Source organism: Legionella quinlivanii (genome assembly GCF_900461555.1).
Classification (GTDB): Bacteria; Pseudomonadota; Gammaproteobacteria; order Legionellales; family Legionellaceae; genus Legionella_C; species Legionella_C quinlivanii.
Genome location: NZ_UGOX01000001.1, coordinates 350,001 through 407,671, shown reverse-complemented (window position 1 = coordinate 407,671; position 57,671 = coordinate 350,001). Strand labels below are relative to the sequence as shown.

The following is a 57,671-nucleotide window of genomic DNA, read 5'->3' as shown; positions in this document are numbered from 1 at the left end:
GTTTAACTTTAGCTGTAATGAATGAGTTGGATTTGTTACTAAACCATTTATTCTCCGTTAATTTTAATCAGGGTAATCCCCAGGCATTGCATCAGCCGAAAAACTGGGACGATTTTCTCAGAACTATCGGAGAAATGAACAATAAACCGGTCAACCGCACAGCGATCCGCAAGCAGTTTATTAGCAGACTTTCTGATCAAAACATTGTATTCAAATATTCGCGTTCAGGAGAATTTCGCAATCTTGTTGAAGAAGAGCGCCCTGCAAAACTAGGCCTGTTTGTCGACCATCAACATCGTTTGTGGACTTTTCTTAAAAACCATATTGTTATTCCCACCCAAGGTGATGCCGCAGAGGCTTTACAACCCCTGCTTGCTTTTTTTACCAGCTTACAGCTTAACCGCACCTATTTAAATGAGGTGGAGCCACTGCTGGCCATTCTTGAAAAAACGGCGAAAGATCAGGTATGGAGCGCCAGTTACTTCAGTAAGATTCTGGATGTATTAAAACCTGAAGATGAACAGCTCCCTTTTCCATTGGATATGTTGCAAGTTATTCTTGCCGACGAGCTATTGAAAGCAAAACCTATTGATAATACAGAAAAAGATTTCCCACAGGACTTGGTTATCCCTTTAAAAGGCATTCTGAAGAACACCGTTTTCAGCAGATCCCAGCAAACCGCGCTATGCCAGTTAGCATTGCATGAATACCAGTACGCGCGCACAACCAGCCTGCTGACTGAGGCCATTAATCTTTTATCCTCCGAGCAGCATGCAGCCAGTCGCGACTCGGCTTTGCAAATATTGAATAGCAGTCTCAATAAAGTGAGCATGGAAAATCGTTTTGCCAAACTACGGCAATTATTGAACCATCCTATGCCCAGCCCTTCTGTAAAAGAGACCTGGCACAAATCTACAGCCCTCTGGTTAAAGGCAATCGCCGCAGATCCTCGTGAAGAGAACCTTTTCAATCAGGTCATGGCGAAACTGGGTGATGAACGAAGTGCAGAGCGTGCCCTGGTATTCCACATTATCGCCTGGAGCTGCCTGCAACCCGGTTTGCGCGACAAGGAAGCCTATGAATATGAACTGGATCGCAAAGCCCCTAAACTCATAGAGCGCTTAAGCCGATTGTCCCTAGATGAACTGACCGCACTGGCGGCTACTTATCCCAAGCAGCCATCACCAGGTGCGGATGATTTAATACGTTTGCTCAAACGAGCCGCTACCAGCCATGACTTTAAAAAGGAATTATCCGGCTTTCTTAAAAATCCTCATCCAGAAATACGGCCAGACTATAGTCATGTGCCTAAAACGCGCGCAGCGGATTTGCGGCGCATGTTTACTTCAACCCGGGTTACTGACGGGAAGGTAAATCGTCCTTTGACCGCAACGGAAATTGCAAGAATCAGCCTGATGTTTGCTGAATTGAAGCGGCTGGAAACCGGTGAGGCCTTTGTCGAAGGTTGCAACAAAGCGATTGCAGATCTGGGCCGGGATGAATTAGCTGAAGCATTTCATCGCCTGTGTAAAAGCCCTGCGAGCGATAGCCGGCAGGTGCAAATCTGGGCGCTGGAATTTCACGCCCTTGGCTTAACTACCCGGAAATATCCGCATATGGCTCAGCAATTCGCCTTGATTGCCAATGATGTGGCCGTCACCGCATCCAGTCGGGTGCTGCGTCTGGGCACTGGTGAAGGAAAAAGCCATTTCGTGGCCATGCGCGCCGCCAAAAAAGCGGCTCAAGGTCAAACTGCCACCGTCTTTACCGCCAAACGCAGTTTGGCTGAGCGGGATTTGGAAGATTATCAGGCCTTTTATGACTACTTAAATATAAGCACTTCGACAATTACTCCCAAATCGAGTCGGGAAAGTTATACCGGGGCCCAGGTTCATTATACCACACTGGGAGATCTATCCCTGTTCCTTGATGAACAAAGCTTCCAGGGTCAACCGATTGACATTGATCCTGATAAATCGGAAGGCTTGGGCGATGAATTCGATGACACCTATTTTGGTCAAGGCCGAAAAATGGCATTTAACTATGCCCGCCCTACTGGACGTACTCCTAAACAAATGATTTGGTTTTACCGGGCATTAAATGATTTCTATGAAGCGAATAAAGACCGCTTTAAGATAGAAGAAATCACCAGGGAAAGTGTTGAGGCATTATTAGAATTTCTGATTGAAAAAGCGCAGGATGATGAGGAGAAAACCAAATACCTGGTTTTACTGGCGCGTGACGGCTTACAATTGGTCAGCTGGATCCAATCTGCCCATGAAGCCATGTCACTGCAACGAGGCGAAAAATATTCAGTCCTGGAAGACAATGTGCCGATAGGCGGTGCTTCTTATCTCTTAAAAGAAATTGTTCCTCTTACAACTAACAATCATAAAGCGACCGGCTCTACCTTTAGCGCAGGAGTTCATCAGTTAGTAGCAACGAACCTCAACGAGGAAGCCAAAAAACAGAATGAGGCTCAAAACTATCATGTGCTTCCAGAAAGTCATATCATCAGTTCACAAGTTGCCGCTACACTGATACCCCGCTTATGGAAACGCTGGGAAGGCTTCACGGCGACAATTTCCACTTCACAAGCGCAGGCACTGAATAAGGAACATGGAACGCAGGTATTGCATGTATCAACCAATCAAAGCGATTTGCGATACTGGCATAATGCCAAATTTTATCGAAATCAGGAGCAGCGGATTGAGGCTATGCTGCAACAGCTTAAGCTTTGCATGGCAGAAAATAAATCAGTGCTTTTTGCTTGTAAAAACGATAAGAAGGTTCTTGAAATCCAAACCATTCTTAGCGAGCGATTAAGCAAGGAAGAATTGGAAAACCTCCTTTTTTATACCAATGAAGATAAAGAAACCAGCAGCGAAGTCCTTGCAAAAAAACAAAGGATGGAAGAATGGAAGGGGGGTAAAAAGCAAAAAGGGATCGCTCTGGTAGCATCAGGTTTTGGACGCGGTGATAACGTCGGCGTTGAAGCCGTATTTATTTTCGATACCGGTGATGTCAATGATTTATTACAAACCGGTGGTCGTACCGCTCGAAACGGCGAAGAAGGACAAGTGTTTCAGTTTTATCTCGAAGACGAGTTACAACAGGAACGCGAGCAATTATTGCGAATTATTGAGACCACACCAGGGCTCGAACACGACAAGATCAAAGCGAGTTTACAGGAAGTTCCTGGTAATTCTGAAAATGAAAAACTGTTTGAGCAGGTTATGCTTTTGCGTGAATATGTATTTAGCTTGCAAAATGCAGCCACTCAAGGTTTTCGTACCGGGATCGCTCAATTTTCCGCTTGGGGAATGCGCCTGATTTCAACCTTCCTTGATCCGGGACAAGCCTCCGAATTTACCAGCATGCTGACTCGCCATCTCAATAGTCTTGAGAAAAAATGGCTGAGTATTTCCGCCTTGAATCACTTAACTTCTTTAGAAAAGGTTCGCCTTATCGAAGAGCGAATTGCTGAAGCGGCGAAGGATTTACAGGCGAATTATGAGGAGTTAATGGGCAAAGTGAACAGCACTCCCTTCAACTTCACACCGGCTGCGGAAATGACTTTGCTAATTCAGCTGGAGCAATTCCAGCCCGCTGACAAGAGTACCTATAACATGGCTAATCTGGGTGCAATCCTCTCGGCCCTGCCTCTTGGCACAAAGAGCCATGAGCTTCTGGACAGCATTCCCGAACAGCTGGCAACCCTGGCAACTCAAGCGGACATTTTAGAAAGTTTCACTCATGACGCCCAGGAATTCTTGAGTATTGAGCAGTTCAGTGAACAATTGAAAATCCGTGTACAGCAAATAACCAAGGCCTCACCTATACATGGCCAAATCAAAGCTGGCGGCATGCTTACTCCCAATGCGGATGATATTTTAAAAGCGGTGTCATCCGAAATCCGCCAGTCATTTATACGCTCCAGTGGAAAATTACACCCCTCGCTACAACAGATACTGAGCCAGTGGATGACAGGCCCGGGTCTTCTGGAAGATAAAGACCGGGTAAGCCAGATCCTGCCTCTGCTCAATTATTTGGGGCAGTTTTCAGAATATGAACAACTACGCTGGGCTAAGCACTATTTGGAAAATATTGATAATCTGCTTCATGATACTCCGATGGCAGAGATGTCACGCCGCTTTTCCGGTAGAGCAATGAGTTATGAAGACAATGAAAGCCTCTGGCACTTGGCCCATAGCTTCCCCAATGATGAAGGAAAATTGTTTACTCAACTGAAAGAAGCGACCCAAAATAACTATGTTCAGCGCATTCGAATGCTCCGTCGCTGTGAAGACTTGATGAGTCAGCTGCCTGAAGAAGATCGCGAATTATTTCTGCAGCAGTTTGCCAAGGTCATGCAACAATTTTCTGAAGGCATTAATTGGGATTCCTTCGACAGCCTGGTGAAGAAAACCGAGCGTTGGTGGAATCTTAATGGAGGTCATTATCGGTCCGAACTGCGAGCGATGTGGACTGCTCTTGCCGAAGGCATGACAGAATCCGCACTTCCAGTGATTGGCAGTCTGCTGACCGAGCAAGGAAAAGGCTGGTATCAGGGATTGCAACTTGCGGTGATCTCACCCGAAATGACTGCCAATTTGCAAGTTTCTCACTTGAAGGTATTAAACCAGTTGTGGGTAAGCAAATACCATTTCTCTCCAGAACAACAGAAACAATCGGCTAGTGTGATAAATCAGATGCTGAGCACCTGGAAATCGGAAGCAAATGCCAGAGAACAGGCGGGGCCGATGCTTAAGAGCTACCAGCAATTCCTGGAGGCCGCAGAGCAGCAAGGCAATACCGAATTAGGCAATGCCTCGCTCTGGTATTTATCCAGCCTGCAAAAAATGCCCTCTATCCGGCAAGAGTTGGAGCGCTTTGTTCTCAGGCCGCCATTTAAACTGCAGGATTTGCAGGCGCAGTTTGAGAAACACTCCTTTGACGAAGCTGGAATCGAGATTTTACTTCACAAAGCAAATGAGCAATTGATGAGTCTCGAAGACTTTAGCCTATGCTGTCAATCTTTGGCTGAAATCCGCTGGTCTAAACAAGGAGAAACTAAAGAAAAGCTAAGACAAGATCTGCGAACCTATACTCAATTTTTGCAATCCGCGAAAGTTCAGGGTCATTCCAATTTGGCCGAAGGTTCGCAGTGGTATCTGTCAATGCTTGAAAAAATGCCATTATCTAGTCAAGAGTTAATACGCTTTACGAATAATCCTCCTTTCAGCCTGGAAACATTACAGCAAATCCTTGCACAGCATTCATTTACTGATGCGGGCATAAGACATCTGTTGCTCTTGGCTAATCAACAACATATGACTGCCGAGCTGTTCAATACTTATTGCCTGATCCTTGGCTCTGCCAACTGGTCATTACAGCAGGAATCCAGCGAGCAACTCAAAGAGTTCTTGCAGGGATTAGACCAATTCCTGCAAAGAGCAAGGCATGAAAGACATAGTGATTTGGTAAAAGGCGCTCAATGGTTTGTCTCCCTATTTTATAAAATGCCTGCTTTGAGTAAAGAATTACAAGCGCATGCAGCCCATTGTTTATTCAGCCTCGAAGATTGGCAAACCGCAATGGGAGATCTCTCAGTAACCCAGACGGATATCAGCGCCCTCTTGAGGGTCGCTCGTTTATTAAATCAAAATCTCAACGAATTCTCGGCTTGCTGTCAATCAATAAACAGCATCAGAAAAATTGTTGAAGAAAACGCTCTTCTCAACCTTGCCGATAAAAAAGCCTTTGATCAGAGCTTAAAATTATTACCTGCCAGTTCTTTAGCAATTTTGCTTAAAGTATGGAGCGGCTTCCAGGTTAATATACTGGCCAATCCAGCCAGTCTGATGCAATCGCTGCGTTATGCTGAAAACAGAAACATTAAAGACAGGGAATTAGAGCCTCTTTTAACGGCATTATTTATGGCAGTGGGCAGCGAACCTAAATCCAGCCCGCAGGAATTGGCTTACATTTTTGAAGGAATTGATCGTTTTCAACAAAACAACTCCGCCGAAATTGGAAAACTGAATGCTATTCAGCAAAGCACCAATAAACTGCCGCAAGAACAGTATTTGCACGATAATCTGGCGGTCTATCTGAGCGATACTCCCGATGCGCATCAAGACGCAGTAAAGGATATGGCTGAGTGGTTTTACAAAAAAGCTTCTGATTGCCGCGGTGACGTGGAGCTGATGAAAGAAAATATTCGACAGGAAAGCTGGTATCGATTTGATAACAAAACTGTCAATCAGACCCGTAACCGCGTGATGTGGCTGCATATGTTAAATCATCAGGCCTTTGTCAATGCTAAACAGGATGACACCCGCCGCATTAATTGGTCCGACAAGAAAAATGAACTGCTTTTGGAAGATGGCCTTAAACACTATACTCAGGAAAGCAGGCGAATTTTAGCGCAGAAGCCCTCGAGCAACTTGCGTCTGGTGCGCGACCTGAGCATAGTTCAACAGCAAGGCTTATTCCAGATAGCCAATGAATTAGCAATTATCGGCAAACCCAATCTTGATTTAAATGCTCTTCATGGCGAAAAAGAGAGTAAGGCTTTGTTAACTGATCTCGAAAAGAACCTGACTCGGCTGGGCCAACAATACAAAGGGGCCTGGTTTAAATCGGAAGCGCGTAATCAACAAATCAATTCTTTACTAGTGAGACTTAATAATAAAGAAGCAGCAAGTCCCAATCGCTATATTGAACTTCTGAATGTTCTTCGTGAAACCCGAAATAACATACTCGATGACGATATCCAGAAAAATCAGGCACGAAGCGGGCGTAAACTCAATCAAAGTGGCCACAGCCGCTTGTTAAGTACCATCAACCAGATGGAAGATCAGATTGTACGACACTGGGTACAGGATACAACCGTGCTACAGGATTTTCAGGCTTATGAAACCCGTTGCAAAGAAGACATCATGGAGTTAACAGCTAGACTTGAGACGATGGCTAAAGATTATCTCGATGATATTTTTTCAAGAAACAGCTTTATGGACAGAACCTTTTGGAAAACAGCCAATCAAAAGGAAAATCTCAATGTATCAAACCTTAAGAACAAACTTAATCAATTTATCCGAACCCATGAAGGGAACTTAAATGATATGGGCGGGGAAGAATTAGCCGGCTTAATTCAAATAGTAAAAGAAGAGAAGTTTTCTGGCCATTTGCAAACTATAGGTCAGGAAATATTAAGCCGGGCTGAATCTTTAAGCGCCTATCTCATACAAAGAAAAGAACAGCCACACCCGGCTCAGGAACTGGATAGAGGTTACGCTGGTTAAGGTTAGGCAGAAATACAACTAACTATCTATATGCCCGTCCTTGCGAGACAAGGGCAGGCATTACTTGACTGGTTGCTTGAAAAATCTTGGCGTTATATCTGTCTCTTAGTTTCGCAGCGCGCTCGGTCCCTGACTTGCCTCTTCACCCTCATAAATCATCACCTCATCAGTTGCAAACTCAGCCCCTTTGGCTGGCGGAGGTACATCTTTTCCAGACAAATGGTATTTTTCGGCCACTTTTTGTTTAATCGATAACTGCTCTGGGGTTAATACGTAATTTCCCTTAAAAAAGAGGGCTCTGGTTTCTCTGGTAAATAATGAGTCAGCTGTCGCCATGTCTAAAGAGTAATAACGAGGATCGCGCGGGTTACTGGATGGCTCTTTGGTGCTTTCTGTAAATTGCGCTCCTTTAGAGAATAATTGAGGTGCAATATCTTCGTTAAGAGTTTTTAAGGCATAAAAGGGGGGCGTTTTTCCTTTAGCATTACCCACATTCACCAGCCCCTTATTTTGCTCCAGACAAGCAGTTGCCAATGCCAGGTTTTCCGCTTTTTCAGTCTCATTCAGGCTGCTTCGTCTGGCTGTGATATGTAATGCAGTATCCCCTGCTTTAATACAGCCCATGCGATCTTTTCCGTCATTGACTTTTTGAGTTTCAGTAATTGAACTGAATGAGCTGATACTAGAATACGTTTCTATTCTAACGCTTGGATAAACAGGGGTTTGGGCCTTTGCCCCCGATTTAATAAGCAAGGTTGCAGTGGGGACATGATTATTGAGCAACGCCTGTTTTATAGCAAGCTCACCTGCATGTCCGGTAAAATCAGCACCTCCTGCTTTCAGTTTTTCAAGCATTGCATTATCGCCATTCTGAGCGGCATAGACGATAGCTGCAAATCCTGATGCGTCTGCGATATCCGGATTGGCTCCATGACTTAACAAAAGCTCTGCTTTGTCCAATTGTTTCTGGATAACCGCCTGAATTAAAGCCGTTTTTCCTGAATGATTTTTTGCATCCATTAAAGTGTGATTGATCTCCCGCCTCTTATCCTCAGCCTCAGGGTTAACTATGGATAAAATAGTCGATAATTGGGAAGCAGTGATCTTCGTATTGTTTGCAGCAGCATGAAGCACTGTCTCCTTTTTCCCCGTTAATTTTTCCAGATGAAGACCTTTTAGCAGACTACTAAGCTCCTCATCCGTCAAGCTGCCAGCCTCTTTGTGACTTACAGCCAAAAATGCGGCGGTTTCTCCCCGTTCATTCTGCAAATTCCTGTTATATTCGTATCGCATCAACTCCCGCAAAATACCTAAATCGTCTCGGTGTAGAGCATAGTGCACAGGAGTACTTAATCCCGGAAAAGTATGGACTCCTTTTGTTGCAAAAGAAGAGGCTTTTATAGTAGCCTGATTAGTATTTGCACTATTTGCCAAAAGCATCTTGACATTGGCCAGACTGCCTGCGGCAACCGCATAATGCAAGGGAGTTTCACCCTGGATGTTTAATGCGTTTAAGGTTTCTTTGCTCCAGATCAAAACATTTAAATCCACATCAGCCGCAGTTGCCGCAAAGTGAATCGGCAATTCTCCCCGTTTATTCGCTATTGTCACGGAGGCCTTATTATTGACCAGGATCTTGGTAGTTTCGTAATGATGCCCGCGCGCTGCAATAAGTAATGCAGTATCCCCAAGCTCTGTCTTAGCATCAATAAAGGCCGCGTCCTTTAGCAGCTCATCCATAAGTTTACTATTCCCCACCCTCGCTGCGCGATGAAGTGCATTTTCTCCTTTGGGATTTTTATCATTAACAGACGTGACTGCAGCTTGCGGAGCCGCAGGTGCTTTCCGAAACATACTAAACATAGATATCCTTAACTATAAAATTTCATTATCTTTTGAAATAGTTGGAATGGCAATGAGGAAAGGACAATAAGCCAATTCACTTTGTTCTTTTGAATCGATAGGCGGACATTATTTTCAAAAATGGGAATATTATTAATTTCCTTTTCATTAGGCTGTGCTGTATAAGGGCGTACTTAGGCATTTTCGATGCGAAAATGTGCTTGTAAATGCGTTTCCCCTAATTTGACAAGCAGCCAATGCTCTGCCAATCTTATTTCTAATAAATTCTATGGCTTTAAAAATACCAACCTCAAAGGGAATTATCATGACCAAAGTCCATGCCTATGCAACCAGCGAAAAATCCAGTCAACTTTCTCCTTTTGAATATGATTTAGGTGAAATTGGTGCAGATCAAGTTGATATTAAAGTAGAATCATGCGGCATTTGCCATTCAGATTTGGCTATGATTGATAATGAATGGGGGTTCAGTAATTATCCGATTGTTCCTGGTCATGAAGTCATAGGCACGGTTAAGGCTGTCGGAGAGCATGTTAAAAATTTGAAAATCGGACAGCGGGTAGGCCTGGGTTGGTTTAGTGGAAGCTGCATGCATTGCCATCGTTGTCTCAGCGGTAATCATAATCTTTGTGGAACCGCAGAACAAACGATAATCGGGCGACACGGTGGATTTGCAGATACAGTGCGTTGTAACTCAGAATGGGCAATCGCATTACCCGATACGATTGACGCTAAAAATGCCGGTCCATTATTCTGCGGTGGAATTACTGTATTCAATCCTATTGTGCAATTTGAAGTCTCCCCTACTCATCGCGTAGGCGTTATTGGTATTGGCGGGTTAGGTCATTTAGCATTACAGTTTCTTAACAAATGGGGATGTGAAGTTACAGCCTTTTCCTCTTCCCCTGGCAAAGAAGCAGAAGCCAGAGAAATGGGCGCGCATCATGTCGTTAATTCAAAAGATCCAAAAGCAATTGAAGCACTTGCAGGACAGCTTGACTTTATTATGAACACCACTAATGCTAATCTGGATTGGTCAGCCTACATTAATGCGCTTGCTCCACATGGACGCTTTCATACAGTGGGTGTAACCTCTGCGCCTATTCCTGCACAATCAATGCAACTGATTATGGCTCAGCGCAGTATCTCAGGCTCACCTCTCGGCAGCCCCGCTACCATTGAAGACATGCTGCAATTCTGCGCACGACACAACATCATGCCCATGACTGAACACTTTGCAATGAAAGACGTAAATAAAGCCCTGGATCATCTACGCTCAGGTAAAGCACGATATCGTATTGTTTTGGATAATTAGGACCTGTTGACCTCTGGCCGATTATTAGCTGTTCGGCCTTTGAATTATTGTCCTGGGTACAGGAGTAGCTCATCACTTGCTATCAGAACAGTATACAAAGATTGGAAAAATGAGGTAATGAAGCAACTTTCCATGAACGAGAAGCCGATAATCTATCACCCTATGAAAAATGCCACCATTCTTGCAGATAGTTAACAAATTCCCGTTCATACATGATTTCAAGCAGATCTTTCGATTTTATTGCTTTCATCAGAAACATGCTGCGAAGAGGTTTGACAAATTTCAGGCGCCACTTGATTCCAATCTTTAATCTCCAGCGCTATTCGTATGGACGCCACCAATCTTTGTCATAGGTAATTTTCATAACATAATCCATTGACTCGAAGGGCAAATTGTTCAAATCCAATCGATAATCTCTGTTTTCGGTAAATGCGCTGCTAACTTGCCCTCTATAACGCTCCAGGCTATGCTGAAATTTTTTCGGCTGCCATTTGAATTTTGTAGTTTTCGCCTGCAAAAACTGCACAAAAATATCCAATATTCTGAACTCCGGATTACATTCCTCAAGCCAGAGAATTTGTCTGTCATCATGCACTTCATTAAAAATATACTGTCCTTCATTATCGCGGATAAAGCTGAAAGAGCCATAAACCAAGCCTAATCTTGACATCAGCAAACGTAATTTCTTTTGTAACTCTGCAGGGGCTTCATAAGGCTCAGCGTCAACTCGCCCTTGCGCAATAGTCTGCCAGCTTAACGCCGCCTCTTCAGGAGAGCGATCTACAAGTTTCGCGGCAACCATAAAATCGCCGTAGCAATTGACTACAATTTCATAATCCTTTTTAACTTCCATCTGATAAATCCCGGGATTCAATTGCAAAACCTTATTCTGAGGTAATCCCAAAAATCGGACTTGTGATGGATTAGTCATTTTGATTTGTTTTTCTTCATGCCAGCAAGAGGTAGTCAAGGGCTTATAAATGACTCCGGTCTTATCTTCGTTGTGAATAACAAAATGGCGAATCTCCAAAGGATCATTGGAGCATAAGGTGTAAGGTACCAACAGCCCGCATTCCTGAGCTAATTTCAATTGTAATAATTTGGAACGTGCTCGATTAGAGGCTTCTTTACTATTCACCCACCAGGCATCGTCATTCAAATTTTCAAACAAAGAATCATAAAATAAGGCATTTTCTTTGAGAGTGAATTCATAATCATCCGCATGCAAAGCCTCCCGCGGAATGAATGTTCTAATTCCGCGCCACCATACCACATCATAGTGATTATTGAGGACCGACTCATAGGAATCCGAACAACGCCACTCATATTCCCCTTTTTTGATATACACTGAATTAGTCTGGCGAGTGGGATAATCTGCAGGATAGAGCAATCTCACCTCATGATTAATACGCTCAAGAGCAAACTTCACGAATAAGGTATGGGTATCATTCAAATCGGTAGGAATTAAAAACTTCATTACTTCTTCCTTAAAGCTATTTGTGACAAATGTTCTTATATAAAATAAAAATGACTGGAGGGAGGAAAAATCATAGTCAACATCTTCTTCTGATTATCCCTGACCCGAGCTTCCAACAAATGACGAAAACTACGCCGATCACAACGCCGAGCCACCTTCATCAACGCTTCATCATCAATCGTTAAAGCCAACTGGTACGCCAAAACACGCTCTGGTTGATCATCCATATTTGCTCCTTATTAAATACGTTTTGAATAAATTTGAATAACATTATTCAAATTGACATAATTTACAAGTATGCAATACTACTTGTCAATCGCAATAGAATAAATTTATTAAATAATTCATGAAAGAAAATGACCTAATTACTAATCTGACTCATTTAATGCGTATTCATGGGAATTTGACGGTTAGTGAGTTAGCCAGATTAACTCAAATACCTCAACCAACCATTCACCACATTTTAGCGGGCTCAACAAAAAAGCCACGAAAGAAAGCATTATCGGCCATAGCTAATTATTTCTCCATTACTCAAGAGGAGCTATTAGGCTTTACGCCAATGACAATAAAAATATCAGAGGAATTAAAATCTGATTTAAAGATACAAACTGTTCCGATCATAGATTGGGAATTATTAAAATCATGGCCCTCATGTTTTTCTGAAGAAGATGAAACATTATGGATTAACCAACATGTCTCACAAGGCTCGTTTGCTCTGATTATGAATAACAGCTCAATGGAGCCATTGTTTCCTTTAAACTCCTTTTTAATATTTGATGTAGCAAAAATCCCAAAAGATAGAGATTTTGTAATTGTTTATAGAAAGGGAAGCGATCAAATTCTGTTTAATAGACTATTTATTGAGCAACAGAACAATTTCATCAAAATGCAAGAAACTAGTGAAAACATGAGCTTGGTTAAGCTTGACAATAAAGATGATAAGATTATTGGAATATTGATAGAGGTAAGAATCCAGTATTAAATCAACCTAACCTCCTTCATTTCTAAAACAAATGGATTAAAATTGGTGTGAATATCGTAATGATCTACATTTTCAATTTTTTTTAAATATTTAACTAAAATCCAAGATGGGAAGACCATAATTAGTGCACAACAAAATTTCCAAAAAAAACCGCATAACATCATCCAAAATAAATCACTTCCTTTAATAACTCCAGAGTAATTAAGTAAATCAACAATTACTGTTAATATAGCTTGACCAAAAACTGTTGATAATAAACTTCTTAAAAGATAAAGCCGCCCCTTTAAGTGAATTTTCCATTTCGCTAAGATGTAAATATTTGCGAATTCACCAACGAATAACCCAAGAAGCCCTGAACAAACATATCTCAGCGTTGGATCAAAAACAATTTTATAAGCATCCACTTCGGTTAAAAACTCAGGAGCAGGCAAATGAGAAACGCCGATAACAATCAGTGAGAACAAAACCTCGGAAATGATTCCAATCCAAATGAATAACCGTGGATAAGTATACCCATAAACCTCACCCACAATATCACATATGCAAAAAGTAAATGGAAAGATAAAAATTCCCCCTGGCTCAAGCATAGGGCCAATCTGAGTAATTCTACTAGCCAGACAGACAGTGGCGAGTAAGGCTGTAAGATACAGTCCCAAGAGGAGTAGTGGATACTTATATTGCCTTTTAGAACTTAATTTATCTAAGAGCATGCTTTGCAAATTATTTCTCCAAATGAGCTTTTGTATTTTTATAGTCTTTTACAGTGTCAGATACTCCTGCCATATATCCTACTCGGTTAGCATCAATTGGATTAAGCTTAGAAATCAGATCTTTATCCTTAGAAATTTCTGTAGGGGTTCCTGTGATAGTTTCCCTTCCATTTTTTGATTTTAATTCAAGCATATACCCTTCCACCTCATCCCTCATTTGTTGGGTGATAATCGTGTAGTCTGGTTTCAATCTTTCAACGGTGGCTATATAAGTTAAAGTGCGAACTGTTTTTTTGTCTAAACACTCAATAAAATTGTTATCAACAACTATGTCGCTAATATTTTTTTCAATTATATGCCTTTGAGATAGTTTAATGACTGCTTTTGTATATTTAGTTTTACTACACTCATACAAATCAACAATTTCAAATTGAGGTTTATCAGCACGTTCACTAAAAAATTCTTTAATAGTAAGAACGATAATATTCCACCAGGCTAATGTACTACTCAACATGGACTTTTCCTTGCTCCTATAATTCCTACACTCTCTTTACCATATTCTGATAATATCAAGTCATCTGGAAATTGCTCCTTCCTGTTAATGTAAGTTGAATAATCTAAAATTAAATCTGCTCGCCCTAATGTTCGCTCAAGAACTTCTTTAGTCATCCAATGCACAAAAGATGGCAAGGAGCTTACTCTACCACTGCATTCATAATCGGCCGGATTAGTAATTTCCCCAGGCCATTCGATATTATCCTTTAATCTTTTCTCATACTCAGACAAAAAGCTCTGCCAATTTTTCAAATATGGAGTTTCACAAGTAATATATAACTTTCCACCCGGCTTTAATAATTTGGCCGCAAATGAAACCGCCTTATCTATTTTTTCTCCTTTAAAAAAATGTAAGACTCGACTAATTAATATTGCATCGAAATAGTTCTTGGGTAGGCTGAATAATTCATCTGGAAAATCACCTGGTATTAATATGAACTCAGAAGCATCTCCAGAGGCAGTGATGCCTTCTTTTGTCTGGTTTAGATGAAGTTGCTTAACTACAGCAAGATTTTCTGCAGAAATATCATTGCAAAAAACTTTAACACCCTTTGAACCCGCTAAAAGTGATGCAGCTCCAAAACCAGCTCCAATTTCCAATACAGCTCCATTGTTTTGATAGCATTGTCCAGCATGTAAAAGGAATTGCTCTGAAATAATGTCACAGGGTTTTACAACAAAACCGCCCTGCGGATTATGGGTTTTGATAAAAGCTTCGTTTGACTGTAAAAGCTGTGGTATAGCGATTTCAAATATTGAATTAGGTTTTACCAACACCTGATTTATATGATCTATGATATATAAGGGGGAGGCTTTGAGAGCCTCTAAATTGACAAGTGTTGAACCTCCTGACCTGAGAGAGTTGCAAACTTGATTAATCTGAGAGCTAAATGTAAGAAGAAACGGGACTGTTGGCGTTCCATAATGATTAGACCATCTCATCATTCTAAGATTTTTTAATTGTTCAGGAGAAAATAAAGTCCAAGAATGTTTATATAATCCCTCCAGTAAAATAGTAAGACTTGTCATTTTTTCAATGGAACTAGTCAAATTACAGTCCAGAATCCGATTAATTGAATCCATTAAAAGATTGTACTTATTCTGATGATAGGCTGATATGATTTCTTCTATAATGTATTTTAACTCATACAATGTCATGAACTACATCCATTTACTACAGCTAGCGCAATCATAAATTCAAAGAAATGAATTTTCAACAAACACGAGAAAAATAATCCCGGGCCGAGATATTTAGATCGTATTTTTTTCAATCTTTATGCTAATCATATATTCTTTCATCATTTTTTAATGCAATTAAAGCAACCCGTTCTTAGTTACTATTTTTCATTCTTTTACTGAAGTGAGCATCAATTTATATTAAAAATAATTTTATATGAGACAACCCTGTGCAGGATGTTTGCGATAAACTTTAATCGCACTTCAGCAAGTACAATCTAGCAAGGCTGATCAAATCTTTCTAATAATGCTAACTTCAATTTATCATAATACTCAAAGTTTTCGCTCATATAGATTTTTTTCTTATTTTGAAGTTTAATCAATAAATGATTCTTGTCCTGCATAAACAGATTTGAGTCTTCCGTGAAAAACCTAGTATTTTTTACTTCCTGGATTGAGATAATTTCGGAAAAAAAATACTTTTTAGTACATCCCGAAAAAAATCTAATTTTTATTGAGTTATTATCAATGCTCACATTCTGTGCCGTTTTAGTTGCAAGAAATATTGTGCGCATACTTAGTACAACAAAAGCCATCGCCAATAGAATACCCAAAATAATCACAATACGTTCAACAGCATTCAAGCTGCTATTAGAAAAGCATACGATTCCGCAAAAAAAGACGAGAATAAAAAATACACAAGAGGGGAGGGCCAGCCAAATTTGTCTTCCTTTTGAACCATAAATATGGTCAACAAAGTTTAATTCCTGATTGTCTAGTTTCAACCTCTGATTAATTTTTTTACCTAAAATAGCTTTCAGCTCACTGTATCCATCTACGTTATCCCCTATGTAAACTTTCGATTTAGTCTTGAATAATAATTCTATGTGTTCACCGCCAACCTTAAAAATAGGTGATTCTGTAAAGAACCAATTATTTTTTAAATAGGTTACGTCCAATAGTGTATCAATGTGGAATCGGTCCTTCCTTCCCAAAAATGATCTTAGACAGAGGTAATCTCCGTCTACTATTATTTCTTGGACACTTTTCAAAGCGAATAACAATGTACAGCTCACTCGGAAAAGGAACCAAGAAACCATTGAACCACCTATCAAATGAACCAAGGCGTCTTGGGCTTCAGAAATGTGTAGTAATGCATCAATGCATATTGTCATTAAAAAAAGAATAAAAAACAATGCAGGAAAAAACATCCATATCAAGAAGCCTTTTGGTCCTAGACTTACATCAACAAACTTAAGATTTTGTTTGGTAAATTTTGTCATAGAGCTCTTCCCCTATTTTTATGGATGGCGTTTCAGTTTGAAATCTCAGCATTGCCGCTGTAATTGCAGGCATGCCCCAAGTCCAAGCAGCCCCTAGGCTTGTAAAAGTAGCGTTTATGAAAACTTTTCCTAAACTTACAGGTTTCCCAGTCTTATACCAATCAACTCCTTGATTAGCGTAGCTTATGCTCCCACCTGCAAGAAAATTAATTTTAGCGGCAGTTGCTCTACTAGGATTTACTTTGCACCCGACAATCATTCCCGCAAATGTTGCCAGTATAGCCGTTTGTATGGGATGCTCATCCCCCGTTGACACAGCTGCACCATAAGAACTCCCACCAGCTATAGCTGCATTTGCTGAGTGTCTTATGATAGTTGCTTTATATGTTGAAATCACTTTTCCAGCCTTAGTTTTACTCAAAAACTTAACTGTTTTGATGAGTGGTTTGGCGAGGGGAATTAGGGATAGAAGGGCCATACTGCCGTTCATTTCCTGGAGACTTACCATGTCTCGGCCGGTATAAAACTCCATGCCTCCTTTAATTTGGCCTACTACGGGTATGAGATCAATTCCAAACGAGCCGACATCTTCGAGCCAGCTGGGGGTATTGTCAATCGGTTCTGGTTTCAGATCTCTTAATATGTCATAGAAGTGGGATCTGACGTTGTATTCTTTTTCAAGGTCATTTAAACCTTGGGTTAAGCTGTTGTATCTATCCATTACTGAGTTCTTTCCATAATTGTATAGATCCGTGAGGGTGTTTCTTAAGTCTAATTCGTTGCTTGTTGCCAAGGATAAAGGATCTGTCGGGGGAAGGATAGATTGGGCGGTTGAATTTTCGTTGAGGTTCAGAACAATACTCTCGTCATTGTCGAGATAGAGGGATTCGATGCTGTCTTCCGGGCTTGAGCTGGAATTGTCGGTGTCTGGCTCATTAGTTTCAGAATCTTGAATTGCTGATTTCATAATGCCCTGACCTATGCTATCTCCCAGATTGTCTTCCAGTATCTGCAAAGTGTTGATGCTTTGGCCGGTTAGAAGGGCGTGGCTGCCTTGATTTAGTAATGAATTAAGCTGAGTATTAATCATTTCAGTTTTATCGATTGCTCTTAAGGCATTACTGACTCTTCCCCCTGCCTCTCCTCCCATCAGACCTGCTGTTACACCACTGGCGGCCAGTCTTTGCCAGTCGAAATGCTTTTGCTGGTTGGCAGCGAGTGTTATTCCCTGGCTGAGTGCATTTTGACTCATCATTTCTGCTGCAGAAGAAAAATTGAATAGAGTAGGCGACTTGTCGTTTAAAAAGCCTAGAGCATCTTTTGCAAATCCATCTATTTTCATGCCGCGCATTAAACCGGCACTTGCCATAGTGGCTAATGCGGTGGTCAATGCAGCACCCCAATGCATTCCTTCTTGTAAGCCGGCCATACTGGCAACACCCTGGCTGGCCATATTGCCAATAAAACCGGCACTTAAGCTTGCTCCTAAACTAATACCTAGAGAAGATCCGCCCCACAGAGTGGATAATCCCAATTTAAAGATACCCCCCAAGCCGTTAATCGCAAGGGCAGAAGGAGCAAGGATACTCGCAGCTGCTGCTGCAGCCAAAACGGTAATAATGGTACCGACTACTGCAGTCAGTACTTTGCCGAGCAATTTATGATGCTTTCGTTGAACAGGGGATGAGTCCGTTGATAGCGGTTTGGGCATGGGTGCAGTCGCACTGGTGTTGCCTATAAAATAATCTTCTCTGAGCACGTTGTTCGTATCGGAGCTATTATGCTGATTTGAGAAAACAGGAGGCAAAACCAGCCGCTGTCCTGTATGCATTTGTGAAGAACTTCCCGCCCTCTCCTCACGACTGGTGATGCCATTGGCATCTGCAATTAAATACCATAAGCTGCTATCGCCATAGACCTGCAGGGCGATTGACTCCAAAGTATCCCCTGCACTGACGGTGTAGCTTCCTAAATTATCCTGCGGGCTATTGGGGCTTATTGCATCATTCGGCTCGTTTCGGGATTGCATGGATTCCGCAGTCGTTCTGCCGTTCTGAAAAAAGACGTTGAAATTGCCATGACCGACGCTGGGATTCCATATCCATGGGTTGGTTTTTTGTGAAGGATGGGCGCTGCCTTCCGGAGTAAAACCGCCGTAGACTGTCAACGTTTGCTTGCCGGTGGCGGCATCCAGTTTTATATCCGCAATATGTTTCCCATTCACACTGAGATAGCTGGTTTTACCGGCTTGATCCTCTCGCGAGCGGATGCCGTCCACAGCGCTGCTGGAATAATGCGCGCTGTTGGTGCCGCTGGAGTCGGGCTGTTGATCAATCGCGTCTTGTAATTGACCATTCACATCATAAATTCGCATGCTCAAACCATAGGTTGAGGCCTGATAGTCAATACTCAATGTAGCGTAATCTTCTGAGCGGCGATAATCATCCCACCAGGCAAAACGATATTCATGCGTCAGTGTATATCCCGCGTTTTGCCCTTGTTTTTCCACCCGCAGCCTTTCCGCCGTCAGATTTTCTGCAACATCGTAGTAAAACGTGTTTTGGCTCACCAGATGCTCAAGATTTCCTACCGGGCGGGTGGTAGTTACATAATCCAAAAAGCCGTTTTTATAACTTGAGCGATTAATCTGAGCGACATTTCCCCTCGCATCAAAGAGACGCTCCTCTATGACCTGCCCCGCCTGATTATACTTTCGTGACTCCAGGGTTATATTATCTTTCTGCGTCCACTCCAGTTGATTATTCTTATTGTACCCATATAAATAATGATGAAGGATCTCTTCCTCATATTTATCCGCCCCGGTTAAATTACCAGCGGCATCATAAGCAAGAAGACTTCCCTGATCTTTATCAATTTGTATATTGCCATCGAGCAATTTTCCTTTACTGACTTTAACGCGGTTGTTTTCATCATAACTGTAGTATTCATCACTACTGGCTTTTTCATATCCGCCATAGTTTGCGGTGATAAGACTATGCCTTAAATTACTCGCCGCATCGTATTGATAATCGATTGATAACAGACTTTTATCCTGCTGCGGGAAACGGCTATCCACATCATCGGGATGGGCTCGCCTGACAGAGGTTAATCGTCCGAGACTGTCATATTCATAGTGATCAGACTCAAGCAGCCAGCCGTCTTTTCCAGGATTGATGCGAGAACTTTGTTTGCTGCTGACATTTCCCTCATTGTCATACTGATAATTCAGCACCTCGCCGCGTGTGTTATCCACGTATTGTCTAAGACTGCCATCGCCCTGGTAATGATAGTCTATTGAGCGCCCAGAGCCTGATTCTGAAAGCAGCAAACCGTTTCGGTTATATCGATAAATGGTCTGATGCTGGCCAAGATCAGTGTGCGAAACCAGTCGTCCATCCTGATAGCTCCAGCTTTGTACATGGCCTAACTCATCCGTTTCGGCAAGTTTATGACCGGCATCGTCATAAACCATTGATCGCCAATATCCAAAAGTATTTCGCTTGCCGATTAAATTTCCCAACTCATCGTACACAAACAGAGAAGTATTGTTTTCACCATCTATTTGCTGCAGAAGCTGGCCAGCCTCATCGTAGAAATATTGCTGTTTACTAGCCGAGGTCTGAATGCCGGTCAAACGATTTGCTTTGTCGTAAAGATAAACCGTAGAACCGCCCAACTCATTGATGCTTTCTTTCAGCCGGCCTAAAATATCATAGTATTTCTGCCTCAGCCCACCTTTCGCATCTCGCTCCTGTATTACATTCCCTGAGGCATCCAATACTTTTGTTACCGTATGTCCATTAGCATCCGTAAAACCTATTAATCGACCCAGGCGGTCGTAGGCATACAACAGCCGAGGATTGATTAATCGGCCGACACCATGTTCATCATAAGCCATTACCTGGGGAAGCTCCTGTTCAGTGATCTGGTTTAAGCCGTTATACTGATAGTTTGTTTCATAGCCATTGGCATTACGATGGCTCAACACATTTCCCCAGCGATCATAGCTGTACGTCTGATTGATTGTTTTCAGATGGACACTATCGTTAATCGTCAGTGGATTTTCTGTCGACTCGCGGCTTTGCGCCAGCAAATTGCCCAGATTGTCATAGAGATTATTCTGACGCTGAAGATCGAACTCCCAGGATTCCGTTTGAAAAGATCGCGCAGTTTCAAATTGTTTATCCGACAGATCCACGCCATCTTCCCCGGCAGCCGGACGAAAGGCATTAGTAGAGGTTATGATTTGCGTGACTTTGTCGCTCAAATCATAGATGAACAATTGATAATAGCCCTCGGAGTTAGAGCGCCATAAACGCCCCGCCTGATCGTAGTCATAATGGATATTAAGTTGTCCATTAATTCCCTTATGAGCCACTTCGCCGAACACATTATATTGGCTATCCTCACAGGCCCAGTCGCCATTGGCTTTTCGAGTAGCCGCTCGCAGCAAATGACCGCCGGCATCATAAAAATAACGCTTGTCTATAAGCCGCTGGCTTCCGTCAATCTGGGAAAGTAGCTCCCAGGCACGGGCCATGTTGCCTTGTTCGTCATAACTATAAAATTTGAAATGTCCCATCGCATCCTGCTGCAGGAGCAATTGATCATTGCTGTCATAAAAATCAAGCGTGTGAAGGTCATTGGCTGATGCTGCCGGAAGAATAAATCCCTCTCTGTCGAGTGTAGCTCCATTCGCATATTGAATAGTTTCTATGAGATGCCCAAGGCCATCGTAGGTATACGATACGGCAGCGCGCCCAGACTGTGTTTGCGGGCCCATTTTGGCTTTTAACTGTCCAAGCGCATCATAGCTGAAATAACTGCTCTGCCCCTCGGCATCGGTCATTTTTACCAGGTTACCCATGCCGTCGTATTCGTAGGAATTAACAATATCAGCGGTTAAATTCACTAGTTGTCCATTGCTATTCAATTGCTGATAAGTCACCTGACGCTGTATTTTTTTCTGAACCCTTCCCAAAGCATCGTATTGATAAAGAAACACTCGATCCAGACTGGCGCTTGCAGGTGGTTTAACATCAAAGTCATCAAAGCAGCTGGCTCGCTCGGCGTACTCGGTTTGCTGGCTTAATTCACCAAAGGCATTGTATTGATACTGGGTTAAATAATTTTCAGCATTAAGTTCTCCAGTGAGCAATCCATCTTTATCATAGTATCGACGGCTGGAAGCATAGACTCCCTCATGCAGCAAGACATCGGTCCTGATGACTTCTCCGAAGGCATTGTATTGATAACGAGTTGTGGGTGTAGAGAACTCATAACTGCGGCTGGACGCGTTGAATGAACGCATGCTGTCTTTTTCTGTTTTAATTAGCCGATTCAGTCGATCGTATTGATAAAACTCGTGACGATCCAGGCCATTGGTTTTACGGGCATCGGCAAGCTCTGCGCCGTTTACCTCACTACCGGCCTTGAGGTAAATACCGGTGGCGTAACTGGTTTTTCCAGCTAGCTGGCCCAAATCATTGTATTCATACTCCGTTAAAGCGCCCAGCTGATTCAGTGAAAACCGTAAATGCCCCTCGCGATCATAGGTAAAATATTGCCAGTTACCGGCCCGATCAGACTGCGCCTCGACCTCACCGAAAGCATTGTATCGAAATAGTTCCTTCAGCGTTTTCTTTATTTCCTGCCGGTTCATTGAGGCGCTTAAGTCGGCATTATTGACGGCAACATCAGGATAACTGATTTGTATACAATGATTGTTTGCATCAAAAGTATATTCACGAATTTGGCAGAGTCCTTCTGCATCCTTGACCGTTTTAATCATATTTCCGAAGTTATCATACAGGTTTCTAGTAATGATCGAACGACGTTGCGATTGATAACCCAAGGCGATATCAACTTCGGGGGATATGGTAGTAATTAATTGATTGGACGCATCATAATCATAACGCCAGATCGCTTTATTCGCTTCTGTTTTGGAGATGAGATTGCCATTCACATCATAGTCATACACTGTCTGCTGATGTTCGGCATCTGTTTTATTCGTCAGGCGCCCATTGCTGTCATATTGATAAGCAGTGGTTCTTCCCAAGATGTTTTGCAGCGCCAACGCTAAGCTCTCCTCAGAGTATTCTGATAGATTGAACCTGACGGCATAACTGGTTTCAGAGACAATATTTCCAACTGCATCATATTGCCGGCCAATCACACGTCCTTCGGCGCTGATTCGATAGATTTCCCGTCCAGCCGCGTCAAACACCGAACGAGTAATGCGATCATGACTATCTGATTTAAGCGCAGACAACCAGTTTTCATCAGATGCGCTTACTGGTATTGCAAAACCCTGCGTGGCAATAAGATTACCCAGGCGATCATATTGATATTTAACGGCAAAGCCTTCGGCATTTAACTCAGCAAGCAATCGGCCTGCCTGATCATAGCTATAACGGCTGGTTTGATCAGACTGCAGATTTCTGGATATCGACTTTTCAATCTCAGCCTGATTGAATTGAGTTAAATCGAAGAGAAAGCGGTTGGCAAATCGGGTTTTGGAAACCACTTCGCCAGCTTGATTATATCTAAACTCAGTTAGATGGTGTTCGTCATCCAGCTGATAACGCAGGCGGTTTAAACTGTCATAGGCCAGATGCTGTACCCGGCCGGCTTCCGTTTTTCCAAAAACCGGAATGATACCGTTCTTTAAATCCTCAAGTGATGCCGGTTTTGCATAGCGTATTATTCGAGTGACATTGCCTTGCACATCATAGGTGTATGCAGTGGCATAACCCATTGGATCAAAGCTTAATAGCACATGTCCATCGGAATCAAATTGCTTGAAACTGTAGCGATCCGCGCTACTGCTTTTAAGCAGCAGTTTCATGTCATTTTCTGTAGCCACTGCATTTAGGCGCACTTCATTGGCATATTGAATAGTGCAAATATTGCGGCCATGCAAATCATATTTAAACTCAGTAACACAGCCCCGCGCATCAATCTGGAACCGGCATTCATCCATGGCATCATAGATCCAATACCGGGTATTGCCCCGAGGATCAGTTTCACTGCAGAGATTGCCCTTGGCGTCATAGGTATATTGCGTCACCAGGGACAGGCCTTCAGGATCAATTATTTTCTGGGTACAGCGTCCTAAAGCATCCCATTTATAGGCAGTAACCTGGTTTTTGCCGCCGGGATTAAGAACTATTTGTCTTGTCAGCTGATTCTTATTGTCATATTCATACTCTGTAATTAAATTCAATCCCGATGGATTAATACAACTGCGAATACAATTTCCAGCACTGTCGTAGCTGAACTGTTTAACAATCTGATCAGGGCCAATAACCTCCAGTTGACGACCTACTCCATCAAAATGATACTGCGTGGTGAGGTTCAAACCCTCAGGATCGATGGTTTTAATCAATACTCTTCCCGCCGCATCATAAGTGTATTGGGTAATACGGCCGTCTTTTGATTCCTTGATTAATTGCCCGGCGCGGTCATAAGTATAAAAAGACTGAAGACCCAATGGTTCATTTTTTCCGATTAATTGCCCATTCACATCGTATGTGAAAGAGGTAACCGCACCATTGAAGTCAGTGAAGCTAATCTTGTCGCCAAAGGCATTAAATTCTGTCTTGACTTCCCTGCCTTTATCCGGCTGTCTGATGGTCACACTGTTGTTGCTGTCATCATATTCATAAATGGTCCGCAGCTGATCAAACTCATACACTACTCTTGCAAACGCGTCATAGCGTATGGTTTTCTCTTTACCTTTCGCATTGATGACAGCAGTACATTCCCCTCGCTGGTTGTATTTGTAACTGGTCTTATTTTGATTGGCGTCAACTGCAATCATCAGTCGTCCAAAACGATCGTAACTCCAGGATTGCGGCTGAAAAATTCCTGTGGCACTGTCCTGCTGCAAAACCAGAAGCCCCCGCTTATCATAGAAATAATTGATTGTGAGTGGGGATTTTCCCTGGGCATCCTGAGTCAGTTGCTCCACTTCGCCAAAAGCATTGTAGCGGGTCGCTGTTTCCAGGCGAGAACCTTTACAGGTTCTGATGACTTGCCCGAGATGGTTGTATTCATACTCGGTTACTTCATCTGCGGGATCTTTGTGCAGTGTCAGGTAATCGTGTAAATTGCCAGCATTCATTTCAGGAGACAGGTTTTTAAAATGTTTGCTGTATTGAATGTAACGGGTCAGATTCCCAAAGTCATCGTATTGCTGTTCCCTGATTTCCCCATCGGCATTGAGAATAAAGACCAGCCGACCCTGCTCATCATAAACATAGCGTTCTGTTTGCCCAAGCGCATTGGTTTTAGTCAGTAAGGAATCATTATTACTGTAACTATAATGGATAGCATGCTGCTGCCAAATAGCGGCAATTTCCTCTTTTGAAAGCGCGATATTGCGCAATAACTGTTCGCCTTCTGCACTGAGGTTTGCTATCAGTCGGCCGCGTTCATCGTATTGATAGCGTGCACCGCGGCTTTGCTCCCGGAAACGATCGAAAGCTCTTTTTTCGAGCATTAAGCCGCTATTGTCGTAGAAGTAATTCAAGGTCAAACCACCTGACTGATTTTCCTCGATTAATAACTGCCTTTCGTCATAGCGATAACTGGTTATCCTGTCTTTGGAATGACAGTTGGGTTTTTGATCGTCCCAGGCTTTGTCCAAACACAAACGCAATGGCTTTGATAAAGCGGTAAAATATTGTCTTTTTTGGATCAACATACCCGCGTTATTGTAGTAATAGCTGGTGGCAAACCCTTCGCCATCAATATCCGCTTCCTTTAAACCAGCCGAATTATAAAATGAGTAATTAACAATATCTTTGTCAGAAGCAGCCGGCTCAATCTCCCCCCATGATTTCAGATCGCCAGGGATTGCCTTATTGTAAAATTTACGGACTTCAATACAGTTTCCCAAGCGATCATACTGATAGCCGATTGCCGCTCCCTCAGCATTAATTTCGGCCTGCAAACGCCCGGCAATATCATAATAGTAACGGTAGTGCCGGTCATTAGCATTTTCAGCCGGGGTTATCGTTCCCGATTTTATGGCATCAAACAAATTAGTTATTGCTATACGCTCTGCATAGGCGATTTTTTCAGTCAATTGGCCTTGTGCATCGTATCGATAACCAATAATTGCCCCTGTGGCATCGACCTGATAAGCAATTTGATTGTATTGATTATAAAACGTCCAGTTGTAGCGATCTTTACTTGAGTGAGTTGGACGAATTAGTTCCAGATCAAGACCGCCAAGCTGCTGTTCATCTACTTTTTGGGCGTATTCAATGGACTGAATCAGTCGGCCCTCGGCATCGTAGCGGTATTCCTTCAGATGACCCTTGTTATCGACTTTGGCGCAAAGCAACCCTGCCTTGTCATACAAATACCAACTTTTCCGTCCCTCCCAGTCGGTTTCTGAAATCAGACGTCCTGCACTATCATACTCAAACCGCTCTACTCCGAAATCACGGTTATTGTTACCCAGCTGCTGCTTTGACAACAGAAGCCCGCTTCGATCATAAAGATAAAGGGTCTTCAAGCCCCTGCTGTCCGTTTGAATTATTCGTTGATGACTGTCGTCATATTCATATTGATTGATAACACCCAAATTATCTCTGGTACAGGTGAGCCGACCCAAATCATCATAAAAAAAATAGGTTTTGTTATCACCCCATTCAGTGGGCACTGTTTTTTCAATCAAACGTCCGCGCGCATCATATTGATAGTAAGTTCTTAACGCGTTTTGCTCCAAACCGTTTCCCGCAGCGTCCACTGATTGATAGTGGATTTCCTGCTGCAGTTGTCCGCGCCAGTCATACTGATATGCGACCAGACTGATTTGCGCGGCAGGCTGGCGTTTGCTCCAGGACTCCAGATCACTTAAGCTGGGTTGTCCTGAATCCGAAGGACTTAAATCAAAAGCTGATTTTAAATAGACGCGGCGATTGAGGCATGCCCCTGCCTCGTTATAGCGATATTCAGTAACCGTTCCATTATCAGAAATTGCAAAGCGCAAATGCCCCTTTGAATCATAGATATAATGGGCTGCCGCTGTTTGCCCAGGATGATTATTTCCATTAAACACGGAAGATTTGCTTTCAGACAAGAGGCGATGTTCGGCGTCAAAGGTTCTTTGAATGATCTGACCATCAGGTTCCTCAGTACGTATACAGTCTCCGGCTTCATTATAAATAAAATTCCATACCAGTCCGCCTTTCACAATGCGACTGAGATAATTGCCCTGGTATTGATAACTGATTGTATTATTGTCCGGACCTCTGATTTCTGTGAGACGATCCTTATCATCAAATGAATAGCACCAGGTTTCCCCTAATTGATTGCTTACTCTTGTGCAGCCCGGCTCATAATTAAATTGAGTTATCCTGCCCTCTCCATCAGACATACTGCTTATCCGGTTCTGCTCGTCATAGCTGAAATGCAGCGCACAGCCATCGCTCTGGCGGATTGATTCGATGAGATCGGAATCATCCTGGTAATCGTAAGCTACCCACGAACTCTTGCCATCGTCCTGATCCTGGATAACTAATCGAAGACGGCCAGAATCGTCATAGTTATAGTGGAGGTGATGGACAAGTAAACCCTGATCATAAAAGCTGATATCCTGCAGCAAGCCCTGCTGGAATTGCCAATGGATATTTTGCTGGCCAGTGCAATCAAACACATCGCTTAGCTGGCCATCCTTATACACATAATTCAAGCGATGCCCATCCCGGTCGCTCCAGGCTGTCAGCAAGCCTTCTGGATTGTATTCGCAATTGACTGCCGATGCGCCTTGAGAATATGACCATCCACTGCCCGTCCATTGTATCCTTTCAATACCACCGTCCTCTGGCAGATAGGACTTGCTCGCCGAATCAAAAACAAAGCGGCTGTAATGGCCATCCTCACCGATTCGGGTCAGACTCGCCCCCGCACTGTTGGGCTCGCCATCGATAATCAGATGAGTTTGGGTATTAAACAGCCAGCGATCTGCTTTTTTTCCTTGAGCGTTATAGGTTGAAAATAAGTTGAAACCGATTCCCTGATTCGCCAGGAAACCATCGGATTGTTTTAGTATCAGATTGCCATTGGCTGCATTGATATACAACGAGAGGCCATTCTGACCAAAAATAGCGTTACCCTGGGGGCCGTAAGCACCTAATTGGCTGAAAGAGGAGCCTTGAAGGCCCAAGCCTGTACCTGTAAAAATCTGCGACATTTCTCTTCCTTTTGTCTACAAATTGTTTGTGATGTAAGATTTGCCTTCCAGACTTATCGGACATCACCAGCATCAGAATACCAAACCGTTAAAAAGGACTGGATTTTCCAAACTGAGCTAACAATACAGGGAGGTACTATTTTTTATAAACGAAGAGATGAAATTGAATAGAAAAACGTGATAAAGAGGACTTGCAAAGCTCATGATTGTTCCTAATTTCCATAAACATATCCGGTAACCAACGGCATGATAATGAAAGTATTTTTGGAAATCAATTCTGAAAAAATGTCCAATAAGGATATAAAATATCACTGTGCACATGGCAGCTATTTAGTGATTATTTTAAGCGCAGATTTAGCCGATTTAAGGTAATTCCGGAGGTTTATTTCCAGGAAGTATTCGGGTTATATTTTTTTCCTCTGAACTCCAGAATGTCACATTGATGACAGAGGATATTTCACTTGCCTTGGCATTGACCACTTCTTCTGATTCCTCCATCACTGGTTCAGCAGCCTCTTTAGAATCATCCGTTAAAGTATCATCATCTGAAGGCGAGAAAAAACTCAGAATGAATCCATCGTTAACATCCTGATTATCACGCAGAAAATCAGCCTCCTGTTGGATAGCACTTTGCTCCTGCACGGCATATTCTGCTTCAGAGAGAAGCAATTGCTTCTTGATAATATCCCCAATGTGATCTGCGGTGTAATGCGAAGCCTGATAGCCGCCGTGACCATCGTAAATACCAGACATCCCGCAAAAAGAGGCGTATTTACCGCTATGTTTAACAATTTGAACAGACACGGATATATTATCTCGTGAACCCCGGGCAAGCGCTTGCCGGGTCAGATAGCTGGCAATTTCTATTGGATGGCATCGTCCCGGTTTACCTTTGTTCAAAGCAGTTAAGCAAGAATGCAATAATTTTTCATGGCTCCTTTGTGTGTCTTTTTTTGCAGCATCGGTAAATCCATCACAGCTGCTAATAAGATGTACACTGTATTCCTTGGGAATATCACCCATGTAGGTAATCATTAGATCAGGATCGGGAATGATCCCTTTAACGTCCTTATCGCCAAAAGCTCGCGAGATAGCTAGCCGGCCCTGTACCCGTCCTTCGTCACCTTCAATAGATGAGCCGGCTGCGTAGATCCTGTCTCGCTCAGACTGCAACTCCGGTTTATGCACGCGTTGGTTAAGCCTGCTAACACCAACAAGCTCGCCGTGTTCATCATAGATAGCGACAAAAACTGCCGCATCAGCGACTAAAGCGCTAATCAGATATTCCTGGTTAAAAATGGTGGTTACAGCGGTAGTGCCGCTTTGATCGATTACGTTTAAAATTTCCGAGTTAATCAGACGATAAGACGTCCATAAGCGTTGAGCTATTTGAAGCGGTGTCAGATCTTCAAATATAGATGGCTCGTAAACTTCCCAGGCTAAAGCATCTTCCTGCTCTTTTCTACGCCCCTTTATTTCGTCAAATCCAAAGCCATAGAGTATACTTTCACCTTGGCTATTGGTTACAGGCCTTGAAACAATCCTTTTTTTATCCAAGTCATGCATTTAGCTATCTCAGTGTCCGTTATTTAATATATTATACCAAATTTTAACCATTCAATATTCGCGAAATATAAAATATTTCCAAATGCATGAGGCGGTAAGATTTAGGCATTGATATACTTCAGAATACGCTTCCAATGTTCGGTTCATCTATGAAAGAAATCGTTCTGGCCACTGCCAACCAAGGAAAAATTAAAGAAATCGAGGCTATCCTTTCACCCATTCAGTGCTTAAGCATGGCTGATTTTGAAATTGAAAGCCCTGAGGAAAACGGTTTAAGCTTTATTGAAAACGCCTTGATAAAAGCTCGTCATACCAGCGCACAATCAGGCAAAGCAGCGCTGGCGGATGATTCAGGTCTTGTAGTTCCAGCACTCAATGGCGCTCCAGGAATTTATTCCTCCCGCTATGCGGGAGAAGACGCAACGGATGGGGATAATATCCAGCAACTTTTGCACAATATGAAGGATTTAAAGGAAGAGCAACGGCATGCCTATTTCTTTTGCGCCATTGCTATCCTTCGCTTCGCAGACGATCCCGTACCTCTTTTAGCTTATGGCAAAATAGAGGGGCAGATCATTTTTGAGCCCAGAGGAAACAAGGGGTTTGGTTATGATCCAATATTTTATATTCCAGATCAACACTGCACCGCCGCTGAATTGTCGCCTGAAATTAAAAACAGAATCAGCCATCGGGCACGCGCCTTATCTCAGCTTCGGGATCAGCTGAAGGAGTTATTATGATTACCAGCATCCAATCATTCAATGAACTTTCCACTCAGGATTTATATGACATTCTGCAATTGAGAAATGCTATATTTATAGTGGAGCAACAATGTCCCTATCAGGATCTCGACTATAAAGATCAGCAAGCCTTACACCTGTGTATCCGCGAAGAAGATACTTTATTAGCCTATGCGCGAATTCTTCCCGACTATGAAGCCGATACCTTAAGTTTTGGCCGTATTGTTACTGCCACAGTAGCGCGAGGCCAGGGATTGGGTAAACAATTGCTGAGCAATGTCATGGATTATCTGCAAACTCATTTTGCCGGCAAAATGGTTCATATTCATGCCCAGTTTTATTTAAAACGCTTTTATGAATCTTATGGATTTTGGAGTGAGGGAGAACCTTTCGATGAGGATGGAATCCCGCATATTTTAATGGTCAGATCACTATGAATGATGATGAACTATTTGAGAAAGCTTACTCGCTTCATTATGGGGGACAATTGCCGCAAGCGATTACCCTCTATGAGCAGCTGCTCAATACCAATCCACGGAATGAACGCGCCCTGCAGTATTTAGGCTTAGCCTATGCACAGCTGGGCGATATGGCCAATGCGGTACTTTTCATGAAGCAATCCCTGCAATTAAAACCTGATAATCCGGTGCTTCTCAATAATCTGGGCAATGCCTATAAAAATATACATGATTTTGATCAAGCCATTTCCCATTACAAGGAAGCACTTCATTATAATAAAGAATATGCCCAGGCCCACTGTAATCTGGCAGGTGTCTATGCGATTCAGGGGAATTATTTTCAGGCGCTGGAGCATTATCGCCAGGCCGTTCATGCCGAGCCTGATTTTATACTGGCTCATTTTAATTTAGGCTTGTTATTACTAAAAAATAATCAGCTAACCCCTGCAAAAATTCAATTTAAAAATGTCCTGGCATTAGATCCTTCTCATGTTGAGGCGCAATTTTACCTGGGAGTACTGGAGCTCGAAGCCAATCGACTGAAAGAAGCAGAACATGCTTTTCAAACTGTTTTACAGGAAAATGAAAATCATGTGCAGGCGCTGACTAATTTAGGGGTGGTCGCATTGAAGCAGAATAATGGACAGTTAGCGGTTGATTATTTCACGCGTGCACTGACTATTGATAATGATCACATTGAAGCACGCAATAATCTTGCCGCCACATTTATTCATCATGACCGCTTTGAAAATGCATTAATGCATTATGATGTTTTGCTGCAACAGTTTCCTGATAACAGTGAATATTTATACAACTCTGGCGTTGCGCAAATGGCTTTGGGTCATTTAAACGAGGCCATTGCTCATTTTGATAAAATTCTCGAAACAGATCCTCGTCACTTTGCTGCTCTCAATAATCTCGCCGCTATTTATCTTCGTCTTGAAGACAAAGAACGGGCCAAAAAATTACTGCAGCAGGCCTTGCTTGCCAAGCCCGACGATAAATCAAGCCGGCATATGTTGAATGCCTTGATGAATAATCAACAAGCGGAAACATCGCCGGAATATGCGGCCAATTTATTCAATAATTATGCGCTTTATTACGATCAGCACCTGAAGGATTATCTTGGCTATTCCTTACCAGAACGAATTCGAAAATTCCTGAAAGAGACCAATACACAGATTGTTGAACGAGTATTGGATTTGGGCTGTGGAACCGGACTTTCCGGGGCCAGTATTCGTTCAGTTTGCCAGGAACTTATCGGCGTGGATATCGCTGCAAAAATGCTCGCTCAGGCGCGGGATAAAGGGATTTATGATCAGTTGATTGAAGATGAAATTATTCATTTTCTAAAAAAAGATACCGCCTCCTATGATTTGATTATTGCAGCGGATGTACTGCCTTATTTCGGCGATCTTTCGGAATTGTTCGGGCTGATTAGCCAGCATTTACTGGCAGGAGCTTATTTCATTTTCAATACAGAAATAAGCTTCGAATCGCCCTGGCAATTACAGGTGAGCGCACGTTTTAGCCACCATCTGGACTATTTAAAGCAATTAGCCTCAAGATCTCATTTTCGCTGGATCAAACAAGAAGAAATAGCCAGCAGAAAGCAGGACGGTAAACCACTGTTGACCCGTCTGGTTATTCTTCAAAAAGAGGAGAGTACAAACTAACCTGGTCACGTAAAGATATTGTAAAATTCTACGGCTCCTCTGAAGTTGCATTGGCTTTTTAAATATAATTTCAAACATTGCCCATTAATTTCATTCAGGATGCCCTATGCCAGAAGCCCAACAAAAGACGACAGCTAACCTGAGCGAAAACGCCTCAAGCTCCTCCATTACCATGATTTTACAACGATTCAGGAAAAGTGAAGAAGATAAAGAAGCGGCTGCGGAGTCAGCCAAAGTACGCTGCAAGACCTGTTTTAAAGAAATTGCGCCAACTCCCCGTTGTTTTGGCCATGGCGGAGGCGGTGGTGGTGGCGGTGGGGCTGAAGAGTCATCAGAGAATGCCAGCAGCCAAAGCCTTGAGTTATCCCTGACAAACTTATCTCCCTTAGCCGATGATGAAGATTTCCTGGTTGAGTTTAATCCAATAGAGAATATCGACGAATCTGAATCAGATGACGAATTATTTGATCCCGAGATCATTGCTGAGTTGATCGAGCAAGGCTTATTGCTGGTCAATAATGATCCTGAATCGATGACGCTGACTATCAAGCTGCAATGCGACCCGGATACTCTATCTGAAAAGCAAAGAAACGAATTAAAAAAATTTATGGTCGCAATTGTTAAAGAGTTCAATTCATTTAAAAATCAACAGCATTTGGGCGGCGATTGCATCCATCTGGTTGAAGACACGAAGAAAAATATACTCTCCCTGCGTATCAATCTCCCTACTCGTTCTTTATACGATGCATTTATTCAGCAGTTGGCGAACAATCTCTTACCGACCCCGAGACCGGCAGCAATCAATGAGAAGTCGCGCGAGGAAAAGAAGGGGTTAGTTTCATCGCCATTGGCAATGGAACCCAAGCCTGATTTGAAGAACAACGATCTTGAGCAAGGCGAAGAACGGGCAGAGGAGAAGCTGACAAACTTTAATCCCTCACCTTTTTCAATCGACTGTAAGCCCTGGTAATCCAGGATTTACAGCCGCTAAAGAGCATAGCTTTCTACATCCCCCTACGTACCGCGCTTTATGCGCGATCCAGGTAATGCCTCTGATGGCAAAAGCATTTTAAAATTCACTACCCTTGTTATGGATACCCCGCATAAAGCGGGGTACATAGGCTCTTAGGGGTACGTAGAAGCGAGGAGCTGACTCTGTTTTCAGAGATGTGTTGATACCTGGGCCTTAAGAGGGGGTAATGGTGCTTGAACTGCTGGCAGTATGCTCTTCCTTCACTATCTTCCTCTGTTTGCGAAGAGTCTGTAAAGGGCTTCCCCTATGCACATCGATCTCAATTTCAATATCCTCGGGTTCCCTTTTAGCACCCACTCCCAATTTTGCAGTCATCTTTTTATAAGAGCCTGAGGCAGCATCCTCTTTATTGGCCGCCTTCCATAACTCACGGTAAAATTGACAATTTCCTATTAACTCATCATGGGTTCCCTCAGCTATGACCCTTCCGCCGTCGATTACAATAATCCGATCGGCAAAGTCTCTGGCTTCGCTTAATTCGTGTGTAATCATCAAAGCCGCATAGGGCTTGAAATATTGCTTAAAGGCTTCCATCACTTTTCTTGCTGAGGTAGCATCCAGGGCGGATGTAATTTCATCCAGGAGAAAAATACCGTCCCTATTTTTCATTAAGCCGCGAAGGATAGCAATCTTTTGTTGCTCGCCACCTGATAAGCCCTGCCCCTGGTCACCCACATCCGTATCCAGTTTACTGGATAGGCGATTTAAAAGCTCATCAATACCCAATAATTCTGCCAGCTTAAAGATTACAGTATCCACATCTTCCACCGGCGCCTGAGCACCAAACAGGATGTTCTCTCTGACTGATCCTTTAAATAATCCCGGCTTTTGAGAAAATAACGTGATGAAAGCCTGACGCTCTCTGAGGCTTATACCATCGACATCCTGCCCATTAATAAAAATAGAACCTCCACTTGGTGTAGAATGGCCAAATAACAAATTGAAAAGGGTACTTTTACCCCCTCCACTGGCACTAACAACCGCAACCCACTCTCCCTTTTGGATCCTGGTTGAAATCCCTCTTAATATTTTGCGCTCTTGCTCATTATCCTCACTTTGGGGATATCTGAAGCGAATGTCTTTAAACTCAATGGCGGGATGCTCATTTTCAGTTAAGTCCATTTTTACATCAGGATGTTTGTCTATTATCTGTTTGCTGTTATCTATAAATTGACTATAGACCGTTTGTAAGTCTGGCATTAAAGACAATAGACGTGTGAAAGCCGCTCCAAAATCGGGGGCCATTTGGCATAATTGATTCAGATAGCCGAGGATGAAGATAAAGCTTTGAGGGCTAAGCGCTCCTTCTCTTAGTTGATAGGCAGCATAAACAGCACCCAGGAGCATACCTGTTCTCGAGATTGTGGTATATCCCTGGCTGGTTCTATGCTTTATTTTGTCCATTTTAACTAATGTTTCACCGAAGTTTTTATTTACCCCTGAAACTAGCGCTCTCGTGGCAGCTTTCTTATCAAAATTGTCTATTATTCCCTTGTTGGCCAGCGCGCCAAGAAATGATTCCCATACTTTATTATTTTTCTGTATATATTCTGATTTTGCCTCGACTATAGTATTCACCCTGGTTGCAGCAAACAGCCCACAGGCAGTAAAAATGGACACGGCACTGATTCCCAAAGCAGCAGAGTGGGTCAATACTGCCATTAGCGCGCTCCCCAAAATAGCGATATCAGCGGCACTGAGCGTTTCGCCGAATAAGGCTTCGATCAGCTCCTCAATACCCATACTTTTTTGAATAAGCTGTATCTGAGGATATGACCCGAGCCGAATACTCTCTTCAAGAGTAAGTCCTACCTGTCTTTCAGTTGCTTCGGTGACCACTCGTTCAAAGGTATCGGCACGGGGCCCTGTGAGAAGTATTTGCGCCTGTGTTTTTGCAAGTCCTCCTAAAGCATAGATGCAGGTAAGTGCTGCAACAAGGGACTCAACTGAGTACTCAACACCCATTATTTCAATTGATTTTTCATCCGTGAACGATGCTTCGGCAATTTTGGCGAACAAAAAAGAACTGGAACCATTTGCAAGCGCCTGAATCAGATTCATGACTTGCGCAAGGCTTATGTCCGGAAGATTTTTTCCAGTACAAATATAAGAAATGAAATAGGAAAATGCACTCCAGAGTGATGCCTTTTTTTCTGGTCCGGGCGCAGACTTTGCTCCATCCAGAATAGGATTGGATTCTCCTGCACCCTCAACTTGAGGCGGCTTATTTTTCTCTAAATTATTTTCAATGTCGTCATCCAGTTCATCAATGAGATTAGAGCGGCCGCCCAGCTTATTAACAAACGATTTGACCCATTGCACAATTCGCATACGCACTCCTGACTTGCCTCCCTGTCTCCGGGAATGACATTATAATGACCTGTGTGAGCAGCAATAGTACCTTGCCACAATGGATTTGTAAAAAAATTCGGCATTACTTGCAACTGGCTCCATTCCATGAATTATCCTTCCTCATTGAAATAAGGAATATCGAGCCCACAAGGACCAGACAGAAGCGTAGAAGATCAACTCGGTTATCCATGATTCGCTGCGGCTAATTTCGGACTATACTTCGTTTAAACAATAAGGACAGGACAGTTATGAAAGGTTTTTTCGGACCAGCGAGCTGGGAAACACGCCTTCGACAATTGCAGATCAATCCTGATGAAATCAATGAACGTGATCTGGAAACAATTATTAATTATTTTCGCAGAAATATTAAAAGTGATTTACAACCCCAACAGACTATCACCGCGCTTAAACATTTGTATGAAAGTTATGAGCGAATAAAAAACAAAAATGCTTTGGATGAAACCCTTGATTTCGACTCATCCCTGATAGTATTCAGCTATGCCGCCAAAAATGGGATGGACCGATTTCTGATGCAGGCCTGGCCGCACAGTAATAACGAGGTCAAAAAAAAATGCCTGGAACATGTGAATAGCTTTAATAATTCAGCGCTGCATCTGGCTTCAATCAATGGTCATCCGCGGGTTATACGGTTTCTGCTGCAACTGAATATGTCAGGCACGCAAGCGAATATGGCAGGTAAACTGCCTATCATGCTGGCTTTACAATGCCACAATATAGCTATGCGAAAAGAGTGTTACCGAGAGTTATTCCATACCTTGCCCGAAATTGATAAGCGATTAGATGCCGCAGGTGAAAATATCCTGTTTTATTTGCTGCGAGCCCAAATGGAAGATGAAGCATTGGAGGCGCTCCAGCGAAGTCCGTCGGCATTACAAACAATCAATGGAGAAGGCGAATCATTGCTGCATCTGGCCCTGTTATTTGGATTAAAAAAAATATATCAGCCCTTGTTAAGAAATAAGGCGATGATTGAGCATCGAACGCTCCACAATCAAACTATTCTGCATTATGCCGTGGCAGGAGGTTATGTCGAAGCAGTCAGGGCGGTATTGGCAGGTAATTTCGATTTAGTTAATAAGCAAGACAGGAAATTCAATACCGCTCTTCATTTAGCTGCCGTGCAAAGCAATGGAAAACTAATTGAATTACTTCTTGAATATGGAGCAAGAACCGATCTATGCAATGAGCATAATCAGCTGGCGGCCGATCTTGCACCCCATGACTATCAACAGTTGTTACAAAACAGAACACCCGGGATGAGTATTCATTAATAGCAAACATGAATCCGTATTCTACACTGTAGTTAAGGGAATGAATCGGAGTATGTATGCTCACACCAATCCAAACGTCCGGTAAACAGGCTGAAATAAATACACTGAACTCGCTTATCCGTTTGTATGATCAAAAAAAATCAGACAGGCGGGAACAGGCTATGCTTCTGGCGCAAATACATACTTTATCTGAAACAGTTTTTATAGAGATGCAAACGAAACATGATCCCAATTTTGTGGACAAAGATATCGATAATTATCTCAACTGGTATTCAAATAACCTGGTGATGCAGGAACTCTCAACGTTTGAAACTAGCGTTTTCCCTGGAACTTCTGGCGAGAAGAGCGTTCTGGAATTGGCGAAGCATCCTATACCTCTTCCTACAGTTAAAGAGTGGACGAAGCAAACAACGCCCCGGAATTTTTTAGCTGCAAGGAATGAATTATATGAAAAAATAGACCCCTTACTGCTGGCGGTTCATCAGCAACGTACAGGGCAGCATGAGAGTGAGCAAGCGAAGATCAGTTACTACAATGCCCTTGAACAACTGAAAAGTCATCTACTGCTTCAGCTAAACCACCCTACTGAAACCACTAGAAAGCCAGTTGCCCAGCATCGGCTGCGTACTTTATTGAGTGCCGTTCTTTTTGAAATGAACTATATTTTTGAAACCCTGGAAGATAAAAAAACTGAACTTGAGCATCAGAGGCATGTGGCAGCCGAACTATTGGGCTCCCGCTCTCCCAAGAATGGAGCACTGCTGGAGCTATCAAAACAATTATCCAGCAACCAAATGGATATTATACCTGGTTTTGAGACTAGGCGATTGGGGCCTCAAGGGGGCGGCAATAACAAAAACTGGGTGACCACCAATCTGGAAACAGGGCAATCTTATTTAATCCGCATGGCTGACGGGAATGATTACAAACCCGGAGTGATTAACCAACTACGCCGGGATCCAGAGATTTGCAAGTTTCTTACACAGGATTACTTACGCGCGGTCACGCCTTTATCAGCAATGGGAAACAATAATCTGATCACCGTATCTGAGTTTTGCCAGAATGGCGATATTTTACGTTATCAATCCCAAAAAGCCAAAGCGGAACCCGAGCTTTCAGCGAGCATGGCTTTACAAAGAACGCTGGAAGTTGCAGAGTTTGTTGCTCTATTGGCGAGGAAAGGCTATGGCCATCCGGACATCAAGGCAGAAAATTTTCTGGTCAATGACCAATTGCAACTGGCGGTTTCTGACATAAAGTTTATTCGTCCTTTGAAAGTAGATGGGACATTGGAAAAATATCAGGAAGTAAATACTACTTATTCTTTTGCCGCACCCGAATATCTTGGGAATCTATCAAGCAATGTGCATATAAACATGGATAAATTTTCCAGCTATCAGCTGGCAGTCATGTTATACGACTTGCTGACCATGCAGCAAGGCGATGACAAGTTGTCCTGGGCCTCAAAACTGCAGCTTGCAGGCTGTGACGCAACTGTCAGCAATACAGCGGATGCTCTTGATTTTTCAGCTGAAATATTCCAAACCGCGCAAGGTAAAGCGGCCAGAGAGCTTATTCAAATGAGCTTGCAGGCCAACCCGGAAGTACGACCCGGAGTTGATGATTTTATGAGTCGCTTAAAGCAGATTTCTCTTGTTCAACAGTCACAAAACGCAGACGATTTGCCGGCAGTAATGAAACCGACCACAGCGCCGGCCAGTTTGAGTATGAAAGAAAATTTGAACCACTTAAAAAATCAGGCTGCTGAGCAAGGCCTCTCATACGGGCACTCAAATAAAACCATGTAATATTTCAGGGTGAAAGCGTATGATCATAAGCCTTTTCGCCGTGCTCAATGATATCTACTCCTTGAATTTCTTCCTCGGGGGTTGATCGGATGTTAATCAGCCTTTTTAAAGTAAAAAGAATTAATGCCGTGCCAAGTATTGAGATGACAATCGCAACAATGACTGCTATCAACTGGTAGACTATCAGCATAGTGTTTCCCGCCAGCAAACCGTTCTTACCAGCGGAGTTCATAGTTACCGTGGCAAATACGCCTGTCAAAACAGAACCAATTACACCCGAGATGCCATGACAGACAAAAACATCCGCCGCATCATCGACCTTTTCGAAACGATTGAGGAAATCCAGGCAAAACTGCGCAATGATTGCCGTAATACTGCCAATAACGATGGCCCCCATAGGGGTAACGAAGCCTGATGCAGGCGTGACAGCCACGAGGCCAATCACCGCGGCAGCCGATGCACCCACTGCAGAAGGCCTTTTTCCGCGCGCCCATAATAGCAACGTCCAGGTAGTAACCGCGGAGCTTGCAGCCAGCATTGTGGTAATGGCTGCGCAAATAGCTAAATCATTGGCAGCGGAGGCAGAGCCTGCGTTAAATCCAAACCAGCCAAACCATAACATTGAAGCACCAAGAACCACAAAAGGGATATTATGAGGGCGATTTTTTTGCTGCGATAGACCTATTCTTGGCCCAAGAATAATAGCGGCAATCAATGCAGAAAATCCGGCACTGATATGAACTACAATCCCTCCGGCAAAATCGATGGCGCCTATCTGGGCTAACCACCCATTAACACCCCAAACCCAGTGCGCCAAGGGAATATAAACAAGAATGGTCCAAAAAAGCACAAATAAAATGTAGCTGCTGAATTTCATCCGCCCCACCAGCGCACCGGAAATAATGGCCGGAGAAACGACTGCGAACATCATTTGAAATAACATAAACAGCGGGATGGGAATAGGCAGACTCTTATTTTCCGCAGAAAATAAACCCGCGAGCCCCAGGTAATCAAAATTTCCCAGCCATTGACTACTCCCGCCATAAACTAAAGAATACCCAAAAACCGCCCAGATAAGCGGGATGATTGCCAGACAAATAAAACTCATTTTGATTGTATTCAAAGTGTTTCGTACTGGACTTAAACCAGAGTAAAAAAAGGCAAGGCCAGGCGTCATCAACATTACCAGAGCACAGGATATTAGCATCCAGGCTATATTTCCATGATCCATAATATATCCTTATTCATGAAGACTTACTGTCTATTCTAATCTGGCTTACTAGACTCCTGGACCCCTCGGACAAGCCGACGTTGTTGCGTAATAGAACCAGGCAATTAAGCTGTTGTCTTTGCGAACGGAGTGAAGCAACCAGTTCAAACCTTAAGCAGGGCTATGAGCTGGATTGCTTCGCTGATGCTCGCAAAGACTGCCTTTTAGACAGCTATTTTATTTAAGCAACGACGCCGGTTTATCCGCAGAATCCAGTTATCTTGATGCGCTCTACGAATAAACAACAATTAAAAAGGTAACTCCAATCCCGGATTAATCTGATTAATCTGTTTACGAAACAGCGTTTTAATTAGTTCCAGAGCATTTTCATCCTCCGCCTCGAATCTTGCAATCAGACAAGGGGTGGTATTGGAAGCTCTTAATAAACCCCATCCATTTGAAAACTCCACTCGTAGGCCATCGATTCCTATAACGCGCCCTTTCGGAAATTCTGCTTTCTTTTCAAACTCCTGCATAAACAGAAATTTGTCTTTTTCTGCCATTGGGATTTTAATTTCCGGCGTATTGACACTTATCGGGATTTGCGCAAACTGCTGACTGGGACTTAGCGGGCTTTGACTTAAGAGCTCCAGCAAGCGGCAGGCGCTGTATAAAGCATCATCAAAGCCAAACCAGCGATCTTTGAAGAACAAATGCCCGCTCATCTCGCCAGCCAGAATAGCCCCTTTTTCTTCCATCACTGACTTAACGATTGAATGGCCAGTCGGACACATTTGCGCCACACCGTCACCCTGTTCGATAATCCGGGTTAAAAACGAAGAACATTTCACATCAAAAACGATGGTCGCATTTTTCGTTTTCTTCAATAGATCGCGAGCGTAAAACATCATCAGACGATCGGGCCAGATCATTTCCCCTGTTTCGGTAATTACCCCCAGACGATCCGCATCCCCATCAAAGGCCAGCCCAATATCAGCCTGATGCTTTCTGATCGTATCCTTTAACTCTGTTAAATTTTCTTCAATAGTGGGATCGGGGTGATGATTGGGAAAATGGCCATCTACCTCACAATGCAGAGGAATCACCTCACAACCCAGGCGTTCCAAAACTTTGGGGACAAGCGGGCCTGCGATACCATTGCCACAATCCACAACTATTTTGAATGGCCGAGCGACATGCACATTTGAAACAACCAGATCGGCATAGGCATCCAGAATATTCAGGAAAGAGCTTTTCCCCTGTCCCTCTATGTATTGGCCATTCTGGATGATTTGGTATAAATCCATGATTTCAGATTTGGTCAGCGTTTTACCCGCCAGGACCATTTTAATCCCATTATATTCGGCTGGATTATGACTTGCAGTCACAATGAGGCCCGAATCCGCTTGCGGCAGATGAGTGGCATAGTACAGCACAGGGCTGGATACCGCCCCGAGTTCAATCACATCGATTCCGCTGCCAAGCAGACCGCATTTTAATGCTTCTGCCAGACGCTCACTGGTCAGGCGTCCATCACGAGCAAGAAAAATACTGCTGCGATTCAAAGCTTTCATGCGTACGCTGAGTGCTTTTCCAATGCTATAAAAAGCATCCTCATTAAAATTTTCATCAATCACGCCGCGAATATCGTAAGCACGAAATACCAGCGGGCTTACTTCTTTTTCAACATAAGGCATCAGCCTCTCCCTGAGCTGCCAAAACCGCCCTCACCGCGTGGGGTTTCGATAAAAGCATCCACCAATTTAAACTGGCACTGAACAACTGGCAAGAAAACCAATTGTGCAATACGTTCGCCAGGATTCACAGTAAAATGCTCCTGATTACGGTTCCAGCAAGAAATTTTTAATTCCCCCTGATAATCAGAATCAATAAGCCCTACGAGATTACCCAGCACAATACCGTGTTTATGTCCTAAACCAGAACGAGGCAGAATAACAGCTGCCAATTGCGGATTTGCGATGTAAATAGCCAGGCCGGTTGGCAAAAGAACCGTCTCACCGCCAGCAATTTGCATAGGTTCATCGATACAGACCCGTAAATCAAGACCAGCAGACCCTTCAGTGGCATACGATGGCAACGGGATACTGTTCCCAAGACGGGGATCCAGGATTTTAAGTTGAATTGCGTGTTCCATCAGTTATCTCCAGAAACTTCAGATGAGGCGACATTTTGAAGAGTTGAAGCCAGTATTGCAATAAGATCAGCAGCCAATCGCTGTTTATTATTCAAGGGCAAATGGATTTCTTCTTTTTGCGAGATAACCACTACTTCATTTTCCAGACGATCAAACCCTAAGCCGTTCCCCACCTGATTTGCCACAATTAAGTCAAGTTGCTTATTTTTCAGCTTTTGCCTGGCGTTTTCGATCAGGTTATTAGTTTCAGCGGCAAAGCCCATCACCAACCCCGCCTTTTTAGACTGCGCAACACGGCTTAAAATATCCGGATTAAGCTCTAATTCAATAACTGGCTTTTGGCCCTGCTGCTTCTTGATTTTTTGCGAAGCCGCAGTTACAGGGGAATAATCAGCCACTGCAGCGCATCCAATAAATAAAGTTCCTGGTTTTAAATGCTCCATTACCTTGTCAAACATTTCTTTGGCAGAAATGACCCGATGGCATTCGATATTGGATGGACGCGGCAAATCAGTAGGTCCGCTGATCAATACGACCTGAGCTCCTGCCATGCAGGCCGCTTCAGCCAGCGCATAGCCCATACGTCCAGAACTGTGATTACTGATGTATCGTACCGGATCCAGGGCTTCCCGGGTGGGACCCGCGGTGATAAGGACATGTTGCCCTGCCAGGAGCCGGCGAACTTTCAGCAGGCGTAAACTGCTGATTACAGCCGTTGCCTCTGCCATTCTTCCCGGGCCAAACTCTCCACAGGCCTGCTCTCCTTCATCGGGTCCGACAAAAACCACGCCACGCTGCCTCAACAGCTCGCAGTTATCACGAGTCGCCGGATGATCCCACATACTGTGATTCATTGCCGGGCATACAAGGACAGGAATATTGGCCACCAGATACAGCGTCGAAAGTAAATCATCAGCCAGCCCCTGAGCCATCCTGGCCAAACAATTCGCGGTCGCCGGTGCAATGACTAAATAATCGGCCCAACGTGCCAATTCAATGTGTCCCATTGAACGTTCAGCTTGTGGATCGAATAAATCCATGCGTACTTCTTTGCCGCTTAGGGCTTGAAAGGTCATGGGAGAAATAAATTCTGTGGCGGCTCTGGTCATCACCACCTGCACCTCTGCACCCAGTCGGGTCAGTTCACGAACTAAATAAGCAGATTTATAGGCGGCAATACCCCCGCAAACACCTAACAGTATTTTTTTATCTTCAAAATCTTGCATGCTTGAACAGTTTTGATAAGAATAATCCCCGATCAAAACACAAACCTCGCTATAAAGGAATAAGAATGACAAATTTGTTTAACGCGCAATCCCTGGATTTGCGCGAAAAACTGGCAACTATTGGCGCCGAAAAGCTGTCTGATACGGAGTTGCTTGCAATTTTTATCAGCTCTGGTAACGGCAAACGCTCTTGTCTGCAGTTAGCTCAGGATTTACTTAAAACATTTGGTGATTTGCGTGCGATTCTTAATGCAGATATACAAGGGTTCAAGTGCATTCCAGGTCTTGGGCAGGTGAAATACCTGCAGCTACAGGCGGCGCGTGAGATTTGCCTGCGCAGCGAATTTATCACGTTGAAAAAAGACCAGCAGCTTGGCAATACAGAGCAAACTTATCGCTATATCAAACGTCAGTTACGCGACAAGAAAAATGAGATTTTTGCAGTTTTATTTCTGGATAGTCAGTACCGGGTTATCTGCTATGAAGAATTATTTCGCGGCACTATCAATGCGGCTACTGTTCACCCGCGACCCCTGGTGGAGCGCGCACTCAAACTGAATGCTGCCGCGGTCATCATTGCCCATAATCACCCTTCAGGATTATGTGAAGCAAGCCAGCAAGACTATCGGGTTACCGAATGCCTGAGTCAGGCGCTTAAGCTGATTGATGTTCAGCTGCTCGATCATCTGGTGATTGGTGATAATGAAGTGTTCTCCATTCTGGAGCAGAGAAAACAGGCTTGTCATTAGCCTAAAAACCGGGCTTTTGTCAAATTCAAAACCAATTTGCTATAATTTATAACATGGTTATTTTCTATCTAAAGCGACTATGGATAATTTATCACGAGAGGGAATATTGGAGTTATCGGAAGACAATCCGGTAGGGCTCATTTATTCACCAACTGAATTACATCAATACCTGGTTGAGTTAATTGCAAACCATAAGACAGATTATTTGCACAAGGGAGCTGACCTGGCTTCATTCTCAACGCTGGATGATGCAATGCGGGAAGCCAGAAAGCGGGGGGCCAAATCTTTTTTTCTTTGTCTGGATAATACTCACGATGAATGCGGTTCTGAATGTCTGCAAAGTTATTTCAACTACCTGCCCGTTTATCCTCATTAATCTTGATTATTTCCGGAAGAGTTTGTAGAGTCTGTTCTATCGAACTGCTAACAGGAACTATTGATGCGGACCTATTTATTTCTAATGTTATCTATCTTGTCTTTCCTGGTCAAAGCAGACACTATTGATCATTATATCAACATTTCAAATAATATCCCGCAGATGGAAATGAAAGCCGACGCCCAATCCCAGGCCTGGGCACGCTCAGCCCGGAATGTTCTGATTATCACTGCAGAAAGTATTGCCGAAACACTGACTCAGGCTAATGATTTAGCAAAAAGTCAGGGACGTCAGTTATTCTGCCTGCCCGAAGGAAAAAAACTGGATGCAATGACGATGAATAACATCATTGTTCAAACCTATAACAGTATCTCAAGTCAGGAAAGCGACAAAAGTAAAATGACCGTGTCTCAGGTCGCCTGGCTTGGTGTAATGAAAAGTTTTCCCTGCCAGGGGAATGCAGCCGCTCCAGCTGCTTCATCCAATTCAGCTCCAGGAAAAACAGCGCGCATGCAACATATGAGTTCAGTTTTGGGCTTGCCTTCCTAAACTGATTTCAATTCTTATATAAGATTCTGCCAAAATTCTCTCTCCCTCTGGGAGAGAGTTAGAGAGAGGGATTTAAAATCAACCCTCACCCTAGCCCTCTCCCTGCTTGGAAGAGGGGATTTTTTCTAATAGCCTGAACCTAGGCACTAAACTCTTCAAAGGCTTCAAGCGCTTCTGCCGCATACATTAAAGAAGGCCCGCCGCCCATATAAATAGCCATCGCTAAAGTTTCCATCAACTCTTCACGCGAAGTTTGCAATTTAACCAGGGCTTGTGAATGGAACCCGATACAACCAGGGCAATGATTGGCGACGGCCAGAGCCATTGCGATGAGCTCTTTCGTTTTTTTATCCAGCGCGCCGTCTTTGGTAGCAGCCTGAGCTAAAGAAGAAAATCCGGCCATAACGTCAGGCATTTCCTTGCGCATTTTTGCGAGTTGAGTGCTGATTCCTTTAGTTACGTCATTAAATTTTGACACAAAATTCTCCTGTTAAATGATTACCCTTCTGATTTATATCATGGGCAGCAACCCGTCGACAAATACAGCTTGCTGAAAAGCTATAAAAAGAGAAAATTGCGATGCTGCCAGCAGGCTAGTGAAGCCCGCTGTTCGCCGTAAACGTTTTGGAATGCAAGTCGACGCATCCCTGTTGATAGGCAATTGAATAATTGTTTTTCAGAAAACCGACATGCGAATTTAACAACTCGCCTAACCTGCCGCTTGAAGCAAAAATCGCCCGATCAACTACTTTCTCGTTCACTTTCTGCGCAGTCACCAGCATTTTAGCCATCAATTTTGCCCGCGTCTGCTCAGGGAGTTCTTTTTGCTTGAGTCGGGTTAAGTTGGTGAGTAATGTTTCAGCAATATTCAGCTTTTCATGCATAAGATTATAATGAACCATATATCGGGGACTGAAAAAGCGAAACTGATTTTTTTTATAATTCTTCAAATCAGACTGCATACCTTGAATATAACCTTTTAAAGCATCTTCCAGTTGCCCGGCTGAAGATAATAATCTGGACTGAGGTTCTCCATGCTCACCAATCAGACTTCCCCGACTTTTAGTTCCGGGTTTCGGATTTAAAAGAAGATAATTTAACTCCTGCACATCCGAACTGGTTTGCAGGCGTTCGGCGAGACTCTTACAAAGAGCGTAATATTTCTTTAGATTATCATTAGTCGTGCCTTTCGGTGGAACGGCGGAGGATAATAATTGTTTTAAGCCCTTTAAATCATTCAGGCTGGCCCGCTCAATGATACTAACTGATAATTTGTTCGCAATATGCAGCTCTTTATCTGAAAGACTTTGCTGTAATTCCACCATTCTTAAAATGATACTTCGCAGCACCTCTTTGGTGATAAAAGGCTCAGCGACTTCAGGATGGCTTAACTTATTTAGCCAGGAATGGGTCAGTCGATCCTCACTCAATAAATTATTCAGCACAATTTCCCAATTTGCACGGCTTTGTTTGGTAGTACAGCGCTTATACCCTGACATGATTTGCAGCAGGCGTTTTGGCTCTTCCCTGATCAAGGGATGAGATAAAAGGGCCACAAAATCTTCAAGGATAAATTGATTAAGGTAGGTTAACGATTGACGGAAACTGGCTGAAAATTTAATGGCTTTCTCGAGATACTCATTTTTTTCAAGTAACTGCTTGCGGTTATGGGTGGACAGCACGGGCTGAGCGTCCCTCCATTGCGCTTTAAAATTATTTTCTATCCGATTAAGCGCGGCATGAAGCCTCGCTCTGGGGATTTGTGATTTTGCAAGCTTAGGCGAGGTTTTTTTACACTGAATACCTTGCTGAGATAATGCTTTTAGCAGGCGGTCAACATTACAGTCTTCCCAGCGAATGCCAGACGTAAGCCTTGATTCATCCAGGCTGCCATTATCCGCATGATGAACTAAAAGGGTCTGCTCTGGATTGTGGGGCAGGGCCATGGCCTCCATCACACTAACTCCGCCGCCCCGCTGAATGACCAAATTACTTCGGGTCAGTAATGGCGTTAAACTAATATCATCCTGATTTGTTGATACAGGAATGATGCGATTACTCAAATGCGGATAACGCGCCCCGATTTCATCTATTTCTTTTTTAAATTTATGACCACCCAGGACAAAGATTTTCTCGTAGCCATTTGTTAAAAGGGTTTCAATGTATTTAACTGTGTCATTACCCGCCTGGCTGCCGAGAAGAATAGTCGCTATCTGCTCGTCGGCAGCGACAGAATAATCTGATTCGCTATCATCCGGATTTTTGAGACTTATTTTGCAAGGCTCATGAAAATATCGACTGTAATCCAGGTCAGGATTTTTAAATCCCGGGCGAACCATCGGATTGTCCTTCGCAGGCACATCATAAATGCCGGCAAAATGCTCTCCCTTGGGGAAATGAAAACGAATTATATCGTCCGTCATTCCAACGCCATACAAACGCATTTGCTGCTGCTGCTTTTTATTCAGGCGCGTCAGGGGATTAAAAAAATGAACCGCTCCCTCTGTAGGTAAATCAGTAAAATATTGCTGAATTACTAGCTGGTTGTAGCTCTTGTAATACTGCTTAGTCCATTCGTTATATTCTATCACCGCATCACAAAGTGCCGGCAACCCCATTGCCTGCGTGCTTATTATTTCAGTGTAAGGCTCTCCTTTAATTGCTGCCGCTTTTAAATCAGCTAATAATCGTTCCTTAACTGTAGAATAATTTTGATCATCGTTGCTTTTTTGTAAGTCGATTAGTTTTTTAAGCTCAGTAACCGCATCCTCACGCTGTAATATGTTCCATATCCCTGCACTTTCATATCCGGCATCATAATAATCCAGCAGCATATCGCGATAGTATCGATTGAGCTTCTTTTCAGCATCGTTTAAACGCTTGGTTTCATCCTCCAAGCTTTCCTTGGAGGGAATAATGGGAATAGGCGTGAGCGCGCTGATTTTTTTTAGCAGAGGAGATATTCGATAATCATATAGCAGCCCCTGGCCTCTGAGGATCAAATCGCGAGACGGGTTGTTGCCTTTGTGTTCCAGTAATACTGGCTCATACTCGGGAAACTCAAAATCAATTCCCGCTTTAGCATATTCTTTTTCTAAATACTTATGAATCCCTTTAATCGCTGAGATGTGTCCACCGCCGCCGCTGCAACCTAACAGATAAGGTCGTCTCTTGCCTTCACGCTCAAGGCTGATATAGCTAGCCCTAACAACACTCATTCAATACTCCTAAATTTTGAGCAAGGATTCTGACGCATTTTTATGTTCCTAGTTTATACGCCTAGTATTATCTAAACATTAACTGAGTAACATTTTTCTATTAGTTTGTAAATGAACAAATTGGAGTAATTGTTTCTACAACTGTATCATTCGTTAGCAGAAAGAAACGTTCCTGGCTTTCACGAATGAATAAGTCTGTAAACATTCTCAATTGGACACCTGGGAGAGCACTTGACTAGCGGTAATTAAACATCCATTTACCAATTCAAAAAAAGATTCATGGCTAACACATTGGCTTGGAAATTATTCGTATTCACACGTCTGATGTATTGATTCAGGTAACCGATCTCCGTTGTGAGCGCGGAGTTTAGCTTGTAATTAAAACCAATAAAAAAGCGGTTCTGATCAAAACCACGATTGTTCAGCCCATTGAAATTATTCAAATGCCAGAACACCTCTTCGGTGCTGGCAAGATTAAGTTTTGCCGTGGGTACCAGAGGGACCATCAGTTTAAAATACTGTCGGTAACGATAAGCGGTATTATCACTGGGTTCCAGATAACGCTCTTCAAGGCGGCAACGTATTGAAAAACTAAGCTCCTGGAATTTCTTCGTCCAAAATAGCTGTTGCCAGATACGGTTCTCATGAAACGGGTGTCTCGTTAAAGGTTCTTCCGTGTACACCCAGGCATATCCAAGCCAGAGAGTGGTCTCCTGATTTACCGCATAGCCCAGGCCAGTCCTTAGCAAGGTTTGCGTTGCCCGCTCCACATTATCCCCTGCGCGCTCTTGCGCTTCCAGCCAGAGTTTAAACGGTTCAAGTTGTCCTTTGCCTAAAGATCCCATGCCAAGCACTGTCAGCCAGCTTTGAAAATCCTTGACTGTATCCGCCGCAAAAGCAGCTTCTGCACTCAGACAGATACAAAGTACACTTTTTAAAATAAAACCTGCAAATTTACGCATAGTACTGATCTATTTAAAAATTTCTTGAAGAAAATTTTTCATGGCTTGCATGGATCGTTTGGCCGCTATCGGATTATAAATTGTTCCCAAATCAGGATCATGAGCGTCCGGGTTTGTGAACGCATGTTTGGTCAAACCATACTGATGAACTTGCCAGTCAACCTTTGCTTCCGTCATTTCCTGACAAAAATCATTAAGCTGTTGCGGGGGCACCATTGGATCGTCATAGCCGTGCAGAGCAAGAACTTTAGCCTGAATCTTTTGATTGGGAATGTGTTTTGGTTTATCGAGTAATCCGTGAAAACTGACCACACCAGCCAGTTCCGCACCGCTACGAGCCAAATCCAGCACACATAAACCACCAAAGCAGAAACCAATCGCTGCAACCCGGGCACTATCCACCTCAGACATCGCTATCACTGCATCAAAACCCGCGCGGATACGATCACGCAACAAACGGCGGTCCCCCGCCAATGGCTGCATCAAAGCGATTTTTTCATCGGTCGTGTAGCCAATACGTCCATGCCCATACATATCCAGGGCAAAACCAACATAGCCTAACTCTTTCGCCAGCATCTCCGCTTTATGGCAGGCAAATTCGTTTCGCCCGCTCCAGTCATGAGCAATAATCACCGCAGGACGAGGCTGGTCAATGGAATCATCATAAGCAAGAAAACCATGTAACTCCTGTTCACCATGATGATAGAGATAATTTGAGCTGTGCATGAAATTTTCCTTTGAAGCATTAGGTATTGCTAAAGTCTAAATTGAGACTGGCTAAAAGTCCAATCCCATTCTTAAGATAATCCTATGAATTTGAAATAAAAATAACCTCATAGTTCTCATAATTCCCAGCAAACAACGATTTGAGACAGACCCTTGGAGTTTTCAACTATCAATCGGTTTGGCTAGTCATAAAACAAAGTGCTAAACTTTAAATTAGAGAATTAGAATGATAAAAAAAGACGTCTTATATCATCTGAATGAATTAACCTGCTAGCGGAAAATCTCGGTTCCGCGCGCTAATTAAACGTTAATTACTGACAGGACAGTGATCATGATAGTCAATACTTTAACTGAAGTGAAAGATTTCTTACAAGCACAGTTCTGCTATCATTTTTTTATTACCCCCTTACCTCTGCCGCTCGAGAAAGAATACCGGGATTTTGCAGCTCGTGCCTGTGAGTTTGTAGCTTCTAAACGAACCGCCGTGATACAGAGAGACAAACCCCGCCATCATGTAATACATCGCTTTGAGCAGCCACGCAATCCGCAAGCGAAAAAAGTATTGGTAACCCATGGCTGGATGTCCAGAGCGGCCTATATGGTTCGAGTAATTCGGGCGCTCCATCAGCAGGGTTATGATGTCTATGCAATTGATTTTCCTGCGCATGGCGAAGCCCGCGGATGGCAGTTAACCTGGCTGGATGCGGTAAGTATTTTAAAAGAAACGCTTAATGAGTTAGGGCCTTTTTATGCGGTATTGGGGCACTCCTTTGGCGGATCCATGTTGCTAAACACTTTAAATCTGGCGCATCAATTACCCGAATGGGAAATAGAACACATGCCTGACAAGGCCATTCTCATTGCCTCACCCACCCAGATGAGAACGCCAGTAAGTAAATTAGCAAGACGTTTGGGGTTAAACGGCTCTGCTTTTTTGCAATTGCGAAATGTAATTCGGCAAAACTCCAAAACCAGCATTGATCATTTAAATTATCGGCGAATGATTAACAGCTGTGAAATTCCTATTTTATGTATTCATGGGAAAGAAGATGACTCGGTTAGTCCTCAGGAGTCTATTATTTTTTGTCGCAGATATCCCTTTGCAAGCCTGACTTTACTGCCTGGAGTGGATCACGTGGGCGTTTTGATTGATTCGCGAGTGGAAACACGGGTTATCCAATATCTCGAATCAGATTAAATAAGAACCCATGTTAATCCAGGGTTTGCCTGTATCGCTTAAATGCAATAAGCAGAATAACCACAGTAAAAATCATAATAGGGATCGTTTCGCGCCATACATCCAGGAAACCATTGCCCTTGAGTAATATCCCCCGAACAATGATCAGATAATGCGTCAGGGGTAAAGCGCTCCCTACCCATTGCGCCCAAACAGGCATGCCACGGAAAGGGAACATAAATCCGGATAAGAGGATGGAAGGCAGAAAGAAAAACATGGCACTTTGTACTGCCTGCAACTGGTTGGTAGCAACAGTAGAAAAGGTCAGACCCATTGCAAGATTTGCAGCAATAAATGGCAAACTTAAGAAAAGAAGAAGAAAGATATTTCCTTCCATTGGCACATGGAATAAAAACCTGGCCATCAATAAAATCAATAAAGCCTGGACGTAACCGACTATAATATAGGGCAGCAGTTTACCGACCATCACTTCCAGCGGCTTTAAGGGGGTTGCGAGCAGATTTTCCATTGTACCCCTTTCATACTCACGGGTAATTACAAGAGCCGTTACAATGACCATTGTCATTGTTAAAACAACACCTAAAAGTCCCGGCACAATATTATAGGCGGTAATCGCCAAAGGGTTGTATATGGTATGAACAAGAGGTTCATAGGGGGGGCCCTGATCAGCTAATGCTTCCAGAGGCCCTTTAAGCTCTTCAGTTAATGCCAGAGAAGCCATCTGCGTGAATACATCCACAGCGCGGCTGGTCGCCGCAGGATCAGTCGCGTCCGCTTCCAGTAGAACCCCAGGTTTGAGCCCTTTGACCAATTGTTCCGAGAAATCAGGAGGAAAATTCACTACGAATTGCACTTCCCCTCTTTTAATCAGCCGCCGTGCTTCTTCTTCTGAAGAAGATGGACTGATAAACTGAAAATAGGTTGAGTTTTGCATACTCAGAAGAATACGCCGTGTAAACTGGGAAGGTTCGGGATTGACAACGGCCGTAGGCAGATGACGGGGATTAGTGTTAATCGCATAACCAAACAAAATCAATTGCATAAGAGGAATGGCCAGAATCATTCCGAACGTAGCCTTATCGCGCCTCATTTCAATGAATTCTTTGACCATAATACCCAGCAAACGAGAAAACCCCTGATGAATCAATCGCTGCCTCCTTTTGATTTTTTAACCAGACTGATAAAAGCGTCTTCCAGTGTGGAGTCTATTGGCTGCCATTTTACCCTATGGCGTTCGGCAAGCTTCTGCAATTCGGTTTCAATCTCTTTTGCCTGATACCCGCTTACATGAATTTGATTGCCAAACAAAGCCGCCTGCATCACTCCTTTCATTTCTTTGGCTTCCTGTAATAAGCTGGTCGTTACATCACCCGTGATCTTCCAGGTTAGCAACTGTGTAGATGCAATGACTTCACTCACCGTTCCAGTAATCAGCAAATCGCCATAGGCCAGATATGCCAGACGAGTACAGCGCTCGGCTTCATCCATATAATGTGTTGAAACTAAGGTGGTTATGCCTTGCTGGCTTAGTGAGTGAATTTTATCCCAGAATTCGCGGCGTGCCAAAGGATCGACTCCGGCTGTAGGTTCATCGAGTAGCAGTAATTCCGGCTCATGCAAGAGACAGGCTGCCAAGGCTACACGCTGTTTCCAGCCCCCCGACAATTCACCGGTTAACTGCTTTCGCCGGTGAGTAAGCCCTAAGTCCTCTAAGGCCCTTTCAACCCGTTGTTTTCGATTATCCAGATTATAAACACGAGCGACAAAATTAAGATTTTCTTCGATACTCAGATCAGTGTAATAACTGAATTTCTGAGTCATATAGCCAACATGCTCTTTGATTTTGGCCGACTCGCGTAAAATATCATAGCCAAGACAAGTTCCGCTGCCAGAATCCGGTGTTAGCAGCCCGCAAAGCATACGGATGGTTGTGGTCTTCCCACTGCCATTAGGGCCAAGAAAGCCGAACACTTCTCCCTTTTTAACATACATATCGACACCGTTGACCACCACTTTGCCATTGAAACTTTTGCATAAATCATGGACGTCAATAATGGCTTCAACAGTCATGGTATAAACACCGTCACCGGCTGACCCGGCTTAAATTTATTAAACTCCCGCAGATCGGCCTTGATTCGGAAAACAAGCTTATCGGTGTTCTCTCGGCTATATACCAGAGGGGGGATATACTGAGCTTCTGGTGATATATAGCTAATCAGGGCGTTTGCAGGTGTCTCGCAGCCATCACAGAGAAATTCAATTTGCTGCCCTACTTTCAGCTTAGCCAGCAGTTCGACTGGAACAAAAAATTCAATGCGAACATTGGCAGGCGTTAACAGGGATAGAACCGCTTTCTGGCTGCCTACAAACTCACCCTCGCGATAATAGGTATCAAAAATTAAACCATCCGCTGGCGCATACAACCGCTTTTGCTCCAGCTGCCATTTGGCAACTGACAATCTTTCTGCGAATGAAGCAATCTGGGCTTTTTGCGCATTGATCTGCTCTTCTCGACTCCCAAGTCTCGCCAGCCGAAGATTGGATTCATATTGCTCTTTCAGCTTGACCTGCTCCTGATAGACAGCAACTGCCTCATCAAGGACATCCTTTGATGCCGCCTGCTTGCGATATAATTCCTGATAGCGTCTGACTCGCACCTCAGCCAGTTTAATCTGCGCTTCGGTTTGTTCAATTTGAGCCTGAATAGCCGCTATTTCAGGCTTTCGTCGTGGATTTTCCAAATCCTTTAATAGATTTTTTGCTTGCTGTAAATCGGCTTCAAACTGTTTAATTTGCAGGAATTCAGGATTTTTATCCAGCTGGAAAAGTAGATCACCTTTTTTCACCATTTGTCCGCGCTGCACAGCAAGAGTCTCCAGAATCCCCGAATAAGGCGATGCCAGATAAATATTTTCACCTTCCACATAACCTTGTATCTGGCGTTCTTGTGATTGACGGCAAGCTATCAAACTACTTATTGTCAATAAAATCAGGAAAAATTTCCGCATAAATGATTTGATAAAAAAATGATAGCTTTATAGTGACCTGAATTTTTTATTTGAGCAAATTCTATTTATACTAAAATACTTAAATTGAGTTTAACAAAAAGGCGCATAGATGATGAATTTTGATTTAATCGTTATTGGTGGGGGCAGCGGTGGGATAGCCAGTGCGGTTCGAGCTGCAAAACACGGGGCGAAAGTCGCCGTTATCGAACAGCAGCATCTTGGAGGAACCTGTGTTAATTTGGGTTGTGTCCCTAAAAAAATAATGTTTAATGCTTCAAGCATCGCCGAAATCATGGAAAAAGCCCCTGAATATGGTTTTGAGCCCTGCTCAGTTAAACTGGATTGGTCAACATTAATCGCCAGACGGACAGCTTACATTGAGCGGCTTCGTGAAAATTATCTTGCACGCTTCAGGCAATTTAATATTACCAGGCTTAATGGACATGGGCGCTTTGTCGGATCAGATCAGGTTGAGGTAAACGGGAAGATTTATCAGGCACCGCATATAATTATTGCTACCGGAGGTCAGCCCTCCATGCCGGCTGATCTTGAGGGAATTGAACTCGCGATCAGCTCGGATGGTTTTTTTGCCCTGGAAAAACTTCCTCAGAAAGTAGCGGTCATTGGCAGTGGATATATTGGAGTTGAACTCGCAGGAGTACTCAATGCTCTAGGCTCTGAAACCCATCTGTTTTTACGAGGTAAAGCTCCCCTTAGCCGATTCGATTCCATGCTGGGGGAAACGCTTATGGAGATAATGCTAAAAGATGGTTTACAGGTACATACGAATCATCGTGCCCGAAAAATTGAGTTACAAACCGATGGCAGACGAAGTATCCACTGCCAGAGCGGTTCTGTTCTCAGAGATTTTGATGTCGTCATCGCAGCCGTTGGCCGTTCTCCCCGTACAGATCAGCTGAATCTGGATGAGATTGGGGTTAAACGAGATCCGCGAGGGCTTATTGAAGTCGATAAATTTCAGCAAACCAATATTAAAGGTATTTACGCTATTGGAGATGTCATCGATGAGCCTGCGCTTACACCAGTTGCCATCGCTGCCGGCAGAAGACTGAGTGATCGTCTTTTTGGAGGCCAGCCTGAAGCCTTTCTCGATTACAGCAATATATGTTCAGTTGTCTTCAGTCACCCCCCGATAGGCAGTGTGGGCATGAGTGAAGAGGAAGCGGTCGCAAAATATGGAACAGAGCAAATTAAAACCTATCAAACCCGATTTAATCCGATGTTTGACGCGTTTAGCGAGAATAAAAAGCCCACCGTCATGAAATTAGTTACCTTGGGTAAAGAAGAAAAGATCATTGGCTTACATATGATTGGTTACTATGCCGATGAGATACTGCAAGGATTTGGCGTTGCTGTAAAAATGGGGGCTACCAAAAAAGATTTCGACAACACAGTCGCAATCCACCCTACAAGCGCCGAAGAATTGGTAACTATGGTTTAGGTACGAGAGTAACCTGATGAATTTAAGAGTATTTAATAACATTTCCCCCACTCTGGGGGAGCGAGTATACATTGATCCGGCGGCCTCTGTAATCGGCGATGTAAATATTGGCAATGACAGTTCTGTCTGGCCAATGGCGGTGATCCGGGGCGATGTGAACTCCATTGAAATCGGCCATTCATGCAGTATTCAGGATGGTGCTGTTTTACATGTAACGCATGATGGCCCATTTACTGCCGGAGGCAGGAAGCTAATACTGGAAAATGGGATTACCGTAGGCCATCAAGCCGTTCTGCATGCCTGTCATATAGAAGATTACTGTCTGATTGGTATGGGAGCATTAATACTGGACGCTGTTCATGTAGAGCACCATGTTATGATTGCCGCAGGCAGTGTGGTAACGCCGGGAAAACGTCTTTTATCAGGCTTCTTATATCTTGGCAATCCTGCGCGACAAATTCGCCCACTAACCAGTCAGGAGATTGAGCAACTGGAGTATTCAGCAAGACATTATGTAAAATTGAAAGATAAGTATTTAGAAAAATCTTCAAATTGAGTTTATGCCCAGTAATAGCTAACTGAATTCCAGCAGAAACTGGGCATTCCTGATAAGTGTATTGTTTTTACTTCTTGGATTGCTGTTTCTGTCTCTTCAAGCCCGCTTTCTCAGCTCTCGCTTGTTGCTGCTGGGTATACTGAGCACCAGACAACCTCCCTCCTGATAAACTCTCCAGCTCGTTATCCGATATTTCATTAGCTGCACTATTTCCACTTTTGTCAGCCGGTTTACTCTTTTTAGCCATAATTAACTCCTGGTGAATAGGCCTATTCTCAGCATAGTTCTGGTAAATATTAATGCAAATAATTACTGCTTTCTTTATCTACAAAAAGCAATTCGTCTTTAAAAATCATCAGCAGAACGGACTAAAATTGATGAATACAGCTGATTCAGAACACTATATTATTGCGGGAGACACATGTATTGCCCGGTGAGAAAAAAGAAAATTTAAATACATATAGTTGGTTTATATTGAAGAATCTATCCATAAATATTTGGGAGACCTGATTTGCCCTCAGCTCAACTCTCACTGCCATTAAGTTAAGCTCAATTGTATATTAAGCTGGCCTCCCTGCGGGGCATTGTCTTAATTGCAGCGGTCATGGTGGTTGGGATGGTTTTTTCAGGCAAAAAAAAAGCGACCCGAAGGCCGCTTTGCAATAAAGCCCTGGCGATGACCTACTTTCACATGGAGAAACTCCACACTATCATCGGCGCGAGTCTGTTTCACTTCTGAGTTCGAGATGGGATCAGGTGGTTCCAGACTGCTATAGTCGCCAGGAAAACGGGTTGACCGTGGGACACAGCTTCGTCTTGGCGAAGCCGGCCTCGGCCGGTAAAGAGTCGAAATACAATCGAGATAATAATCTCTGCACACAGTCATTCATTTGTTTGTTGTCCCATACAACCCAAGACAACTCAGGTTATATGGTCAAGACAATCAGCCAATTAGTACGAGTTAGCTTCACACATTACTGCGCTTCCACACCTCGCCTATCAACGTCGTAGTCTTCAACGGGCTTCATGGGAAAACTCATCTTGAGGGAGGCTTCCCGCTTAGATGCTTTCAGCGGTTATCCCGTCCGAACTTAGCTACCCGGCAATGCGACTGGCGTCACAACCGGTACACCAGAGGTTCGTCCACTCCGGTCCTCTCGTACTAGGAGCAGCTCCTCTCAATTTTCCTACGCCCACGGCAGATAGGGACCGAACTGTCTCACGACGTTCTAAACCCAGCTCGCGTACCACTTTAAATGGCGAACAGCCATACCCTTGGGACCTGCTTCAGCCCCAGGATGTGATGAGCCGACATCGAGGTGCCAAACACCGCCGTCGATATGAACTCTTGGGCGGTATCAGCCTGTTATCCCCGGAGTACCTTTTATCCGTTGAGCGATGGCCCTTCCATACAGAACCACCGGATCACTAAGACCAACTTTCGTTCCTGCTCGACACGTCCGTCTCGCAGTCAAGCACC

37 protein-coding genes and 2 rRNA genes (2 of these 39 cut by a window edge) are annotated in these 57,671 nt (G+C 43.4%); 15 read left to right on the top strand and 24 right to left on the bottom strand.

The window, feature by feature from the left end:
- On the top strand, positions 1–7,307 hold the 3' portion of the coding sequence (locus DYH61_RS01800) for a hypothetical protein (protein WP_058508044.1). The gene continues 4,399 nt to the left of window position 1, outside the view; only the last 7,307 of its 11,706 coding nucleotides appear in the window; its start codon lies off the left edge, out of view; the stop codon is at positions 7,305–7,307.
- Positions 7,308–7,412: 105 nt separating this feature from the next.
- Here DYH61_RS01800 and DYH61_RS01795 read toward each other — a convergent pair whose 3' ends face one another.
- Entirely contained in the window at positions 7,413–9,170 is a 1,758-nt protein-coding gene (locus tag DYH61_RS01795) for an ankyrin repeat domain-containing protein (protein ID WP_058508043.1), read from the bottom strand.
- A gap of 304 nt (positions 9,171–9,474) precedes the next feature.
- Between DYH61_RS01795 and ahr the strand changes: the two genes are divergently transcribed.
- Positions 9,475–10,482, top strand: coding sequence for an NADPH-dependent aldehyde reductase Ahr (gene ahr / locus DYH61_RS01790; RefSeq protein WP_058508042.1), 1,008 nt, complete (start codon positions 9,475–9,477; stop codon positions 10,480–10,482).
- A 319-nt stretch (positions 10,483–10,801) separates the two neighbouring features.
- On the opposite strand, the gene DYH61_RS01785 is transcribed toward ahr, so the two are convergent.
- Complete coding sequence (locus tag DYH61_RS01785; RefSeq protein WP_058508041.1) at positions 10,802–11,959, bottom strand: MvdC/MvdD family ATP grasp protein; 1,158 nt, start codon at positions 11,957–11,959, stop codon at positions 10,802–10,804.
- A 35-nt stretch (positions 11,960–11,994) separates the two neighbouring features.
- Positions 11,995–12,186: a hypothetical protein gene (locus DYH61_RS01780; protein WP_058508040.1), complete on the bottom strand. Its 192-nt coding sequence runs from the start codon at positions 12,184–12,186 to the stop codon at positions 11,995–11,997.
- A gap of 119 nt (positions 12,187–12,305) precedes the next feature.
- Here DYH61_RS01780 and DYH61_RS01775 point away from each other — a divergent pair, with 119 nt between their 5' ends.
- On the top strand, positions 12,306–12,941 hold the full coding sequence (locus DYH61_RS01775; protein ID WP_058508039.1) for a helix-turn-helix domain-containing protein: 636 nt from the start codon (positions 12,306–12,308) through the stop codon (positions 12,939–12,941).
- Here the strand turns inward: DYH61_RS01775 and DYH61_RS01770 are convergent.
- The 6 genes from DYH61_RS01770 to DYH61_RS01745 all read right to left on the bottom strand — a co-directional run bounded on the left by DYH61_RS01770 (position 12,938) and on the right by DYH61_RS01745 (position 29,437).
- Positions 12,938–13,651 carry a queuosine precursor transporter gene (locus tag DYH61_RS01770; RefSeq protein WP_234999855.1) on the bottom strand — a complete coding sequence of 238 codons (714 nt, stop codon included), beginning with the start codon at positions 13,649–13,651 and terminating at the stop codon, positions 12,938–12,940. The genes DYH61_RS01775 and DYH61_RS01770 overlap by 4 nt on opposite strands.
- 10 nt (positions 13,652–13,661) lie before the next feature.
- The gene (locus DYH61_RS01765; RefSeq protein WP_058508037.1) at positions 13,662–14,165 is read right to left on the bottom strand and encodes a hypothetical protein; all 504 of its coding nucleotides are present in this window, start codon (positions 14,163–14,165) and stop codon (positions 13,662–13,664) included.
- The gene (locus DYH61_RS01760; RefSeq protein ID WP_058508036.1) at positions 14,159–15,364 is read right to left on the bottom strand and encodes a class I SAM-dependent methyltransferase; all 1,206 of its coding nucleotides are present in this window, start codon (positions 15,362–15,364) and stop codon (positions 14,159–14,161) included. The genes DYH61_RS01765 and DYH61_RS01760 overlap by 7 nt, the downstream gene beginning before the upstream one ends.
- A 296-nt stretch (positions 15,365–15,660) precedes the next feature.
- On the bottom strand, positions 15,661–16,665 hold the full coding sequence (locus DYH61_RS01755) for a hypothetical protein (protein WP_058508035.1): 1,005 nt from the start codon (positions 16,663–16,665) through the stop codon (positions 15,661–15,663).
- The gene (locus DYH61_RS01750) at positions 16,637–27,871 is read right to left on the bottom strand and encodes a hypothetical protein (RefSeq protein WP_058508034.1); all 11,235 of its coding nucleotides are present in this window, start codon (positions 27,869–27,871) and stop codon (positions 16,637–16,639) included. The genes DYH61_RS01755 and DYH61_RS01750 overlap by 29 nt, the downstream gene beginning before the upstream one ends.
- 363 nt (positions 27,872–28,234) lie before the next feature.
- Positions 28,235–29,437, bottom strand: coding sequence for a PP2C family serine/threonine-protein phosphatase (locus tag DYH61_RS01745; RefSeq protein WP_058508033.1), 1,203 nt, complete (start codon positions 29,435–29,437; stop codon positions 28,235–28,237).
- Positions 29,438–29,586: 149 nt separating this feature from the next.
- On the opposite strand from DYH61_RS01745, the gene rdgB reads away from it, so the two are divergent.
- From rdgB to DYH61_RS01725, 4 genes are all read left to right on the top strand, one after another.
- On the top strand, positions 29,587–30,177 hold the full coding sequence (rdgB, locus tag DYH61_RS01740) for an RdgB/HAM1 family non-canonical purine NTP pyrophosphatase (protein WP_058508054.1): 591 nt from the start codon (positions 29,587–29,589) through the stop codon (positions 30,175–30,177).
- Positions 30,174–30,614, top strand: a complete 441-nt coding sequence (locus DYH61_RS01735; protein ID WP_058508032.1) for a GNAT family N-acetyltransferase — start codon at positions 30,174–30,176, stop codon at positions 30,612–30,614. Before rdgB ends, DYH61_RS01735 begins: the two co-directional genes overlap by 4 nt.
- Complete coding sequence (locus tag DYH61_RS01730) at positions 30,611–32,311, top strand: tetratricopeptide repeat protein (RefSeq protein ID WP_058508031.1); 1,701 nt, start codon at positions 30,611–30,613, stop codon at positions 32,309–32,311. The genes DYH61_RS01735 and DYH61_RS01730 overlap by 4 nt, the downstream gene beginning before the upstream one ends.
- A gap of 106 nt (positions 32,312–32,417) precedes the next feature.
- On the top strand, positions 32,418–33,281 hold the full coding sequence (locus tag DYH61_RS01725) for a hypothetical protein (protein ID WP_058508030.1): 864 nt from the start codon (positions 32,418–32,420) through the stop codon (positions 33,279–33,281).
- 216 nt (positions 33,282–33,497) lie between these two features.
- Here the strand turns inward: DYH61_RS01725 and DYH61_RS01720 are convergent, their stop codons facing one another.
- The gene (locus DYH61_RS01720) at positions 33,498–35,675 is read right to left on the bottom strand and encodes an ATP-binding cassette domain-containing protein (protein WP_058508029.1); all 2,178 of its coding nucleotides are present in this window, start codon (positions 35,673–35,675) and stop codon (positions 33,498–33,500) included.
- 269 nt (positions 35,676–35,944) lie between these two features.
- Between DYH61_RS01720 and DYH61_RS01715 the strand changes: the two genes are divergently transcribed.
- Both DYH61_RS01715 and DYH61_RS01710 read left to right on the top strand, forming a co-directional pair.
- Positions 35,945–36,988 (top strand): ankyrin repeat domain-containing protein, encoded by a 1,044-nt coding sequence (locus DYH61_RS01715; RefSeq protein ID WP_058508028.1) that lies wholly within the window; start codon positions 35,945–35,947, stop codon positions 36,986–36,988.
- A gap of 56 nt (positions 36,989–37,044) precedes the next feature.
- Entirely contained in the window at positions 37,045–38,796 is a 1,752-nt protein-coding gene (locus tag DYH61_RS01710) for a protein kinase domain-containing protein (protein ID WP_058508027.1), read from the top strand.
- Between the two features lie 4 nt (positions 38,797–38,800).
- Here DYH61_RS01710 and DYH61_RS01705 read toward each other — a convergent pair whose 3' ends face one another.
- The 4 genes from DYH61_RS01705 to coaBC all read right to left on the bottom strand — a co-directional run bounded on the left by DYH61_RS01705 (position 38,801) and on the right by coaBC (position 43,387).
- Positions 38,801–40,027: an ammonium transporter gene (locus tag DYH61_RS01705; RefSeq protein ID WP_058508026.1), complete on the bottom strand. Its 1,227-nt coding sequence runs from the start codon at positions 40,025–40,027 to the stop codon at positions 38,801–38,803.
- Between the two features lie 287 nt (positions 40,028–40,314).
- Positions 40,315–41,703: a phosphomannomutase/phosphoglucomutase gene (locus tag DYH61_RS01700; RefSeq protein WP_058508025.1), complete on the bottom strand. Its 1,389-nt coding sequence runs from the start codon at positions 41,701–41,703 to the stop codon at positions 40,315–40,317.
- A complete protein-coding gene (dut, locus tag DYH61_RS01695) occupies positions 41,703–42,161 on the bottom strand; it encodes a dUTP diphosphatase (RefSeq protein ID WP_058508024.1) in 459 nt (152 codons plus the stop codon). The genes DYH61_RS01700 and dut overlap by 1 nt, the downstream gene beginning before the upstream one ends.
- Entirely contained in the window at positions 42,161–43,387 is a 1,227-nt protein-coding gene (coaBC, locus tag DYH61_RS01690) for a bifunctional phosphopantothenoylcysteine decarboxylase/phosphopantothenate--cysteine ligase CoaBC (RefSeq protein WP_058508023.1), read from the bottom strand. Before coaBC ends, dut begins: the two co-directional genes overlap by 1 nt.
- A gap of 65 nt (positions 43,388–43,452) precedes the next feature.
- Here coaBC and radC point away from each other — a divergent pair, with 65 nt between their 5' ends.
- The 3 genes from radC to DYH61_RS01675 all read left to right on the top strand — a co-directional run bounded on the left by radC (position 43,453) and on the right by DYH61_RS01675 (position 45,061).
- Entirely contained in the window at positions 43,453–44,136 is a 684-nt protein-coding gene (gene radC, locus DYH61_RS01685) for a RadC family protein (protein ID WP_058508022.1), read from the top strand.
- A 79-nt stretch (positions 44,137–44,215) separates the two neighbouring features.
- The gene (locus tag DYH61_RS01680; RefSeq protein WP_058508021.1) at positions 44,216–44,512 is read left to right on the top strand and encodes a hypothetical protein; all 297 of its coding nucleotides are present in this window, start codon (positions 44,216–44,218) and stop codon (positions 44,510–44,512) included.
- 63 nt (positions 44,513–44,575) lie between these two features.
- Positions 44,576–45,061 (top strand): hypothetical protein, encoded by a 486-nt coding sequence (locus tag DYH61_RS01675; protein ID WP_058508020.1) that lies wholly within the window; start codon positions 44,576–44,578, stop codon positions 45,059–45,061.
- Positions 45,062–45,200: 139 nt separating this feature from the next.
- On the opposite strand, the gene DYH61_RS01670 is transcribed toward DYH61_RS01675, so the two are convergent.
- The 4 genes from DYH61_RS01670 to DYH61_RS01655 all read right to left on the bottom strand — a co-directional run bounded on the left by DYH61_RS01670 (position 45,201) and on the right by DYH61_RS01655 (position 49,967).
- The gene (locus tag DYH61_RS01670; RefSeq protein WP_058508053.1) at positions 45,201–45,488 is read right to left on the bottom strand and encodes a carboxymuconolactone decarboxylase family protein; all 288 of its coding nucleotides are present in this window, start codon (positions 45,486–45,488) and stop codon (positions 45,201–45,203) included.
- 166 nt (positions 45,489–45,654) lie between these two features.
- Positions 45,655–48,279: a glycosyltransferase family protein gene (locus DYH61_RS01665; protein WP_058508019.1), complete on the bottom strand. Its 2,625-nt coding sequence runs from the start codon at positions 48,277–48,279 to the stop codon at positions 45,655–45,657.
- 257 nt (positions 48,280–48,536) lie between these two features.
- Positions 48,537–49,241: a DUF2490 domain-containing protein gene (locus DYH61_RS01660; protein ID WP_058508018.1), complete on the bottom strand. Its 705-nt coding sequence runs from the start codon at positions 49,239–49,241 to the stop codon at positions 48,537–48,539.
- Positions 49,242–49,250: 9 nt separating this feature from the next.
- Positions 49,251–49,967, bottom strand: coding sequence for a dienelactone hydrolase family protein (locus tag DYH61_RS01655; protein ID WP_058508017.1), 717 nt, complete (start codon positions 49,965–49,967; stop codon positions 49,251–49,253).
- A 331-nt stretch (positions 49,968–50,298) separates the two neighbouring features.
- On the opposite strand from DYH61_RS01655, the gene DYH61_RS01650 reads away from it, so the two are divergent.
- Positions 50,299–51,165: an alpha/beta hydrolase gene (locus DYH61_RS01650; RefSeq protein ID WP_058508016.1), complete on the top strand. Its 867-nt coding sequence runs from the start codon at positions 50,299–50,301 to the stop codon at positions 51,163–51,165.
- Between the two features lie 13 nt (positions 51,166–51,178).
- Here DYH61_RS01650 and DYH61_RS01645 read toward each other — a convergent pair whose 3' ends face one another.
- From DYH61_RS01645 to DYH61_RS01635, 3 genes are read right to left on the bottom strand one after another with little or no spacing between them, the layout of a single operon-like run.
- Positions 51,179–52,312, bottom strand: coding sequence for an ABC transporter permease (locus DYH61_RS01645; protein ID WP_234999853.1), 1,134 nt, complete (start codon positions 52,310–52,312; stop codon positions 51,179–51,181).
- On the bottom strand, positions 52,309–53,235 hold the full coding sequence (locus DYH61_RS01640) for an ABC transporter ATP-binding protein (protein ID WP_058508015.1): 927 nt from the start codon (positions 53,233–53,235) through the stop codon (positions 52,309–52,311). Before DYH61_RS01640 ends, DYH61_RS01645 begins: the two co-directional genes overlap by 4 nt.
- Complete coding sequence (locus DYH61_RS01635) at positions 53,232–54,173, bottom strand: HlyD family secretion protein (RefSeq protein ID WP_058508014.1); 942 nt, start codon at positions 54,171–54,173, stop codon at positions 53,232–53,234. Before DYH61_RS01635 ends, DYH61_RS01640 begins: the two co-directional genes overlap by 4 nt.
- Before the next feature lie 109 nt (positions 54,174–54,282).
- On the opposite strand from DYH61_RS01635, the gene gorA reads away from it, so the two are divergent.
- Together gorA and DYH61_RS01625 are read left to right on the top strand one after the other, a co-directional pair.
- Positions 54,283–55,635, top strand: a complete 1,353-nt coding sequence (gene gorA / locus DYH61_RS01630) for a glutathione-disulfide reductase (RefSeq protein WP_058508013.1) — start codon at positions 54,283–54,285, stop codon at positions 55,633–55,635.
- A 16-nt stretch (positions 55,636–55,651) separates the two neighbouring features.
- Positions 55,652–56,191 carry a gamma carbonic anhydrase family protein gene (locus DYH61_RS01625; RefSeq protein ID WP_058508012.1) on the top strand — a complete coding sequence of 180 codons (540 nt, stop codon included), beginning with the start codon at positions 55,652–55,654 and terminating at the stop codon, positions 56,189–56,191.
- 67 nt (positions 56,192–56,258) lie between these two features.
- Here DYH61_RS01625 and DYH61_RS01620 read toward each other — a convergent pair whose 3' ends face one another.
- From DYH61_RS01620 to DYH61_RS01610, 3 genes are all read right to left on the bottom strand, one after another.
- Positions 56,259–56,438: a hypothetical protein gene (locus tag DYH61_RS01620; RefSeq protein WP_058508011.1), complete on the bottom strand. Its 180-nt coding sequence runs from the start codon at positions 56,436–56,438 to the stop codon at positions 56,259–56,261.
- Between the two features lie 421 nt (positions 56,439–56,859).
- Positions 56,860–56,975 (bottom strand): 5S ribosomal RNA (gene rrf, locus DYH61_RS01615).
- Between the two features lie 146 nt (positions 56,976–57,121).
- Positions 57,122–57,671: ribosomal RNA gene (locus DYH61_RS01610) — 23S ribosomal RNA — on the bottom strand; it runs 2,346 nt beyond the window's last position.

Excerpts from the sequence above, each read along its gene's own strand:
- DYH61_RS01795 (WP_058508043.1), bottom strand. The coding sequence starts at position 9,170 with ATGTTTAGTATGTTTCGGAAAGCACCTGCGGCTCCGCAAGCTGCAGTC.
- ahr (WP_058508042.1), top strand. The coding sequence starts at position 9,475 with ATGACCAAAGTCCATGCCTATGCAACCAGCGAAAAATCCAGTCAACTT.
- DYH61_RS01785 (WP_058508041.1), bottom strand. The coding sequence starts at position 11,959 with ATGAAGTTTTTAATTCCTACCGATTTGAATGATACCCATACCTTATTC.
- DYH61_RS01780 (WP_058508040.1), bottom strand. The coding sequence starts at position 12,186 with ATGGATGATCAACCAGAGCGTGTTTTGGCGTACCAGTTGGCTTTAACG.
- DYH61_RS01775 (WP_058508039.1), top strand. The coding sequence starts at position 12,306 with ATGAAAGAAAATGACCTAATTACTAATCTGACTCATTTAATGCGTATT.
- DYH61_RS01770 (WP_234999855.1), bottom strand. The coding sequence starts at position 13,651 with ATGCTCTTAGATAAATTAAGTTCTAAAAGGCAATATAAGTATCCACTA.
- DYH61_RS01765 (WP_058508037.1), bottom strand. The coding sequence starts at position 14,165 with ATGTTGAGTAGTACATTAGCCTGGTGGAATATTATCGTTCTTACTATT.
- DYH61_RS01760 (WP_058508036.1), bottom strand. The coding sequence starts at position 15,364 with ATGACATTGTATGAGTTAAAATACATTATAGAAGAAATCATATCAGCC.
- DYH61_RS01755 (WP_058508035.1), bottom strand. The coding sequence starts at position 16,665 with ATGACAAAATTTACCAAACAAAATCTTAAGTTTGTTGATGTAAGTCTA.
- DYH61_RS01750 (WP_058508034.1), bottom strand. The coding sequence starts at position 27,871 with ATGTCGCAGATTTTTACAGGTACAGGCTTGGGCCTTCAAGGCTCCTCT.
- DYH61_RS01745 (WP_058508033.1), bottom strand. The coding sequence starts at position 29,437 with ATGCATGACTTGGATAAAAAAAGGATTGTTTCAAGGCCTGTAACCAAT.
- rdgB (WP_058508054.1), top strand. The coding sequence starts at position 29,587 with ATGAAAGAAATCGTTCTGGCCACTGCCAACCAAGGAAAAATTAAAGAA.
- DYH61_RS01735 (WP_058508032.1), top strand. The coding sequence starts at position 30,174 with ATGATTACCAGCATCCAATCATTCAATGAACTTTCCACTCAGGATTTA.
- DYH61_RS01730 (WP_058508031.1), top strand. The coding sequence starts at position 30,611 with ATGAATGATGATGAACTATTTGAGAAAGCTTACTCGCTTCATTATGGG.
- DYH61_RS01725 (WP_058508030.1), top strand. The coding sequence starts at position 32,418 with ATGCCAGAAGCCCAACAAAAGACGACAGCTAACCTGAGCGAAAACGCC.
- DYH61_RS01720 (WP_058508029.1), bottom strand. The coding sequence starts at position 35,675 with ATGCGAATTGTGCAATGGGTCAAATCGTTTGTTAATAAGCTGGGCGGC.
- DYH61_RS01715 (WP_058508028.1), top strand. The coding sequence starts at position 35,945 with ATGAAAGGTTTTTTCGGACCAGCGAGCTGGGAAACACGCCTTCGACAA.
- DYH61_RS01710 (WP_058508027.1), top strand. The coding sequence starts at position 37,045 with ATGCTCACACCAATCCAAACGTCCGGTAAACAGGCTGAAATAAATACA.
- DYH61_RS01705 (WP_058508026.1), bottom strand. The coding sequence starts at position 40,027 with ATGGATCATGGAAATATAGCCTGGATGCTAATATCCTGTGCTCTGGTA.
- DYH61_RS01700 (WP_058508025.1), bottom strand. The coding sequence starts at position 41,703 with ATGCCTTATGTTGAAAAAGAAGTAAGCCCGCTGGTATTTCGTGCTTAC.
- dut (WP_058508024.1), bottom strand. The coding sequence starts at position 42,161 with ATGGAACACGCAATTCAACTTAAAATCCTGGATCCCCGTCTTGGGAAC.
- coaBC (WP_058508023.1), bottom strand. The coding sequence starts at position 43,387 with ATGCAAGATTTTGAAGATAAAAAAATACTGTTAGGTGTTTGCGGGGGT.
- radC (WP_058508022.1), top strand. The coding sequence starts at position 43,453 with ATGACAAATTTGTTTAACGCGCAATCCCTGGATTTGCGCGAAAAACTG.
- DYH61_RS01680 (WP_058508021.1), top strand. The coding sequence starts at position 44,216 with ATGGATAATTTATCACGAGAGGGAATATTGGAGTTATCGGAAGACAAT.
- DYH61_RS01675 (WP_058508020.1), top strand. The coding sequence starts at position 44,576 with ATGCGGACCTATTTATTTCTAATGTTATCTATCTTGTCTTTCCTGGTC.
- DYH61_RS01670 (WP_058508053.1), bottom strand. The coding sequence starts at position 45,488 with ATGCGCAAGGAAATGCCTGACGTTATGGCCGGATTTTCTTCTTTAGCT.
- DYH61_RS01665 (WP_058508019.1), bottom strand. The coding sequence starts at position 48,279 with ATGAGTGTTGTTAGGGCTAGCTATATCAGCCTTGAGCGTGAAGGCAAG.
- DYH61_RS01660 (WP_058508018.1), bottom strand. The coding sequence starts at position 49,241 with ATGCGTAAATTTGCAGGTTTTATTTTAAAAAGTGTACTTTGTATCTGT.
- DYH61_RS01655 (WP_058508017.1), bottom strand. The coding sequence starts at position 49,967 with ATGCACAGCTCAAATTATCTCTATCATCATGGTGAACAGGAGTTACAT.
- DYH61_RS01650 (WP_058508016.1), top strand. The coding sequence starts at position 50,299 with ATGATAGTCAATACTTTAACTGAAGTGAAAGATTTCTTACAAGCACAG.
- DYH61_RS01640 (WP_058508015.1), bottom strand. The coding sequence starts at position 53,235 with ATGACTGTTGAAGCCATTATTGACGTCCATGATTTATGCAAAAGTTTC.
- DYH61_RS01635 (WP_058508014.1), bottom strand. The coding sequence starts at position 54,173 with ATGCGGAAATTTTTCCTGATTTTATTGACAATAAGTAGTTTGATAGCT.
- gorA (WP_058508013.1), top strand. The coding sequence starts at position 54,283 with ATGATGAATTTTGATTTAATCGTTATTGGTGGGGGCAGCGGTGGGATA.
- DYH61_RS01625 (WP_058508012.1), top strand. The coding sequence starts at position 55,652 with ATGAATTTAAGAGTATTTAATAACATTTCCCCCACTCTGGGGGAGCGA.
- DYH61_RS01620 (WP_058508011.1), bottom strand. The coding sequence starts at position 56,438 with ATGGCTAAAAAGAGTAAACCGGCTGACAAAAGTGGAAATAGTGCAGCT.